Below are 57671 nucleotides of genomic sequence, written 5' to 3'. Positions count from 1 at the left end.
AGAACGCCATCATAACGAGCTGTCGCAGGGAACGGGGGAATGCGGGCCAGCGTTTCAACACATTACTCTCTTAATGTGGGTTTGATGAGAGCGTAACTGAGACTGACCGTCAGATACAACAAAGCCGGGTAAAAACCCGGCTTTGTCATGAAATGAGGCGGTGCCTAACTCGACGTTTCGCCCTGTCCTGATAAAGCATCGCTATGATCAGTAGTTGGACGGCAGGCACCTTTTTGTGCGTCATTCGAAGTTTATGTAGCACGTCCCGAAGGGGCTGACATAAGAGGGTGAATGAGCCACTGACTATTATTATGCAACAGCTGTGCCAACTTGCAAATAAATAATTTATCTTGATGATATTTAACGTTTTTATGCGTTAACTGAATTCATTATGACGTGAACGATTTTGCAGCTAAGTGTCGTTAATTAGCAACACCTTAACCGCAACCTGGTTACCACTATAAAAATCAATATGTTAAGTGTCGCCATCTGGCGACAACCAGTATAGGGGTTTGTCTCAATTTCCCGACACCAAAAAAAGCCTCCTGACGGAGGCTTTATTCTGCGCGGGAAACTTACCCCAACTGTTTACGTGCGTTGCGGAAGATGCGCATCCACGGGCTGTCCTCGCCCCAGTTTTCCGGGTGCCAGGAGTTGCTCACGGTACGGAACACGCGCTCAGGGTGCGGCATCATAATCGTCGCCCGACCGCTTTCGCTGGTCACAGCGGTGATCCCGTTTGCCGAACCGTTCGGGTTAGCCGGGTACGTTTCGGTTACCTTACCGAGGTTATCGACAAAGCGCAGCGCCACCAGGCCTTTGCTTTCAAGCTGCGCCAGGTGCGCGGCATCACGCACTTCGACCTGACCTTCGCCGTGAGAAACCGCAATGGGCATCTGTGACCCGACCATTCCCTGCAGCAGAAGTGACGGGCTTTGCGTTACTTCCACCAGGCTGAAACGCGCTTCGAAGCGGTCAGAGCGGTTACGCACAAAGCGCGGCCAGGCTTCGCTGCCCGGGATCAGTTCGCGCAGGTTAGACATCATCTGGCAGCCGTTACACACGCCCAGCGCCAGCGTCTGCGGACGGTGGAAGAAGGTCTCGAACTCATCGCGCACGCGGCTGTTGAACAGGATCGATTTCGCCCAGCCCTCACCCGCGCCCAGCACATCGCCGTAGGAGAAACCGCCGCACGCCACCAGCGCCTGGAAATCATCCAGACCGGTACGCCCTGCCAGCAGGTCGCTCATGTGAACGTCAATGGCATCAAAGCCCGCACGGTGGAAGGCGGCCGCCATCTCAACGTGGGAGTTAACGCCCTGCTCGCGCAGTACCGCCACTTTTGGACGCGCGCCGGTGGCAATGTACGGTGCCGCAATGTCGTCGTTGATGTCGAAGGAGAGCTTCACGTTGAGGCCAGGATCGTTGTCGTTAGCCTTGGCCTCGTGTTCCTGATCGGCACATTCCGGGTTGTCGCGCAGGCGCTGCATCTGCCAGGTGGTTTCAGCCCACCACATACGCAGCGTGGTACGGCTTTCGCTGAACACCACGTGGCCGTCTGCTTCAATCACGAAGCGGTCACCCTGAACGGCTTTACCCAGATAATGCACGCAGTCAGCCAGACCGTGCTGCGCCAGAACAGCGTCGACCGCGTCGCGATCCGCCGCACGCACCTGAATCACCGCGCCCAGCTCTTCATTGAACAGCGCCGCCAGACGGTCATCCCCCAGCGAGGCGATGTTCGCCTCAACGCCGCAGTGGCCGGTGAAGGCCATCTCGGCCAGGGTGACCAGCAGGCCGCCATCAGAGCGGTCGTGGTAGGCCAGCAGCTTACGCTGCGCCACCAGCGCCTGAATCGCGTCGTAGAAGCCTTTTAACTGAGCGACGTCGCGCACGTCTGCCGGCTTGTCGCCGAGTTGACGATATACCTGCGCCAGCGCGGTCGCACCGAGCGCGTTATGCCCTTTGCCGAGGTCAATCAGCAGCAGGGCGTTGTCTTCGGTAGAGAGCTGTGGCGTCACGGTATGACGCACGTCTTCCACGCGGGCAAAGGCGGTAATCACCAGCGACAGCGGGGAGGTCATCTCGCGCTGCTCGTTGCCTTCCTGCCAGCGGGTTTTCATCGACATAGAGTCTTTACCCACCGGAATGGTCAGGCCAAGCGCAGGACACAATTCCTCACCCACCGCTTTCACGGCTTCGTACAGGCCAGCATCTTCTCCCGGGTGTCCGGCTGCGGCCATCCAGTTCGCGGAGAGTTTGATCCGTTTGATATCACCGATCTGCGTCGCGGCGATGTTGGTCAGCGCTTCACCGACCGCCAGACGGGCAGAGGCGGCGAAGTCCAGCAGCGCCACCGGCGTACGTTCACCCAGCGCCATCGCTTCGCCGTAGTAGCTGTCGAGGCTCGCGGTGGTTACGGCACAGTTCGCCACCGGGATCTGCCACGGGCCAACCATCTGGTCACGCGCCACCATGCCGGTGACGGTACGGTCGCCAATGGTCACCAGGAACGTCTTCTCCGCGACGGCAGGCAGGTGCAGCACGCGGTTGACCGCGTCAGCCACGGTGATTGCCTGACGATCCAGCGCCTTACCCGCGGCTTTACGGGTCTGGACATCGCGGGTCATTTTTGGCGTTTTGCCGAGCAGCACGTCCAGCGGCAGATCGATAGGCTGATTATCGAAGTGGGTGTCGTTCAGGCTCAGGTGCTGTTCTTCCGTCGCTTCACCGATGACGGCATACGGGGCGCGCTCGCGGCGGCACAGCTCGTCAAACAGCGGCAACTGGTCGGCGGCAACAGCCAGCACGTAGCGCTCCTGGGATTCGTTACACCAGATTTCCAGCGGGCTCATGCCTGGCTCATCGTTCAGAATGTCGCGCAGGTTAAAGCGCCCGCCGCGTCCGCCGTCGCTCACCAGCTCCGGCATGGCGTTAGACAGACCGCCTGCGCCCACGTCGTGAATAAAGAGGATCGGGTTAGCGTCGCCCAACTGCCAGCAGCGGTCGATCACTTCCTGACAGCGGCGCTCCATTTCAGGGTTATCACGCTGCACGGAGGCGAAATCGAGATCGGCGTCAGACTGGCCGGAGGCCATTGAGGAAGCAGCCCCGCCGCCCAGACCGATGTTCATTGACGGGCCGCCGAGGACGATCAGCTTCGCGCCCACCACGATCTCACCTTTCTGAACGTGATCGGCGCGAATGTTACCGATCCCGCCTGCCAGCATGATCGGCTTGTGGTAGCCGCGCAGCTCTTCGCCGTTGTGGCTGTCCACCTTCTCTTCATAGGTACGGAAATAGCCGTTCAGCGCGGGACGACCAAACTCGTTGTTAAACGCCGCGCCGCCCAGCGGACCTTCGGTCATGATATCCAGCGCGGTCACGATGCGCTCCGGCTTGCCGAAGTCTTCTTCCCACGGCTGTTCAAAGCCCGGAATACGCAGGTTAGAGACCGAGAAGCCCACCAGACCCGCCTTCGGTTTTGCACCGCGGCCCGTTGCGCCTTCGTCACGGATTTCACCGCCGGACCCCGTTGCCGCGCCCGGCCACGGAGAGATCGCCGTCGGGTGGTTGTGCGTTTCTACCTTCATCAGGATATGCGCAGGTTCCTGATGGAAATCGTAGCGCCCTGCTTCGCGATCGGCGAAGAAGCGGCCCACCTCAGAGCCTTCCATCACCGCGGCATTGTCTTTATAGGCAGACAGTACGTGGTCAGGGGTGTGCTCCATGGTGTTTTTAATCATTTTGAACAGCGACTTCGGCTGCTGTTCGCCGTCAATAATCCAGTCGGCGTTGAAAATCTTGTGGCGGCAGTGCTCAGAGTTGGCCTGCGCGAACATATACAGCTCGATGTCGTTCGGGTTGCGGTTCAACTTCACAAAGGCATCGTGCAGGTAGTCGATTTCGTCTTCCGCCAGCGCCAGGCCGAGACGCAGGTTGGCGTCAATCAGCGCCTGACGGCCCTGCCCCAGCAGATCCACGCTCTGCACTGGCGCAGGCTGGTGATGGGAGAACAGCTTCTGCGCGTCGTCCAGAGAGGTAAATACGCTCTCCATCATGCGATCGTGCAGTTCAGCGGCTACGGTCTGCCACTGTTCCGCAGTCAGGGTAGAGGCTTCAACATAGTACGCCACACCGCGTTCCAGACGGTTAATCTGGTTCAGACCGCAGTTGTGAGCGATGTCGGTGGCTTTAGAAGACCAGGGGGAGATGGTGCCCGGACGCGGGGTAGCAAGGATCAGTGTGCCGGTTGGCGTGTGGCTACTCAGGCTTGGACCATACTTGAGCAGGCGTTCCAGCTGCTCGCGCTCTTCTGTGTTCAGGGGGGCGTTCAGATCAGCAAAATGGACATACTCAGCGTAAATATTGCTTACCGGAAGGTTGGCTGCCTGAAAGCGTGCCAGCAGTTTGTTGATACGGAAGGCAGACAGTGCAGGCGAACCACGCAGAATTTCCATCATAAGTCTCTCGTCTTCGAAGCGCCGGGGCGCTTTCAGTGTGCGCAAGGGGGAAAACGGGCGTCATTATAGAGAATCCTGAGCGCCGACGAAACCGTTTGCGTCGAAATAAAATCAGCGTTTACGTTTAACAATAGATGTGGCCTCTTTCTCTAATGGGTTGCCAACTGGCGCGGGTTTACGCAAAATGCCGCTCATCCAATGGCAATCCTTATTCTTACTATGGCTACAGCATACTGAGGCAACCGGCGTCGCAGAGAATTAACTAATTGAAAAAATTAAAGATTAATTATCTGCTCATCGGCATTGTGACGTTGCTGCTGGCAGTGGCCCTCTGGCCTTCAATCCCCTGGTTCGGTAAAGCCGAAAACCGCATCGCCGCCATTCAGGAGCGGGGGGAACTGCGCGTCAGTACACTTTCTTCGCCGCTTATCTACAGCGACATCAACGGCAAAACCATCGGCCTGGACTATGAGCTGGCGCAGCAGTTCGCCAACTACCTCGGCGTGAAGCTGAAGGTGACCGTGCGCCAGAACATCAACCAGCTGTTTGACGATCTCGACCATAACGAGGCGGACATACTTGCCGCCGGACTGGTGTACAACAGCGAGCGCAGCAAGAGTTATCAGCCAGGCCCGACCTACTACTCCGTTTCCCAACAGCTGGTCTACCGCGTCGGCAGCCTGCGCCCGCGCTCGCTTGCCGGGATTGGCGAGCAGCAGCTGACCATCGCCCCTGGCCATGTGGTGATTGACGATTTACGCGCGTTAAAAGAGACGAAATACCCGGATCTCAGCTGGACGGTTGACCCTAAGCTTGGCACCAACGCGCTGCTGGAGCAGGTGAAGGATAAAAAAATTCCGTACACCATTGCCGACTCGGTGGCGATCAGCCTGTTTCAGCGCGTTCACCCCGAAATCGCCGTCGCGCTGGACGTCACGGACGAACAGCCGGTGACCTGGTTTACCCAGCTTGATAACGATCAGACCCTCTCAGCGGCCATGCTGGATTTCTACAACACCATCAATGAAGACGGTACGCTGGCCCGCCTGGAAGAGAAATATCTCGGCCACGGTGATGACTTCGATTACGTCGATACCCGCAGTTTCTTACGCGCCGTCGATAGCGTCCTGCCTGACCTGCAGCCGCTGTTTGAGAAATATGCCCAGGAAATTGACTGGAAATTACTGGCGGCTATTTCGTATCAGGAATCACACTGGGATACGCAGGCGACCTCCCCTACCGGCGTGCGTGGCCTGATGATGCTGACCAAAAACACGGCACAGAGCCTTGGCCTGACTGACCGCACCGATGCCGAGCAGAGTATCAGCGGTGGTGCACGCTACCTGCAGGATATGATGGGGAAAGTGCCTGAATCAGTTCCGGAAGAGGAACGTATCTGGTTTGCGCTGGCGGCCTATAACATGGGGTACGCGCACATGCTGGATGCCCGTGCGCTGACGGCGAAAACGAAGGGTAATCCGGACAGCTGGTCTGACGTTAAGCAGCGCTTGCCGCTCTTAAGCCAGAAGCCGTGGTACAACAAGCTGACCTACGGTTACGCGCGTGGGCATGAAGCCTACGCCTATGTGGAGAATATTCGTAAATATCAGATAAGCCTGGTGGGTTATCTGCTGGAAAAAGAAAAAGAGGCTGCCGAAGCGCAGCAGCTGGCGCAAAGCTACCCGATCGTCGCGCCGGACGAGCTTAATCGTCCGACCGCGTCAATTCTGCCTTTTGCTGCTTTTTCTGCTGCCGACGCATTCGAAAGAAGTCACTCAATAGACCCGAACATTCTGGTGCAAGTACCCCACCGATAATCTTCACCTGGTGGTTCATCCCCGGGTGACCAAGAACATCCATCAGCGAGCCTGCCGCCCCGGTTTTTTCATCCCGGGCACCAAAAACCAGCGTGCCGATGCGGCTGTGGACCATCGCCCCTGAGCACATGACACAGGGCTCGAGCGTAACGTACAGCGTGGTATCAAGCAGGCGATAGTTTTGCATCACCAGTCCGCCCTGACGTAACGCCATAATCTCGGCGTGCGCGGTCGGATCGTGGCGGCCAATTGGCCGATTCCACCCTTCCCCAATGACCTGATTATTATGGACCAGCACGGCCCCCACGGGGACTTCGCCCTCTTCCCAGGCACGTTGGGCCAGCGTAAGCGCGTGGCGCATCCAGTATTCATGATCGCGTTCAGGGTTGGACAACGGTTAATACTCCTGTCTAAAAGCGGGCGGCATTATACACACCCGCTCTCAAGAAGACTATTCGAGTTGCTGGAGTTCACCTGACGGCGTGACGCGCCAGCGGTGCTGGCAAAAGTAGAGAAGCGGGTTGTCCTGTTTGCTGTCGCTGTAGCCGCTGTAAAGACGCAGCGGCGTACCGATGCGCTTTTCAAGCTGGACGACTTTTTCGTGCCCGAGGCAGCGCAGGGTGAGCACCCAGCCACCATATCCTCTTGAGATCTGCGTGGCGATGAGATTGACGCGCGGTAGCCACGGGGTATCAACGTAAACCTGCTCAACCAGCGGCTGCGGCGAGCCGGTAATCAACCAGATATCGGCGTCATTGGCATCGAGATACTGAGTGAGCCTTTCCTGAACTACGGGAAACGCGGTCACATGACCGCGAAACCAGTGCACAAAATCCTGTTCGAGCTGTTTAAGCCGCGCATCGCTGTGGCCGAACGTGCAGCCCCACAGCAGCAGGCTCATTGGCCATCGCGCGGCACGGCCTTTCACCAGCAGCGCAATGCCAATGACGGGTAAGAGCGGTAAGACGAGCAACGCATTCACAGGCTGACGCCGCAGCAGGTAGCGCATAAACGTGCCGAACATATCCTGCTGGTGCAGCGTTCCGTCCAGGTCGAAAAAGACAACGCGACGCTCGTGATTTGCCAAACCTTACTCCTCTGGGTCGTTGAATCCTAATAGCCAGGTAAACAGGAAACCTGCAATTACCGTTACCAAATAGCCTAACAGATAGAGCATGACTTTTCCGGTGACGATCGTTAATGCCAGCGGTAAACCCGACAGCCCAAAGGTAATCACGGTCGCCACTTTCCAGTAGCTAATCAGCGCCCCACCTACCGCACCGCCCAGACAGGCGGCAAGAAAGGGCTTACCCAATGGCAGCGTCACGCCGAAAATTAATGGCTCACCGATGCCGAGTAATCCGACCGGCATCGCGCCTTTGATCACTTTTTTCAGCCGCGCATTGCGGGTTTTCATCAGTACCGCGAGGGCCGCGCCCACCTGACCCACCCCGGCCATAGAGAGAATCGGCAGCAACGCGTTATACCCGTGCGCCTGTACCAGTTCGACGTGGATCGGTACCAGCCCCTGATGCAGACCGGTCAGTACCAGCGGCAGGAACGTCCCCGACAACACCGCGCCGACCAGCAAGCCGCCGCGATCGATAGCCAGAGAGGCACCGTGCGCAATCGCCTCGGAGATCCATCCCCCCAGCGGCTGCAGCGCAACGATGGCGATTCCGCCTGCGATAAGCGTCGTCAGCAGCGGATTGAGGATAAGCTCAAGCGAGCCCGGCAGCAGGGCGCGCAGTCTTTTCTCAATCCAGCACATCAGGATGACCACCAGCAGCACGGCAATGACGCCGCCCCGGCCTGGCTGAAGTGCCTCACCAAACAGCGTGATCTGCGCCAGCTGCGGGCTGGACAAAATGCCCGCCATCACGCCGCCCATGGCCATCGAGCCGCCAAACACCTTCGCAGTGTTGACCCCGACCAGAATGCTCATGATGGCAAACACGGCGCTGCCGAAGATCCCCAGAATGCCCAGCAGGTTCGGATAGTGGGTGGCGAAATCACCCACGATGTCCGGACGCTTGAGGATATTAATGATCCCCGTGATTAAGCCGGAGGCAATAAACGCCGGGATCAGGGGAATAAAGACGTTTGCCAGCTGGCGCAGCGCATCGCTCATCGGGGCTTTGTATTTGGCTTTCGCCTGCGCTTTGGTACGCTCGGCATCGTTAACTGTCGCTGTCGCCTCACCGCCCATTTGCGCACGCATGGCATCAACCACCTGTGCCGCTTTTCCCGGCCCGACGATCAGCTGATGCTGTTGCCCCTGCTTGACGTAGCCGCTGACGCCAGGAAGCTGCTTAAGACGCATAATGTCGAGCTGCTCATCGTCATGCACCTCGACGCGCACGCGCGTCATGCAGTTTTCCAGACGCTGTATATTTTTTTCCCCACCGATTCCCTTCAGGATGTCGCCGGCGAGCGCTGCTGTTTTTTCCATACACGCCTCTTATACGTTTTCTAATGCCGCCCGCAGGAAGCCTTGATGCCTTTCAAGGCTGGCTCGTGCGGCGGCTGCATCCAGCCCGCTTAATATCATCAGGATGGCCGGTTTCACATCGTAGTCCGTCTGCTTGAGTACCTTTTCCGCCTCCTCGCGGCTTATCCCTGTGGCTTCCACCACCATGCGACACGCTCTGTCCACCAGCTTCACGTTGGTGGCCTTCATATCCACCATCAGGTTCTGGTAAACCTTGCCAAATTTCACCATCGCGCCGGTAGAGATCATATTCAGTACCAGTTTTTGTGCGGTTCCGGACTTCAGCCGCGTGGAGCCGGTAAGCGCTTCAGGCCCGACGACCGGCGAGATAGCAATATCTGCCACCTGCGCAATCGGGGAGCCGGGGTTGCAGGAGATAGCCACCGTGGTGCACCCGGTCTGCCTGGCGTACTCGAGGCCGCCAATGACGTACGGCGTGCGCCCCGAGGCTGCCAAGCCCACCACCAGATCCTGCGCGGTCAGGTTCAGCGCCTTCAGGTCATCCTCACCCAGCTGTTTGCTGTCTTCCGCCCCTTCTACCGCCTTAAGCAACGCGCCAGGACCACCGGCGATCAACCCCACCACCAGGCCATGCGGTACGCCAAAGGTCGGCGGGCATTCAGACGCGTCCAGCACACCGAGACGTCCGCTGGTGCCTGCGCCCATGTAAATAATGCGTCCACCGGCTTTCAGCGCGGCCGCTGCCGCATCGACCGCCTTCGCGACCTCTGGTAATGTCTCTTTCACCGCCAGCGCGACCAGCGTATCCTGCTGATTAAAACGGTTAACCAGTTCCAGCGTGGAGAGCGCATCCAGATCCATGGTTTGCGGGTTGCGCGTTTCAGAAACAAGTGAGCCAAGATTCATCTTTTGTACCTCAAGAATTTTTAATTCATAATAATCACACTATAATGGAATATAAAATTCATTCAGGCGAGCAAAATCCGTATTTGCGCAGGCAATCACATTTTCGCCAGGAGATCGTATGAACTGTTTAATTCGCATTCGCCAGCGTTACGCGGGCTTTGCCCAGAGCGATAAGAAGCTCGCGGACTTTCTACTGTCCCAGCCCGATCGGGCGCGCCATCTTAGCTCGCAGCAGCTGGCGAGCGAGGCGGGGGTAAGCCAGTCCAGCGTGGTGAAATTTGCCCAGAAGATTGGTTTTAAAGGCTTCCCGGCGCTGAAACTGGCGCTCAGCGAAGCGCTGGTCAGTAACCCGAACCCGCAGTCGATGCCGGTGCATAACCAGATCCGCGGCGACGATCCGATGCGCCTGGTGGGCGAAAAGCTGATTAAAGAGAAGGTCGCGGCCATGCATGCGACGCTCGACGTCAACACCGAAGAGAAGCTGCTGGATAGCGTCGCGATGCTGCGTAACGCGCGGCGCATTATTTTGACCGGGATTGGCGCGTCCGGGCTTGTGGCGCGTAACTTTGGCTGGAAGCTGACAAAAATCGGTCTTAACGCCATTGTTGAGCAGGATATGCATGCCCTGCTGGCGACGGTCCAGGCAATGGATCCTGAAGACGTGCTGCTGGCGATCTCCTATTCCGGCGAACGCCGGGAGATCAATATGGCGACGGATGAAACGCTGCGCGTGGGTGGCAAAATTTTGGCTATCACCGGTTTCACCCCTAACGCGCTGCAACAGCGTGCGACACGCTGTCTGTATACCATCGCCGAAGAACAGGCCACGCGCAGCGCAGCCATCTCCTCCACCAGCGCCCAGATGATGCTGACGGATCTGCTGTTTATGGCTCTCGTTCAGCAGGATCTTGAGCATGCGCCGGAGCGGATCCGCCACAGCGAGGCGCTGGTAAAAAAACTGGTTTGAACAGAGAATGAGCGTATAATGCCCGCCCTGTTTGTGTTGTTTCTGAGAATTTCCCGATGGCGCTGTTAATCACCAAAAAATGCATCAATTGCGATATGTGCGAACCCGAATGCCCGAACGAGGCCATTTCGATGGGTGAGAGCATTTATGAGATTAACAGCGACCGCTGCACCGAATGCATCGGCCACTACGAGACGCCGACCTGTCAGAAGGTGTGCCCTATCCCCAATACCATTCTTAAAGATCCGGCACACGCTGAGAGCGAAGAGCAGCTGTGGGACAAGTTTGTCATGATGCACCACGCGGACAAACTTTAACTTTCGATGATGACCGTCGCGCAGGCGTAGTGGCGTTCATCGGCCAGCGTGACGTGCATATGCGCTACGCCGAGTTTTTCCGCCAGCTTTTGCGCCTCGCCCCATAAGCGCAGGCGCGGTTTCCCCAGTTCATCATTGAAAACTTCGAACTGATTAAACGCCAGCCCGTTACGAATGCCGGTTCCGAAGGCTTTCGCCGCCGCCTCTTTCACCGCAAAGCGCTTCGCCAGAAAACGCACCGGCTGCTGGTGCGCTTCCCAGATGGCCCATTCGTTGTCGCTCAGCACGCGTCTTGCCAGGCGATCGCCGCTCCGGGCGATCACCGCTTCTATGCGGGCGATTTCTACGATATCGGTGCCTAAGCCCAGAATGGCCATTACTGGCGTGCTTCCAGCATCAGGCGCTTCATTTCCGCCACGGCGTCTTTCAGGCCGCTCATCACCGCACGGCCAATAATGGCGTGTCCGATATTCAGCTCGTGCATTTCCGGCAGCGCGGCGATGGCTTTTACGTTGTGGTAGGTCAGCCCGTGACCGGCATTGACCTTCAGGCCGAGGCTTGCCGCATAGGTGGCGGCTTTCGCGATGCGCTCCAGCTCTTTCGCCTGCTCGGCATCGTTTTTGGCATCGGCATAACAGCCGGTATGAATTTCGATATACGGGGCGCCTGCATCCGCCGCCGCTTTGATCTGCGCATCATCGGCATCGATAAACAGGGAAACCAGAATACCGGCATCTGCCAGACGTTTGCAGGCATCGCGCATTTTCTCAGGCTGGCCCGCCACGTCGAGACCGCCTTCGGTGGTCACTTCCTGACGCTTTTCGGGCACCAGGCAGCAGAAATGCGGCTTCGTTTCGCAGGCAATCGCCAGCATCTCCTCGGTGACGGCCATCTCCAGATTCATGCGGGTATCCAGCGTTTGACGCAGAATGCGCACGTCACGGTCGGTGATGTGGCGGCGATCTTCACGCAGGTGAACGGTAATACCGTCGGCGCCAGCCTGTTCAGCGATAAACGCCGCCTGAACCGGATCGGGATACGCCGTCCCGCGTGCATTACGCAGCGTGGCAATGTGATCGATGTTGACGCCTAACAGTAATTCAGCCATGACAATCCTCGGTATTTTGGTTCATTTCCTTTCCCCCTCACCCTTCGGGAGAGGGCTGGGGTAAGGGGTAAAACGTTAACGTTTCGGCAAAAACTGCCTGAATAATTCGCGGCTCTTTAAGGGCTTGCCACCAAGATACGGCTTGAGTGCAATTCGGGTAAAGCGTTTTGCCGCACGCAGGGTATCCGCATCCGGGAACTCCCGCTCATACAGCGCCCGCAGGTGCCGCCCGGTAAAGGTGCTGTTATCGACCACGATGCTGGCAATAAAGCCTTTTTCCTCGCGATAGCGATAGGTCATGTTGTCTTCCACCTCGTCGCCACTGCCCGCACAATGCAGAAAATCGACGCCGTAACCCAAATGCCCCAGCAGCGCCAGCTCAAAACGGCGCAGCGCAGGTTCCGGCGTGCCGGTTGCGCCAGCTAAGGCCTGGATACAGTGCAGGTAATCAAAGAAAAGTTCAGAGAAGCGAGTCTCATGTTCAAGAACGCGCGAGATAAGCTCGTTGACATACAGACCGCTGTACAGCGTGATACCAGAAAGGGGAAGCGCCAGAGAGACGGCTTCGGCACTGCGCAGGGTTTTGACTTCACCGCGCCCGCCAAAGCGGACCAGCAGCGGCGTGAAAGGCTGTAAGGCACCTTTCAGGTTAGAACGTTTGGAACGTGCGCCTTTAGCCACAAGGCGCACGCGACCCGACTCTTCCGTGAAGACGTCCAGCATCAGGCTGGTTTCGCTCCAGGGACGACTATGCAATACAAAGGCACGCTGCCAACCTTCCATCATACTCGTCGTCTTTCAAGTTGCAGGTGCGTTGGCTGCGCCCGTTCACCCCAGTCACTTACTGAAGTAAGCTCCCGGGGATCCGCGGTCTTACCGCCTTCCTGCACCTCGAAAGCCATAGAGTCTGAAAACTACTGGTCTTCGCCGTAACCGAGGCTGCGCAGCGCGCGCTCATCATCGGCCCAGCCAGATTTCACTTTCACCCACAGCTCCAGGTGAACCGGCGCTTCAAACATCTCCATCATGTCCTTACGGGCCTCAATGCCGATGGTTTTGATCTTGGCCCCTTTGTTGCCAATAACCATCTTCTTCTGCCCTTCACGCTCAACGAGGATCAGGCCGTTGATGTCATAGCCGCCACGCTCGTTGGTCTGGAAACGTTCGATCTCCACGGTCACCGAGTAAGGCAGTTCCGCGCCGAGGAAACGCATCAGCTTTTCGCGGATGATTTCAGAGGCCATAAAGCGCTGTGAGCGATCGGTAATGTAATCTTCCGGGAAGTGATGGATCGCTTCCGGCAAATGTTTGCGCACGATGCCCGCGATGGTATCCACGTTCAGACCGGTCTCTGCAGACAGCGGTACGATATCGAGGAAGTTCATCTGGCTGCCCAGCCATTGCAGGTGCGGCAGCAGGTCGGCTTTTTCCTGCACGTTGTCAACTTTATTGACGGCAAGGATCACCGGCGTTTTACCATCACGCAGCTTGTTAAGCACCATTTCGTCGTCCGGCGTCCAGCGGGTACCTTCGACCACGAAAATCACCAACTCAACATCGCCAATCGAGCTGCTTGCCGCCTTGTTCATCAGGCGGTTGATGGCGCGTTTCTCTTCCATATGCAGGCCCGGGGTATCGACGTAAATCGCCTGATACGCGCCTTCAGTATGGATACCCACAATGCGGTGACGGGTCGTCTGCGCCTTGCGAGAGGTGATTGAAATCTTCTGTCCAAGCAGATTATTCAACAGGGTGGATTTGCCGACGTTCGGACGTCCGACGATGGCAATAAATCCGCAATAGGTTTTTTCTTCGCTCATTCCAGCTCCAGCATTTTTAACGCCTGTTCGGCGGCAGCCTGTTCCGCCTTACGACGGCTAGAACCTGTGCCAACCACCGGTTCACTCAGGCCACTGACCTGGCAATGGATGGTAAATTCTTGATCGTGCGCTTCGCCACGCACCTGCACAACCAGATAGGACGGCAGCGGAAGGTGGCGACCCTGCAGATATTCCTGCAGACGCGTTTTCGGATCTTTTTGTTTATCGCCCGGACTGATTTCATCCAGACGGGTTTGATACCAGTTAAGGATCATTTTTTCTACGGTCTGGATATCGCTGTCCAGGAATACGCCACCAATCAATGCTTCGACGGTATCGGCGAGAATAGACTCACGACGGAAGCCGCCGCTTTTCAGTTCACCCGGCCCCAGACGCAGACATTCACCCAGCTCAAATTCGCGTGCGATTTCCGCCAGAGTGTTACCCCGCACCAGCGTGGCGCGCATGCGGCTCATATCACCTTCGTCCACACGAGGGAAACGATGGTAAAGCGCATTAGCAATCACAAAACTTAAAATAGAGTCGCCTAAAAACTCAAGACGCTCATTATGTTTGCTGCTGGCACTGCGGTGGGTTAATGCCTGTTGCAACAACTCCTGATGAATAAAAGTGTAGCCCAGCTTCCGTTGAAGCCGATTAATTACGATGGGGTTCATGCGATACCAATAAATGAATGCGTCAAAAATGCAGCACACGAAACCGACCTGAGAAGACCAACGCGGTTTCGTGTGCCGTGGCACCCTTGCAGGGCCAACCTTAAACTTCGGGGGAATATTCTATACACAACGACAGGGGATGTCGTTAGTTCATAGAGATTTATCGCGGAAATAATTCACGTAGCCGCGAATTAACGCGGCTACGTGTTCATTTAATGAGAATTAATGGATTCCGCCAATACGATTCAGGCGAACGCCGGTTGGCCATTCCCCTTCCTGTTTCTCAAAACTCATCCAGATGGCGGTAGCTTTACCGACCAGATTCGCTTCCGGCACAAAGCCCCAGTAACGGCTGTCCGCAGAGTTATCGCGGTTATCACCCATCATGAAGTAGTGCCCCGGTGGAACGATCCAGGTTGCCAGCTGCTGGCCTGGCTGACGGTAATACATCCCCACCTGATCCTGCGCGATTGGCACGGTCAGAATGCGGTGCGTTACGTCACCCAGCGTCTCTTTACGCTCGACCAGACGAATGCCATTTTCTTTGGTTTCGCCCTTCGGTACCTGGAAGAAACCGCTGGTCGCTTCGCCGCCGTTACGACGGGCAAACGTCTGCACAAAATCGCTTGGCTCCACGTTGGAGTAAGTGATTGGCAGCGCATTCTCACATGCGGTACCGGAGCTGCAGCCTGGCTGTACGGTCACTTCTTTCGCAACCGGATCGTAGGTCACTTTATCACCCGGCAGGCCGACAGCGCGCTTGATGTAGTCCAGGCGCGGATCTTCCGGATATTTAAAGACCACGATGTCGCCACGTTTCGGGTGGCCGGTCTCAATAAGTGTTTTCTGGTAGATAGGATCTTTAATTCCGTAGGCAAACTTCTCGACCAGAATGAAATCACCAATCAGCAGCGTAGGCATCATTGAGCCTGACGGGATCTGGAACGGCTCGTAAATGAACGAGCGAACCACCAGCACAATCGCCAGCACCGGGAAGACCGAGGCCCCTGTTTCCAGCCAGCCCGGTTTTGGGCCGACTTTCTTCAGGGTCTTCGCGTCCAGCTGATCGCCAGTGGCTGCCTGCGCGGCAGCCTGACGTTCACGGCGTTTTGGGGCGAAAATAAACTTATCCAGACACCACAACAGACCTGTCACCAGGGTCGCGATGACCAGAATCAGGGCAAACATGTTCGCCATGCCAACTCCTTAGGGTTATTTGCCGTCTTTACCAACGTGAAGGATGGCAAGGAATGCTTCCTGCGGCAGCTCAACGTTACCGACCTGCTTCATACGCTTCTTACCGTCTTTCTGTTTCTGCAACAGCTTTTTCTTACGGCTGACGTCGCCGCCGTAGCATTTCGCCAGAACGTTTTTACGCAGCTGCTTCACGGTAGAACGGGCGATAATGTGGTTACCGATGGCCGCCTGAATCGCGATGTCGAACTGCTGACGCGGGATAAGATCTTTCATCTTCTCGACCAGCTCACGTCCACGATACGGCGCATTGTCGTTATGGGTGATCAGCGCCAGAGCGTCGACACGCTCGCCGTTGATCAGCACGTCAACACGAACCATGTTGGAGGCCTGGAAGCGTTTGAAGTTGTAATCCAGCGACGCATAGCCACGGGAGGTAGACTTCAGACGGTCGAAGAAGTCGAGCACCACTTCCGCCATTGGAATTTCATAGGTCAGCGCCACCTGGTTACCGTGGTAAACCATGTTGGTCTGCACGCCACGCTTCTCGATACACAGGGTGATCACGTTGCCCAGGAACTCCTGTGGCAGCAGCATGTGACACTCTGCGATAGGCTCGCGCAGTTCATGAATGTTGTTCAGCGGCGGAAGCTTGGATGGGCTGTCGACATAGATAACTTCTTTCGACGTCGTTTCAACTTCGTACACTACCGTCGGGGCGGTGGTGATCAGATCCAGATCGTATTCACGCTCCAGACGCTCCTGGATGATCTCCATGTGCAGCAGGCCAAGGAAGCCACAGCGGAAGCCGAAGCCCAGCGCGGTTGAGCTTTCTGGCTCGTAGAACAGGGACGCATCGTTGAGGCTCAGTTTGCCGAGCGCATCGCGGAAGTTTTCATAGTCGTCAGAGCTGACCGGGAACAGACCCGCGTAAACCTGCGGCTTCACCTTTTTGAAACCAGGCAACGCTTTGTCCGCCGGGTTACGTGCTCCCGTCAGGGTATCGCCCACTGGCGCACCGAGGATGTCTTTGATGGCGCAAACCAGCCAGCCAACCTCGCCGCATTTCAGCTCGGTACGGTCAACCTGTTTTGGCGTGAAGATCCCCAGACGGTCGGCGTTATAGACCTGGCCGGTACTGATAACCTTGATTTTATCGCCTTTACGCATGGTGCCGTTTTTGATACGCACCAGTGAGACGACGCCGAGATAGTTATCAAACCAGGAGTCGATGATCAACGCCTGCAGAGGGGCATCCGGATCGCCTTCAGGGGCCGGAATATCGCGTACCAGACGTTCCAGCACATCAGGAACGCCCACGCCGGTTTTCGCCGAGCAGCGCACGGCATCGGTGGCATCGATACCGACGATATCTTCAATCTCTTCTGCCACGCGCTCAGGATCGGCTGCCGGCAGGTCGATTTTGTTCAGGACCGGCACAACCTCCAGATCCATCTCCATCGCGGTGTAGCAGTTTGCCAGCGTCTGGGCTTCTACGCCCTGCCCGGCATCGACCACCAGCAGCGCACCTTCACAGGCCGCCAGCGAGCGGGAAACTTCATAAGAGAAGTCAACGTGGCCCGGGGTGTCGATAAAGTTAAGTTGATAGGTTTCACCATCAGACGCTTTATAGTCGAGCGTCACGCTTTGCGCTTTAATGGTGATACCGCGTTCGCGTTCCAGGTCCATGGAGTCCAGTACCTGGGCTGCCATTTCACGATCAGACAGGCCACCGCAAATCTGGATAATACGGTCAGACAGCGTCGACTTACCGTGGTCAATGTGAGCAATGATCGAAAAGTTACGTATGTTCTTCATATAGTTAAATAATTATGCCTTACGAATTCCTGGAGGCCGCTGTTCTTAGCCTGACGTTTTTCAGTGCGAAAACGCAGCATTCTACACTACATCCCCGTCACCTGGAAATGCACTTAGAGCCAAGCATAGCGCGAAGAAACGGCGTTTTCTTTTTTGGGATGTAAATAATGATAAAGCCCGGCAGATTACCGGGCCTCAGAAGAGAGCGTTTCAACACGAAGCTGGTCAGGCGCCAGCGCTACGCTGAGAATAACAGGCTGCCACTCTTCGCGGGCGGCAAGCTTAGGCGAGATGCCTTTGGCAAGCCAGAAACCGCCCACACCGCCCAATGCAGCCCCGCACATGGCGGCAATATCGGTACCGAAAAGCATCTGGAATACACCGCCCATGACAAACAGCCCCACCAGCGGAGAAAGGTAAACCAGCATTGCGGAACCCAGCAGGCTGCCTTCGGCAATTCCCAGTTCGACTTTCTGCCCTGCCATCAGAGGCTGTTCGCTCGGCACGGAGAGGGTGTGCGAGGTCTGAGGGCCGAGTTTATTCAGTACCCGGCTTCCGCAACCCGATCTGGAAGCGCAGCTGTTGCAGGATGCTTTCACATCACAGCTAACCAGTGCGATGCCATCCTTCCATGAGACGACGGTAGCCCACTCTTTAATCATTGCGTAGCCTTGAATTTGATGCTGTCGGAAATGCGCTTCGCGGTTTGCGGCGGCAATTCCCCGACGATGGTAATTTCAGCATTTTCACGAACCGTCGTGCTCACCGTCCGGCGGCCGGTACGTAGCATCTGTTCAGAACTGTTAGCCGTGGCACGGTTAATGTTTACCGAGAAGCTGAACAAACCGTCAGAGTAGAGTCGTGACTCAACGGGCGTTTCAATGGTCGGCAACTGACGACGGCTGCTGGACACTTCACTAAACCCTTGCGGGATCCAGGAAGGCACCCAGCTGAAATTGACGGAATCACCCGCAGGGACAGAAAGCAGCGGCGGCAGGCTGGCCTTGGCCAGGTTCTGCATGCTGTTTCCGACCTGGCTGTTAACGCTAAAGGAGATCACGCGGAACTGTTCCAGCGTTTCACCATCACGATCGAGCAGGTCAACGCGCATCGGCAAGTGGGTTTCCGCATCTATCCAGACGATATAGCTGTAGCGCGTACCGTCGCGAGCAACCACGCGGATCACTTCACACAGTCGGTCTGCAATTCGCGTGCGTCCTACCGAGATAAAATCATAGTAAGGGGCAAGTCGCTTAAAATCGGTATAGATAAGTGACGGCAGAGAATCGACGATATAGTCGCCATTCAGGGTAAACGGCTCAAGCCCGGGTTCGAAATAGCTGATTTCGTTCCCCCGCTGAACCACTTCACGCCGTGGGCCATCCATCTGTAAAAGCTGAGCGAGAGGCTGATTATCAAGACGTGCATGGCGATAACGTAACGATTCGACGCCCTGCTTATTGATGCTGATAAATGCCAACTCATAGTTGAGTGACTGGCTGGCCAGATTCATTTGCTGCAACAACGCCCCGGATGAAACATCAGCCGAGGCGTTGGCAGAGAAGAACAGGCTACCCGCCATCAGAGACATGGCGAACCAAAGTTGCTTCATTACTGCGATTGCGTTCCTAAAGTTTGGTTTCCAGGCACCTGCACAGCGGCCTGCTGGGTTTGTGCCTGCTCAAACTGAAGCTGCTCTGAGTGCAGTCGACGCTGCAGCTCATAGTCCTGCAACATCGCATTAATGCGACGACGCTGCTCCTGAACCTGCACTTGCTGTCCGCCGCTGGCGGAGGCCTCTGCAGGAACACCCAGACTTACCGGGCTGGCTTTGCCCATCATCGGCAGCGTATTAAACACTGGCGCTTCAGGCTGCTGGCTGGCTTCAGACTGCGTGTTATAGTGCTGGACACCAACGATAACTGCAAGCGATACGCAAGCCGCCACGCCCATTTGGGTGAGTTGACTGGCCCACGGTCGCACCTTGTGCCAGAACGGCATTTTCTGCCACTGGTGCGGTGCTGGCTGCGCTTCAGGGATCAGCGGAGTGGTCTGATGAACAGGCTCATTCTCAATGGCCGCCATCACGCGGGCTGAGATATCGAAATGGAGAACCTCGCTGGTGTCACCGCGAAGCGCATCACGGATGAGGTGATAACTCTCCCAGGTCTGTTGCATCTCGGAAGAGTGAGAAAGCTCGTTGAGCAACTCACTGTCCAGCGTTTCACCATCCATTAAAGCGGAAAGTTTTTCTTTCTGCATGCCTAATACCTTTTCCAGTATCCCGCTATCGTCAACGCCTGATAAGCGGTTGAACTTTATTATCAATAGCTTCTCGCGCACGGAAAATACGAGAGCGTACCGTGCCAACCGGACAATCCATGATAGCGGCTATCTCTTCATAGCTCAGACCATCAAGCTCCCGCAGGGTAATAGCCATGCGTAAATCTTCCGGGAGCGACTCGATTGTGCGAAAAACGATTTGTCTCAGTTCTTCTGACAACATTAAGTTCTCAGGGTTCGAAATTTCTTTCAATGCGCCGCCACTTTCGAAATTTTCGGCGTCGATTGCGTCCACATCACTTGAAGGTGGACGACGGCCCTGAGCGACCAGATAGTTCTTGGCTGTGTTGACCGCAATACGGTACAGCCAGGTATAAAAAGCACTATCCCCCCGGAACGAATCCAGCGCACGATAGGCCTTAATAAAAGACTCTTGCACCACATCAGGCACGTCACCTGAGGGTACATAGCGGGATACCAGACTCGCCACCTTATGCTGGTAGCGCACTACCAGGAGGTTAAAGGCTTTCTGATCTCCCTTCTGGACCCGTTCAACCAGGACCTGGTCCGTTAACTGCTCGCTCATCCGAGGTAATGTCTCCCCAAACCAAAATTCCACGCGTTATCGAAACGCCACTCTAAAACATCGCACTTTGAGCAAGCACCGAATTAGAGCGTTTATTCTTCAATAAGTTCCGTCACGCTTTTGTTTTTGTTCATCGTGTCGTCGACCGTTCATTTTCTCTCATTATAAGTCGGTTCACGATACATACGCACTTTCTGTCAAGAATGCGCCACTTTACCGCCTGAAGAGTAACGCAACCCGGGTTTTATTTCATCACATAATCTGACGCTAACGATCTGCTTCGCAAAATATTTTCGTTCATTTACCTCCCGTTTACGCCTTGTCACACGTTTAGCCATTGTAACAGCGATTAAAAAAAACGTGCGATATCTCGCAATCAGGTGCTATTCTGGCCTAACTCTGTTTAGTAAATTAAACAACACAACATGAACACTACGCCAGAACTCCATTGTGATGTACTGATTATCGGCAGCGGTGCTGCGGGGCTGTCCCTTGCACTGCGACTGGCCGAACATCAGCGGGTGATCGTACTCAGTAAAGGGCCGATGAGCGAAGGATCGACCTTCTACGCACAGGGCGGCATCGCCGCCGTGTTTGATGAAACCGACAGCATCGCCTCCCACGTAGAAGATACCCTGATTGCCGGTGCCGGGATCGTGGACACCCACGCCGCTGAGTTTGTCGCAGGCAACGCCCGACACTGCGTGCAGTGGCTGATAGACCAGGGCGTGTTATTTGATACCGAAGTTCAGCCCAATGGTGAACAGAGCTATCATCTGACCCGCGAGGGTGGGCACAGCCATCGCCGCATCCTTCATGCTGCCGATGCCACCGGTAAAGCGGTCGAAACCACGCTGGTGAGTAAGGCCCTGAGCCATCCCAATATCCAGATCCTTGAGCGCAGTAATGCAGTGGATCTCATTATCTCCGATAAAATTGGCCTGCCGGGCACGCGGCGCGTGGTCGGAGCTTGGGTATGGAATCGTAATAAAGAGAAAGTTGAAACCTGCCGCGCTAAAGCGGTTGTGCTGGCAACGGGCGGGGCTTCTAAGGTCTATCAATACACGACGAATCCGGACATTTCTTCAGGCGATGGCATCGCGATGGCATGGCGGGCCGGATGCCGCGTGGCGAATCTTGAATTTAATCAGTTCCATCCTACTGCTCTGTACCATCCCCAGGCGCGCAACTTCCTGCTGACGGAAGCCCTGCGCGGCGAAGGCGCTTACCTTAAGCGCCCGGACGGCTCGCGCTTTATGCCGGACTTTGATGACAGAGGCGAACTCGCCCCGCGCGACATTGTCGCCCGCGCTATCGATCATGAAATGAAGCGCCTTGGCGTCGATTGCATGTATCTTGATATCAGCCATAAGCCGCCTGAATTTATTCGCCAGCACTTTCCGACAATCGACGAAAAACTGCGGGGTCTGGGTATAGATTTGACCCGCGATCCGGTTCCTGTCGTTCCCGCTGCCCACTATACCTGTGGCGGTGTGATGGTTGACGATCACGGGCGTACCGATGTGGATGGCTTATATGCCATCGGTGAGGTGAGTTACACCGGGCTGCATGGCGCTAACCGGATGGCGTCCAACTCGCTACTGGAGTGTCTGGTCTATGGATGGTCTGCTGCGGAAGATATCACCAAACGCATGCCGTATGCCCGCCAGACGGAGCACTTGCCCTCCTGGGACGAAAGTCGGGTGGAGAATCCGGATGAGCTGGTCGTCATTCAGCATAACTGGCATGAGCTGAGACTCTTCATGTGGGACTACGTGGGGATTGTGCGAACGACTAAGCGCCTTGAACGTGCGTTACGCCGCATCACGATGCTGCAACAAGAGATAGATGAATACTACGCCAACTTCCGCGTATCCAATAATCTGCTGGAGCTGCGCAACCTGGTTCAGGTGGCTGAGCTGATCGTTCGCTGCGCGATGATGCGTAAAGAGAGCCGTGGCCTGCACTATACCCTGGACTATCCTGATGCTTTACCGACATCCGGCCCGTCGATCCTGTCGCCACATACTCACATAAACAGATAAAAAGCCTGGGTCAGGGCAGTGTAATCTTCGGAATAGCGCTGGTCTGGCCCGCGAATCACCATCCGGTCAGTAAAGCACTCCCCTTCTTTCGGGGAGAGCGCCAGCAGCACGCGATGCGGCAAACGCCCTTCGGTATCGGAGATATCAGTCCGCAAACGGAGTTTCCACCCTATCTGCTGCGCAATCTCAATAAAGGTGTTGCCGGTACTTTCCGGCAGTACGACGCAGAAAAAACCCTCTTCCGCGATCAGCTCTGCGGCACTGGTTAGCAGCGCCTTATGATCAAGCGAGCCGGTGTAGCGGGCCTGTTCACGTTCCGGTGTACCGCATTCCACGCCGGGTTCAAAATAGGGCGGGTTGCTGACGATAAGATCGTAACGCGCCGTCTGCTCTGGTGCCCAGGCAAGTACATCAGCACACTTGACGTTAATACGCTTCGCCCAGGGTGATTCGGCTGCATTTTCACTCGCCTGGCCTGCCGCCTGCGCGTCCAGCTCGACGGCATCAATCGTGACGTGATTTTTGGTGCGCTGTGCCAGCATTAATGCCAGAAGCCCGCTCCCGGTTCCGATATCCAGAATACGCGTAGCCTCGGCGACGGGTGCCCAGGCCCCCAGTAAAATAGCATCAGTGCCGACTTTCATCGCGCAGCGGTCGTGAGCAACAAAGAACTGTTTAAATGTGAAACCATCGCGGCGCAATTGCGCTTTGAGTTGAGACATGTTGGGGCAACCTTCAGAACGAAACTGGAGTAGCATAGGGGAAAGCGATGTGGCCGAAAAGCGATATCCATACAAACAGATGAAGATTACAGCCGTAACGTCTATAATCAGCGCCCCACACAGAGGTAGAACATGACTGTAACGACTTTTTCCGAACTTGAACTCGATGAAAGCCTGCTCAATGCACTTGAGAGCAAAGGCTTTACACGCCCGACCGCCATTCAGGCCGCGGCCATTCCGCCTGCGCTTGAAGGCCGCGATGTGCTCGGTTCTGCGCCAACCGGCACGGGGAAAACAGCAGCCTATTTGCTGCCTGTGTTGCAGCACCTGCTCGATTTCCCGCGTAAAAAATCTGGCCCACCGCGTATTTTGATCCTGACGCCAACCCGCGAACTGGCGATGCAGGTTGCCGATCACGCGCGTGAGCTTGCGGCTAATACCCATCTGGACATTGCCACGATCACCGGCGGCGTTGCGTATATGAACCACGCCGAAGTGTTCAGCGAGAACCAGGACATCGTCGTTGCAACGACGGGCCGCCTGCTGCAATACATTAAAGAAGAGAACTTCGACTGCCGCGCGGTTGAAACCCTGATCCTCGATGAAGCTGACCGTATGCTGGACATGGGCTTTGCCCAGGATATCGAGCACATTGCAGGTGAAACGCGCTGGCGTAACCAGACGATGCTGTTCTCTGCGACCCTCGAAGGGGACGCCATCAAAGATTTCGCAGAACGTCTGCTGGAAGACCCGGTAGAAGTGTCTGCTACGCCGTCCACACGCGAGCGCAAAAAGATCCACCAGTGGTATTACCGTGCGGATAATCTTGAGCACAAAATTGAACTGCTCAAGCAGCTGCTGAAGCAGGAAGATGCGACCCGTACCATCGTGTTTGTGCGTAAACGCGAGCGTGTGCATGAGCTGGCAGAGATCCTGCGTAACGCCGGGATCAACAACTGTTATCTCGAAGGCGAGATGGCGCAGGTTAAGCGTACCGAAGGGATTAAGCGCCTGACCGATGGCCGCGTGAACGTGCTGGTAGCCACCGACGTCGCGGCGCGCGGGATCGACATTCCGGATGTCAGTCATGTCATCAACTTTGATATGCCGCGCAGCGGTGATACCTATCTGCACCGTATCGGTCGTACCGGACGTGCGGGCCGTAAAGGTATTGCGATTTCCCTGGTTGAAGCACATGACCATCTGCTGCTGCAGAAAATTGGCCGCTACGTCGACGAACCGCTGAAATCGCGGGTGATTGACGGGTTGCGTCCAACCACGCGTGCCCCGAGTGAAAAAATGACGGGTAAACCGTCTAAAAAAGCGCTCGCGAAGCGTGCCGAGAGAAAAGAGAAAGAAAAAGAGAAGCCGCGCGTGAAGCAGCGCCACCGCGACACCAAAAACGTAGGTAAACGTCGCAAGCCAAGCTCAGCTGCGCCTGAGACGAAAACTGAAGAATAAAAAAAGCCGGGGAAATCCCCGGCTTTTTTATGCCACCCCCGTGGCTGAGACCCTTACAGACTTTCAGTAAAGGTACGCGCAATAACGTCGCGCTGCTGCTCTGGCGTCAGCGAGTTGAAACGTACCGCATAGCCAGACACACGGATGGTCAGCTGTGGATATTTTTCCGGATGCTCAACGGCATCCATCAGCGTTTCGCGACGCAGAACGTTGACGTTCAGGTGCTGACCGCCTTCCACGCGCACTTCCGGTTGCACTTCCATCGGAATTTCACGGTATTCGATTTCGCCCAGCTTGTTCACCGGAACGATTTCATCTTCAGCAAAACCGGCTTTCGCTACTACACAGCGTGCTTCATTTTTTTCGCTGTCCAGCAGCCAGAAAGAGTTCAGCAGGTCGTCATTTGCAGCTTTAGTAATCTGGATACCCGTAATCATGTGATGCCTCCCTTAGGCTACATTAACTGGTGTCGGCCTCACGCGGCCAATTGGTAAAACCATTGTTGCTTGTGTGTATATATATCATTCACCCCTGCGAGATTTATTGATTTAAATCAACAAAAACACCAACCACATAAAGAGTGTGGTTTGATTTTATTGTTTTAGATCAATTTCGAACCTTACCAATTCAAACCATGGCATAGACTTTCAAATAAAATTTAAAGGGTTAGCGTGATTTTCCGACCCGAAATTTTGCTCGCCGGGATTTAGCAGTTAAGCTAGGCACAGATGAAAATTCGCAGGAGAGCGAGATGACAACCCCGTTAACGTGGCACGATGTGCTGGCCGAAGAGAAACAGCAGCCCTATTTTATCAATACGCTTAGCACAGTTGCCGCAGAGCGGCAGGCGGGCCAGACGATCTATCCGCCGCAAAAGGATGTTTTCAACGCGTTTCGCTATACCGAACTGGGCAACGTCAAAGTGGTGATCCTTGGTCAGGACCCCTACCATGGGCCAGGACAGGCGCATGGCCTGGCGTTTTCCGTGCGTCCTGGCGTTGCCATTCCCCCTTCCCTGTTGAATATGTATAAAGAGCTCGAAGCGACGATACCCGGGTTTACCCGGCCAAATCACGGCTACCTGGAAAGCTGGGCGCGCCAGGGCGTACTGCTGTTGAACACCGTGCTCACGGTGCGTGCCGGGCAGGCGCATTCCCATGCCAGCCTGGGGTGGGAAACCTTTACGGATAAGGTGATAAGCCTGATTAACGAGCATCGCGAAGGGGTCGTATTTTTACTCTGGGGATCGCATGCGCAGAAGAAAGGGGCGATCATCGACAGGCAGCGTCATCACGTTCTTAAAGCGCCGCACCCGTCACCGCTCTCTGCCCATCGCGGTTTCTTTGGCAGTAATCACTTTGTTCTGGCGAATGAATGGCTGGAGAAACGTGGCGAAACGCCGATTGACTGGATGCCTGTGTTGCCGGCTGAGGGTGAATAAATATTGAATGTGCCGGGTCAGGCCCGGCACATAAGAGGCTTATGCCTTATTCTGACGCCACCATTCGGCCAGCAATACGCCGGTCGCGACGGACACGTTGAGGCTTTCAACATTACCCGTACCGTCGATGGAGACACTAAGATCGGCGCTGGACAGCGCTGCATCAGACAGGCCATCACGCTCCTGACCTAACACCAGCACCATTTTACGCGGCAGCGTTGCTTTAAACAGCGGCGTAGCGGCATGGCTGGAAGTGGTCACGATGGAGTAGCCCGCTTTGCGGAACTGCTCAATTGCGTCAAGAACGCTGTCGCCGGTGATCGGCTGAACATGTTCCGCTCCGCCTTCTGCGGTACGGATCGCCGCGCCGGATTCCAGCAGGGCAGCATCCTGCAGCAGGACACCTTTCACGCCGAAGTGCGCGCAGCTGCGCATCATCGCGCCCAGGTTGTGCGGGTTGCCCACATCTTCCAGCGCCAGCACGCAGTCATCCGCTTCAGCCTGGCTAACCCACTGCTGCACGGTAGTACCGTTACGTTTTTTGATCAGGAAACAGACGCCGCCGTGGTGTTCCGTACCGGATGCTTTCGTCAGCTCGGCATCATCCACCACATGGTAGGCCTTACGGTTTGCCGCCATCCAGCGTAACGCTTCTTTGAAGCGTGGGGTCACGCTCTGGATGAACCAGGCGCGGACGATGCACTCAGGTCGGCTCTGGAACAGGGCCTGACAGGCGTTTTCGCCATAAACGCGGGTCTCTTCTGCACGCTGGCGGCGCAGAACTTCCGGATCGATAAAGCTTTTGCCGCTGATCCCGCCGTGATCGGCTTTCTCTGGCGTCTCTTCGCCAGGTGCGCGCGACACGGTACGCCACGGTGAGGCATTATCACGCGAATAGTCATCACGCGGACGATCGTCGCGAGGGCGGTCATTACGTGGACGATCGCTGCGTGGACGGTCATCGCGTTTGCGATCGTCACGTTTGCGGTCATCGCCGCGGTTATTTCTGTCATCGCGGGCGGGGCGACGGCCACCGTCTGCACGAGAAGACGCCGGACGCCCGCCCCCTTTTCCGGTACGCGGATTTTGGGTGCGTTTATCTGAGTCATCATCACTGCGGACATACATCACTTTGACCTTGCCGCTTTTGTTTTTCATTTCGTCGTTCATGCTTTTCTCCACCAGCGCTGCGCGAAGCGCGCAGATTACCCGATGTGCAAGCTCATAGCCATAATTTCGTACAAAAGCCTGTGACTATTGTTCTCATTGAATAAAACGCATTGTCGTTTCAAACAGGCTCATTGATAATATGTAACATATAAGAAACATTCTCGGCATTCTGCCGCTGTATCAGAGGTTAGTTATGAATACCGTATGTGCCAACTGTCAGGCCCTGAATCGTATTCCGGACGATCGTATTGACGATGCCGCTAAATGCGGACGCTGTGGTCACGAACTGTTTGATGGCGATGTCATTAACGCGACGGGTGCTACGCTGGACAAACTCCTCAAGGACGATCTCCCGGTGGTTGTCGATTTTTGGGCGCCGTGGTGTGGTCCGTGCCGTAACTTCGCGCCGGTATTTGAAGACGTGGCGGAGGAACGTAGCGGTAAAATGCGTTTTGTGAAGGTGAACACCGAAGCGGAACGTGAGTTAAGCGCCCGTTTTCGCATTCGCAGCATCCCTACCATCATGATCTTTAAAAATGGTGAAGTGATTGACATGCTGAACGGTGCGGTTCCTAAAGCACCTTTTGAAAGCTGGTTGAACGAGTCACTCTAACATTCCCCGGGGCACATCTTGTGCCCCGCTCCCGCCTCTGCGAAAATAGCGTTTTTCCTGTGTTTCGCCCATGACTGATAACGCTGTCCTGCAACTGCGCGCCGAACGACTCGCCCGCGCCACTCGCCCTTTTCTTGCCCGAGGCAATCGTATTCGCCGCTGCCAGCGCTGCCTGCTTCCGCTCAAGGTCTGCCTGTGCGACACGCTGGCTCCCTGCCCCGCCGAAAGCCGCTTTTGCCTGGTGATGTTCGATACCGAACCCATGAAGCCCAGCAATACCGGGCGTCTGATCGCCGATATCCTGCCCGATACCGCCGCGTTCCAGTGGTCGCGAACGGAGCCGCCACAGGCACTGCTGGACCTGGTCGCCCATCCTGACTATCAGCCGATGGTGGTTTTTCCGGCCTCCTATGCCGGAGAACAGCGTGAAGTTCTCTCTGCGCCGCCGTCAGGCAAACCGCCGCTGTTTATCATGCTGGATGGCACCTGGACCGAAGCCCGAAAAATGTTTCGTAAAAGCCCGTATCTGGATGCCTTACCGGTGATCTCCGTTGATTTATCCCGCGTCTCGGCCTATCGCCTGCGGGAAGCGCACGCTGACGGGCAATACTGCACCGCAGAAGTGGCCATCGCGCTGCTGGATTTGGCCGGGGATACCGCTGCCGCCACCGCGCTTGGCAACCACTTCTCCTGTTTTCGCGAACGCTATCTGGCGGGAAAAACCATTCATAAGGGCAGCGTCACAGCAGCAGAGTCAGAAAGCGTTTAAAATCATCAGGTCGCTTGCATTCACAGGAGAGTTGCATGAGCCAGCGAGGGTTAGAAGCGCTATTACGTCCAAAGTCCATTGCCGTTATTGGCGCCTCGATGAAACCGGATCGCGCAGGTTATCTGATGATGCGCAATCTCCTGGCCGGTGGGTTCAGTGGCCCTGTTCTGCCCGTCACGCCCGCTTATAAGGCGGTTCTGGGCGTGCTGGCGTGGCCCGATGTGCCCAGTCTGCCATTCATACCCGACCTCGCCGTCCTCTGTACCCATGCTAAGCGTAATCTGGAGTTACTGGAGTCGCTTGGGCAAAAGGGGTGTAAAACCTGCATTATTCTCTCGTCTCCTCCTGAACAGCAGGCCGAGCTACTGGCCTGTGCCGGACGCTTTCAGATGCGGATCCTTGGCCCGAACAGTCTGGGCCTCCTTGCCCCCTGGCAGGGTCTGAACGCCAGCTTCTCACCGGTGCCGATTCGCAAAGGTAAACTGGCGTTTATTTCGCAGTCTGCTGCCGTATCGAACACGATTCTGGACTGGGCGCAGCAGCGGGAAATGGGGTTTTCCTACTTTATTGCGTTGGGTGACAGCCTCGATATTGACGTTGACGAGCTGCTGGACTTCCTGGCGCGTGACAGCAAAACCAGCGCAATTCTGCTCTACCTGGAGCATCTCAGCGATGCCCGTCGTTTTGTCTCAGCGGCCCGAAGCGCGTCACGTAACAAACCGATTCTGGTAATCAAAAGCGGACGCAGCCCCGCCGCGCAACGGTTGCTTCATTCCCACTCGGGCATGGATCCCGCCTGGGACGCGGCGATCCAGCGCGCTGGGTTGTTGCGTGTACAGGATACCCATGAGCTCTTTTCCGCCGTTGAGACCTTAAGCCACATGCGTCCGCTGCGCGGTGAGAAACTGATGATCGTCAGTAACGGCGCAGCGCCCGCGGCGCTGGCACTGGATGAACTGTGGCTGCGCAATGGAAAGCTGGCAACGCTCGGAGACGAGACGCTTCAGCGCCTGCGAGACGCTCTGCCTGCCAGCGTTACCCCGGGCAATCCACTCGATTTACGCGACGATGCCAGTAGCGAGCGATACATCACCGCGCTTTCCATTCTGCTGGATAGCCAGGACTTTGACGCGCTGATGATTATCCACTCGCCCAGTGCCGCAGCGCCAGGTAGCGACAGCGCGCGAGCACTCATTGAGGCGGTAAAACGTCATCCTCGCGGAAAATACGTCACGCTACTGACGAACTGGTGCGGCGAATTTTCGTCTCAGGAGGCGCGACGGTTGTTCAGCGAGGCCGGGTTACCCACGTACCGTACCCCGGAAGGCACCATTACCGCGTTTATGCATATGGTTGAATATCGCCGTAATCAAAAGCAGCTCCGTGAAACACCCGCCCTGCCTGGCAATCTGACGGCTAACGCGGTGGATGTCCATCGACTGCTGCACCAGGCTATCGCGGAAGGCGCAACGTCCCTGGATACCCACGAAGTGCAGCCTATTCTTGGCAGTTATGGTATTCAGACGCTCCCCACCTGGATTGCCAGCGACAGCGCCGAGGCGGTCCATATTGCCGAGCAACTCGGCTATCCGGTTGCCCTCAAGCTTCGCTCGCCCGATATTCCGCATAAGTCAGATGTTCAGGGGGTAATGCTGTATCTGCGAACTGCGGCAGAAGTGCAGCAGGCGGCGGATGCCATTTTCGATCGCGTCAAAATGGCCTGGCCTCAGGCACGGATCCACGGCCTGCTGGTCCAAAGCATGGCTAATCGGGCGGGCGCGCAGGAACTGCGGGTTGTGGTCGAGCACGACCCGGTCTTTGGCCCGCTCATCATGCTGGGTGAGGGTGGCGTTGAATGGCGACCGGAGGAACAGGCCGTGGTGGCGCTGCCGCCGCTCAACATGAACCTGGCGCGCTATCTGATCATTCAGGCGATTAAGAGTAAAAAAATCCGTGGCCGAAGCGCCCTGCGCCCGCTTGATATTGCCGGTTTAAGCCAGTTTCTGGTGCAGGTCTCTAACCTGATCGTTGATTGTGCGGAGATCCAGCGGCTGGATATTCATCCCCTGCTCGCCTCCGGAAATGAATTTACCGCGCTTGACGTCACGCTGGATATTGCGCCTTTTGACGGAGACAGTGAAAGCCGCCTCGCCATTCGCCCTTATCCTCTACATCTTGAAGAGTGGGTCGAGATGAAGAATGGGGAGCGGGCGCTGTTTCGCCCTATCCTGCCGGAAGATGAACCCCAGTTGCGGTTCTTCATTTCGCAGGTGACCAAAGAGGATCTTTACTATCGCTACTTTAGCGAAATCAATGAATTTACCCACGATGATTTAGCCAATATGACGCAGATCGACTACGATCGAGAAATGGCGTTTGTGGCGGTTCGCCGGACTGACAGCGGGGATGAGATCCTTGGCGTCACGCGTGCGATCTCTGATCCGGATAATGTGGATGCAGAGTTTGCCGTCCTGGTGCGTTCCGATCTGAAGGGGCTGGGTCTGGGAAGACGACTGCTTGAAAAGCTTATCAGCTATACGCGCGATCATGGATTGTTACGCCTGAACGGCATTACTATGCCAAACAATCGCGGCATGGTGACACTCGCGCGCAAACTCGGTTTTGATGTTGATATCCAGCTGGATGAAGGCATTGTTTCCCTTTCGCTCAGCCTTATATCCGTGGGTAAACAAGAGTAAGCTACTGGAAATGTTGCCCACTTTGGACGGTACTGGTGGTATCATTGCCCGCTTATGTTGTTTGCATGATACATACAACCCTTCAATGAACAGAGAAGAAACGCACTGTGATGTTGTCAAAATTTAAGCGTAATAAACATCAACAACACCTTGCTCAACTACCGAAGATTTCTCAGTCAGTTGATGATGTCGAATTCTTTTATGCTCCCGCTGATTTTCGGGAGACGCTTCTGGAAAAGATTGCCAGTGCGACGCGACGTATCTGTATCGTGGCGCTGTATCTTGAACAAGATGAAGGTGGGCGCGCTATTCTGAACGCGCTCTATGAAGCGAAACGTCAGCGTCCGGAACTGGACGTTCGCGTGCTCGTCGACTGGCACCGTGGCCAGCGCGGGCGCATTGGCGCTGCGGCGTCAAACACCAATGCTGACTGGTACTGCCGCACGGCGCAGGAAAATCCTGGCGTCGATGTGCCTGTTTACGGCGTGCCGGTGAATACCCGCGAAGCGCTGGGCGTGCTGCATTTCAAAGGATTTATCATTGATGACAGCGTGCTGTACAGCGGCGCCAGTCTGAATGATGTCTATCTTCATCAGCTCGATAAGTACCGTTACGACCGCTATCATCTTATCCGCAATCCGCAGATGGCGGACATCATGTTCAACTGGGTTGATAAATACCTTGTGCATGGCCGGGGCGTAAACCGTCTTGACGATCCGCAGCGCCCTAAAAGCCCGGAAATTAAAAACGACGTGCGTTCCTTCCGCCAGGAGCTGCGCGACGCGGTCTATCACTTCCAGGGTGATGCCAATAACGAAGAGCTCTCCGTTACGCCACTGGTCGGTTTGGGCAAATCCAGCCTGCTGAACAAGACTATCTTCCATCTGATGCCGTGTGCAGAGCAAAAGCTTACGATCTGCACACCCTACTTTAACCTGCCTGCCGTGCTGGTGCGGAATATCATTCAGCTGCTGCGTGATGGCAAGAAAGTGGAAATTATCGTTGGGGATAAAACGGCTAACGACTTCTTTATTCCGGAAGATCAGCCCTTCAAGATCATCGGCGCACTGCCTTATCTCTATGAGATCAACCTGCGTCGCTTCCTGAGCCGTTTACAGTACTATGTAAACACAGACCAGCTGGTTGTGCGCCTGTGGAAAGATGAAGACAATAGCTATCATCTCAAAGGCATGTGGGTGGACGATGAGTGGATGCTGCTGACCGGCAACAACCTCAACCCTCGCGCCTGGCGGCTGGATCTGGAAAACGCCATTCTGATCCACGATCCGCAGCACGAACTGGCGGCGAAGCGTGAACGCGAGCTGGAACTGATCCGCACGCATACGACCGTTGTGCGCCATTACCGCGATCTGCAGAGCATTGCGGATTACCCGGTAAAAGTCCGCAAGCTGATTCGTCGCTTACGTCGGATCCGTATCGACCGCCTTATCAGCCGTATTCTGTAATATTCCGGCCCTGTCATCGACAGGGCTTTTTTATGGAGCCTGTTGATGCGTATCCTTCTCCTGCTTATCTCCCTTTGCCTGACCGGATGCAGCCATATGGCGAACGACAGCTGGACAGGCCAGGACAAAGCTCAACACTTTATTGCTTCTGCGATGTTGTCCGCTGCGGGTAATGAAGTCGCGCAGCACCAGGGTTACAGCCGGGATCGCAGCGCAGCCATCGGATTGATGTTCTCCGTCAGCCTTGGCGCATCTAAAGAGTTTTGGGACAGTCGTCCGGCGGGAACCGGCTGGAGCTGGAAAGATTTTGCCTGGGACGTAGCCGGTGCAACAACCGGCTACGCGGTATGGCAGATGGCCCATTATTAAAGGCGAATACCCTTACCCTTGCGATGCAGCATCAGTGAGACGATAAAGGCCAACGCCCCCATTACGGTGACATACCAGAAGAACGTTGTCTCACTGCCCCACGATTTAAGCGACAGCGCGACGTACTCCGCTGACCCACCAAATAGCGCGTTAGCCACCGCATACGACAGCCCTACCCCGAGCGCCCTGACCTGGGCCGGGAACATCTCTGCTTTCAATATCCCGCTGATTGACGTGTAAAAACTGACGATGACCAGTGCAACCATGATCAGTCCAAAAGCAGCATAAGGTGAGGTGGTATGCTGCAGCGCGCTTAATAGCGGGACGGTACCGAGCGTCAGTAAACTGCCAAAAATGAGCATTGAGGTTCGGCGGCCTATCTTATCGGATAGCGCACCGATAGCAGGCTGAATAAGCATAAAGACCAGTAGGGCGACTGTCATGACCACGCTTGCCACGTTAGCGTGCATGCCGGAGGTATTGACCAGATACTTTTGCATATAAGTGGTGAAGGTGTAGAAGCTCAACGACCCCGCGGCGGTAAAACCGAGCACCATTAAAAAGGCTTTACGGTTACGCCACAGCCCTTTGAGAGACCCGGCCTCTTTCAGTGCCCTGACCTCTTGTTGAGAGGTTTCGTCCAGTTGGCGGCGCAGCCAGAGAGCCACAACCGCCAGAGCGGCCCCCATCGCAAATGGGATGCGCCAGCCCCAGGCGCGAAGATCTGCATCGCTAAGAATATGTTGAAGCATCACCACAACGAGCAGAGCAAGCAGTTGCCCGCCGATTAGCGTGACATACTGGAATGAAGCATAGAACCCTTTGCGCCCTTCAACAGCGACTTCACTCATGTATGTCGCGCTGGTGCCGTACTCGCCGCCAACAGAAAGTCCCTGGAACAGACGTGCCAGCAGGAGCAACGCGGGTGCCCAGGTGCCGATTACGTTATATCCGGGCAGGCAGGCAATGACCAGCGAACCCACGCACATCATGCAGACCGATATGAGCATTGAGGTCTTTCGCCCTTTCCTGTCGGCGATACGGCCGAACAACCACCCGCCAATTGGACGCATCAAAAACCCGGCGGCAAAGACGCCTGCGGTTTGCAGAAGCTGTGTGGTGGTATTACCGGATGGGAAAAAGATATGCGCGAAGTAGAGAGAGCAGAATGAATAAACGTAAAAATCGAACCACTCTACCAGGTTCCCCGATGAAGCCCCAACAATTGCCCAAACCCGACGGCGGGTATCTTTCGCCGTTAAGTTTGTGTTTTCCGTATCTGTACTTGCTACGGTTTCTGTCATTTTAAATCCCCTGTCTCACATTGCGGGCCAGTGCCCACCCACAGTAAAACCGGATTTAAAACGAACCGTTAGGTAAAAGAAATGTTTCCAATATGTTTCATTAAGTTTTGTGAAGTTGATCAGATATTGAATTATTAGCGAACGTAGTAATTATCCCCACTTACGTTGATGCGCTTTTTTCCTCTGCAAATAATCATCGTCCCCACGGATCTTATCCCACCACGCTTTGAATACCGCAGCGGCTTCAGCTTTTACCGGATCGTGATCGAGGGGTTTGACCTGACGCTCCTCATCGTACTTTTTACCGCCTTTATGGTTGGCATATCGCCGGGCGCGCGTATAGCCCATCTGAATGAATTTTCGAGCCATATCCATGCCAACAAAGTCGTTCTGCTGGCGGTATTCTTCAAACAGGGCATATATCTCTTTTGCAGAACGCGCCGCCACTTCAGCATTTTTGTAGCGCCAGTAAGGAAGGATTTCGCTTTTATAAGGCTCGACCATCAAAACGCCCTGTTCACCCCGGCCAACCTGGTACAGTTCGGGACGTTCGCGAAAATTAATGTTGGCAAAATCTTGCTGATAATCAAATGGACGGGTCAAAGCGGCACCATTGTTAAAGTCTTTTTAACAATTTTAGACGGCAATGAAGAAAAGGTGTTGAGGTTTTTGGGGTACAAAAACGCAAAAAGGCCATCCTTCCGGATGGCCTCTTTACTTGTTTGATGCCTGGCAGTTCCCTACTCTCACATGGGGAGACCCCACACTACCATCGGCGCTACGGCGTTTCACTTCTGAGTTCGGCATGGGGTCAGGTGGGACCACCGCGCTAAAGCCGCCAGGCAAATTCTGTTAATCTGTATCAAAGCTGAAATTTGATTGTCTGTCTCTTCGCCGAAACAGCTTCGGCGTTGTAAGGTTAAGCCTCACGGTTCATTAGTATCGGTTAGCTCAACGCATCGCTGCGCTTACACACCCGACCTATCAACGTCGTCGTCTTCAACGTTCCTTCAGGAGACTTAAAGTCTCAGGGAGAACTCATCTCGGGGCAAGTTTCGTGCTTAGATGCTTTCAGCACTTATCTCTTCCGCATTTAGCTACCGGGCAGTGCCATTGGCATGACAACCCGAACACCAGTGATGCGTCCACTCCGGTCCTCTCGTACTAGGAGCAGCCCCCCTCAATTCTCCAGCGCCCACGGCAGATAGGGACCGAACTGTCTCACGACGTTCTAAACCCAGCTCGCGTACCACTTTAAATGGCGAACAGCCATACCCTTGGGACCTACTTCAGCCCCAGGATGTGATGAGCCGACATCGAGGTGCCAAACACCGCCGTCGATATGAACTCTTGGGCGGTATCAGCCTGTTATCCCCGGAGTACCTTTTATCCGTTGAGCGATGGCCCTTCCATTCAGAACCACCGGATCACTATGACCTGCTTTCGCACCTGCTCGAGCCGTCACTCTCGCAGTCAAGCTAGCTTATGCCATTGCACTAACCTCCTGATGTCCGACCAGGATTAGCTAACCTTCGTGCTCCTCCGTTACTCTTTGGGAGGAGACCGCCCCAGTCAAACTACCCACCAGACACTGTCCGCAACCCGGATTACGGGTCAACGTTAGAACACCAGCCATTAAAGGGTGGTATTTCAAGGACGGCTCCACGCAGACTGGCGTCCACGCTTCAAAGCCTCCCACCTATCCTACACATCAAGGACCAGTGTTCAGTGTCAAGCTATAGTAAAGGTTCACGGGGTCTTTCCGTCTTGCCGCGGGTACACTGCATCTTCACAGCGAGTTCAATTTCACTGAGTCTCGGGTGGAGACAGCCTGGCCATCATTACGCCATTCGTGCAGGTCGGAACTTACCCGACAAGGAATTTCGCTACCTTAGGACCGTTATAGTTACGGCCGCCGTTTACCGGGGCTTCGATCAAGAGCTTCGCGTTGCCGCTAACCCCATCAATTAACCTTCCGGCACCGGGCAGGCGTCACACCGTATACGTCCACTTTCGTGTTTGCACAGTGCTGTGTTTTTAATAAACAGTTGCAGCCAGCTGGTATCTTCGACTGATTTCAGCTCCACCCGCAGGGGCTTCACCTACATATCAGCGTGCCTTCTCCCGAAGTTACGGCACCATTTTGCCTAGTTCCTTCACCCGAGTTCTCTCAAGCGCCTTGGTATTCTCTACCTGACCACCTGTGTCGGTTTGGGGTACGATTTCGTGTTACCTGATGCTTAGAGGCTTTTCCTGGAAGCAGGGCATTTGTTACTTCAGCACCGTAGTGCCTCGTCATCACACCTCAGCGTTAAAAGGTACCGGATTTACCTGGAACCTCCGCCTACATGCTTAAACCGGGACAACCGTCGCCCGGCTAACATAGCCTTCTCCGTCCCCCCTTCGCAGTAACACCAAGTACAGGAATATTAACCTGTTTCCCATCGACTACGCCTTTCGGCCTCGCCTTAGGGGTCGACTCACCCTGCCCCGATTAACGTTGGACAGGAACCCTTGGTCTTCCGGCGAGCGGGCTTTTCACCCGCTTTATCGTTACTTATGTCAGCATTCGCACTTCTGATACCTCCAGCATGCCTCACGGCACACCTTCAACGGCTTACAGAACGCTCCCCTACCCAACAACGCATAAGCGTCGCTGCCGCAGCTTCGGTGCATGGTTTAGCCCCGTTACATCTTCCGCGCAGGCCGACTCGACCAGTGAGCTATTACGCTTTCTTTAAATGATGGCTGCTTCTAAGCCAACATCCTGGCTGTCTGTGCCTTCCCACATCGTTTCCCACTTAACCATGACTTTGGGACCTTAGCTGGCGGTCTGGGTTGTTTCCCTCTTCACGACGGACGTTAGCACCCGCCGTGTGTCTCCCGTGATAACATTCTTCGGTATTCGTAGTTTGCATCGGGTTGGTAAGCCGGGATGGCCCCCTAGCCGAAACAGTGCTCTACCCCCGAAGATGAGTTCACGAGGCGCTACCTAAATAGCTTTCGGGGAGAACCAGCTATCTCCCGGTTTGATTGGCCTTTCACCCCCAGCCACAGGTCATCCGCTAATTTTTCAACATTAGTCGGTTCGGTCCTCCAGTTAGTGTTACCCAACCTTCAACCTGCCCATGGCTAGATCACCGGGTTTCGGGTCTATACCCTGCAACTTAACGCCCAGTTAAGACTCGGTTTCCCTTCGGCTCCCCTATACGGTTAACCTTGCTACAGAATATAAGTCGCTGACCCATTATACAAAAGGTACGCAGTCACCCCATAAAGAGGCTCCCACTGCTTGTACGTACACGGTTTCAGGTTCTTTTTCACTCCCCTCGCCGGGGTTCTTTTCGCCTTTCCCTCACGGTACTGGTTCACTATCGGTCAGTCAGGAGTATTTAGCCTTGGAGGATGGTCCCCCCATATTCAGACAGGATACCACGTGTCCCGCCCTACTCTTCGAGTTCACAGCAAGTGTGCTTTCGTGTACGGGACTATCACCCTGTACCGTCGGACTTTCCAGACCGTTCCACTAACACACAAGCTGATTCAGACTCCGGGCTGCTCCCCGTTCGCTCGCCGCTACTGGGGGAATCTCGGTTGATTTCTTTTCCTCGGGGTACTTAGATGTTTCAGTTCCCCCGGTTCGCCTCGTTAACCTATGTATTCAGTTAACGATAGTGCAACGAATTGCACTGGGTTTCCCCATTCGGACATCGACGGGTCAAAGGTTCATATCACCTCGCCGTCGCTTTTCGCAGATTAGCACGTCCTTCATCGCCTCTGACTGCCAGGGCATCCACCGTGTACGCTTAGTCGCTTAACCTCACAACCCGAAGATGTTTCACTTCTGATTGCGAAAATTTGAGAGACTCGAACACACATTAACTGTGTGTCGTTTCAATTTTCAGCTTGATCCAGATTTTTAAAGAGCAAATATCTCAAACGTCACCCGAAGATGAGTTTTGAGATACTGAGGCAGGTGACTTTCACTCACGAACCAGCAAGTGGCGTCCCCTAGGGGATTCGAACCCCTGTTACCGCCGTGAAAGGGCGGTGTCCTGGGCCTCTAGACGAAGGGGACGTGTCAGTCTCAATCGCAAGACGCCTTGCTATTTACTTTTCATCAGACAATCTGTGTGAGCACTACAAAGGCAGGTTCTTTAAGGTAAGGAGGTGATCCAACCGCAGGTTCCCCTACGGTTACCTTGTTACGACTTCACCCCAGTCATGAATCACAAAGTGGTAAGCGCCCTCCCGAAGGTTAAGCTACCTACTTCTTTTGCAACCCACTCCCATGGTGTGACGGGCGGTGTGTACAAGGCCCGGGAACGTATTCACCGTAGCATTCTGATCTACGATTACTAGCGATTCCGACTTCATGGAGTCGAGTTGCAGACTCCAATCCGGACTACGACGCACTTTATGAGGTCCGCTTGCTCTCGCGAGGTCGCTTCTCTTTGTATGCGCCATTGTAGCACGTGTGTAGCCCTACTCGTAAGGGCCATGATGACTTGACGTCATCCCCACCTTCCTCCAGTTTATCACTGGCAGTCTCCTTTGAGTTCCCGGCCTAACCGCTGGCAACAAAGGATAAGGGTTGCGCTCGTTGCGGGACTTAACCCAACATTTCACAACACGAGCTGACGACAGCCATGCAGCACCTGTCTCAGAGTTCCCGAAGGCACCAAAGCATCTCTGCTAAGTTCTCTGGATGTCAAGAGTAGGTAAGGTTCTTCGCGTTGCATCGAATTAAACCACATGCTCCACCGCTTGTGCGGGCCCCCGTCAATTCATTTGAGTTTTAACCTTGCGGCCGTACTCCCCAGGCGGTCGACTTAACGCGTTAGCTCCGGAAGCCACGCCTCAAGGGCACAACCTCCAAGTCGACATCGTTTACGGCGTGGACTACCAGGGTATCTAATCCTGTTTGCTCCCCACGCTTTCGCACCTGAGCGTCAGTCTTTGTCCAGGGGGCCGCCTTCGCCACCGGTATTCCTCCAGATCTCTACGCATTTCACCGCTACACCTGGAATTCTACCCCCCTCTACAAGACTCTAGCCTGCCAGTTTCGAATGCAGTTCCCAGGTTGAGCCCGGGGATTTCACATCCGACTTGACAGACCGCCTGCGTGCGCTTTACGCCCAGTAATTCCGATTAACGCTTGCACCCTCCGTATTACCGCGGCTGCTGGCACGGAGTTAGCCGGTGCTTCTTCTGCGGGTAACGTCAATCGACAAGGTTATTAACCTTATCGCCTTCCTCCCCGCTGAAAGTACTTTACAACCCGAAGGCCTTCTTCATACACGCGGCATGGCTGCATCAGGCTTGCGCCCATTGTGCAATATTCCCCACTGCTGCCTCCCGTAGGAGTCTGGACCGTGTCTCAGTTCCAGTGTGGCTGGTCATCCTCTCAGACCAGCTAGGGATCGTCGCCTAGGTGAGCCGTTACCCCACCTACTAGCTAATCCCATCTGGGCACATCTGATGGCAAGAGGCCCGAAGGTCCCCCTCTTTGGTCTTGCGACGTTATGCGGTATTAGCTACCGTTTCCAGTAGTTATCCCCCTCCATCAGGCAGTTTCCCAGACATTACTCACCCGTCCGCCGCTCGTCACCCGAGAGCAAGCTCTCTGTGCTACCGCTCGACTTGCATGTGTTAGGCCTGCCGCCAGCGTTCAATCTGAGCCATGATCAAACTCTTCAATTTAAGTTTGATGCTCGTGAATTAAACTTCGTAATGAATTACGTATGTTCACTCAGAGACTTGGTATTCATTTTTCGTCTTGCGACGTTAAGAATCCATGTCACTTTGAGTGCCCACACAGATTGTCTGATAAATTGTTAAAGAGCAGTGCCGCTTCGCTTTTCTCAGCGGCGCGGGGTGTGCATATTACGCTTCCCCGCTTCAGAGTCAAGCGTTTAATTTGCTTTACTCTGCTGACCCGGCGGCGTGTGTGCCGTTGTTCCGTGTCAGTGGAGGCGCATTATAGGGAGTTATTCTGAGGCTGCAAGTGCAAAGTGAAAATTATTTACTGACTGCTCACTTTCCAGGCAAAACACATCTCAGAACTTAATTCTTGCCTGGTTTTTAAACAAAAACGAGCCGCAAGCGGCCCGTTTTTGCGTTTTGTGACTTACTGCACTGCCACAATTCGGTCTTCGTTGGCTTCCAGGCGGATAGCTTTACCCGGAATCAACTCGCCTGACAGTATCTGCTGTGCCAGCGGGTTTTCAATCTGCTGCTGGATAGCACGTTTCAACGGACGCGCCCCGTATACCGGATCGTACCCGTTCTCGCTCAGCAGTTTCAGCGCATCGTCAGAGATGTGAATTTCATATCCACGCTCTTCCAGACGTTTGTACAGACGCTGCAGCTGGATCTGCGCAATCGAAGCAATATGTTTCTCACCCAGAGGATGGAATACAACCACTTCATCGATACGGTTGATGAATTCCGGACGGAAGCTATGGCTCACCACGCCCATCACCAGTTCTTTCATATGACCGTAATCCAGTTCGCCAAAGCGTTCCTGAATCAAATCTGAACCCAGGTTCGAGGTCATGATGACAACCGTGTTGCGGAAATCGACCGTTCTCCCCTGCCCGTCCGTAAGACGACCATCGTCCAGAACCTGCAGCAGGATGTTGAAGACATCCGGGTGCGCTTTTTCCACTTCATCCAGCAGGATGACGGAGTAAGGACGACGACGCACCGCTTCCGTCAGATAGCCCCCTTCTTCATAACCCACGTATCCTGGAGGCGCACCGACCAGACGCGAGACGGAGTGTTTCTCCATAAACTCGGACATATCAATTCGAACCATCGCGTCATCGCTATCGAACATAAAGTTCGCCAGTGCCTTACACAGCTCGGTTTTACCCACACCGGTCGGCCCCAGGAACAGGAACGAGCCGATTGGACGATTCGGATCGGATAACCCCGCGCGGCTACGACGAATGGCATTAGAGACCGCTTCAACCGCCTCGTTTTGACCAATAACGCGATGATGCAGATCCTGTTCCATACGGAGCAGTTTTTCGCGTTCACTCTCCAGCATGCGAGCGACCGGAATACCCGTCCAGCGCGCAAGCACTTCGGCAATCTCCGCATCCGTCACTTTATTACGTAACAGACGCATCGTTTTGCCTTCGGACTGCGTAGCAATCTCAAGCTGTTTTTCAAGCTCAGGGATTTTGCCGTACTGCAGTTCAGACATCCGCGCAAGATCGCCGACGCGACGCGCCTGCTCAATAGCGATTTTCGCCTGTTCCAGTTCCGCCTTGATTGTCTGCGTCCCGGAGAGTGAGGCTTTCTCCGCTTTCCACTCTTCTTCTAACTCTGAATACTGGCGCTCTTTCTCGTCCAGCTCCTCGTTGAGCATATCCAGGCGTTTCTTGCTGGCCTCATCAGACTCTTTTTTCAGCGCCTGCTGTTCCAGCTTGAGCTGAATAATTCGGCGATCGAGTCGGTCCAGCTCTTCCGGTTTCGAGTCGATCTGCATACGGATGCTGGACGCCGCTTCATCGATAAGGTCGATCGCTTTATCCGGCAACTGACGGTCAGCAATATAACGATGCGAAAGCGTCGCCGCAGCCACGATGGCCGGGTCAGTGATCTGCACATGGTGGTGCAGCTCATAACGCTCTTTCAGGCCACGCAGGATCGCGATGGTATCTTCGACGCTTGGTTCGGCCACAAATACTTTCTGGAAGCGACGTTCCAGCGCGGCATCTTTCTCAATGTACTGGCGATACTCATCAAGCGTGGTCGCGCCCACACAGTGAAGTTCACCGCGCGCCAGCGCAGGTTTCAGCATGTTCCCGGCATCCATCGCACCGTCGGCCTTACCGGCACCCACCATCGTATGCAGTTCGTCGATAAACAGAATGACGTTACCTTCCTGCTTCGCCAGATCGTTGAGCACGCCTTTAAGACGTTCTTCGAACTCCCCGCGGTACTTCGCACCGGCCACCAGCGCGCCCATATCCAGCGCCAGTACGCGGCGGCCCTTCAGCCCTTCCGGCACTTCGCCATTCACGATACGCTGCGCCAGCCCTTCAACGATGGCGGTTTTACCGACACCCGGCTCACCGATCAGCACCGGGTTGTTTTTGGTACGGCGCTGCAGAACCTGGATGGTACGGCGAATTTCTTCATCACGGCCGATAACCGGGTCCAGTTTGCCCTGCTCAGCACGTTCGGTCAGATCGACCGTAAATTTTTTCAAAGCCTGACGTTGGTCTTCGGCTCCCTGATCGTTCACGCTCTCACCTCCGCGCATTGTCTCAATCGCCTGAGTCACGTTGGCGGTGGTTGCGCCGGCAGATTTCAACAGGTCGGTCAACGTCCCGCGTGATTCAAGCGCCGCCAGAACAAACAGCTCTGACGAAATAAAGTTGTCCCCACGTTTTTGCGCCAGCTTGTCGCAAAGGTTCAGCACGCGTACCAGATCCTGCGAAGGCTGTACGTCACCACCGGTCCCTTCGACCTGCGGTAAACGGCTCAACGCCTGATCAATTGCCGTGCGTAACTGGCCAGCGTTAATGCCAGCAGAGGTTAATAATGGACGTACCGATCCCCCTTCCTGATTCAGTAAGGCGCTCATTAAATGAAGAGGTTCGATGAATTGGTTGTCGTGCCCGAGTGCGAGAGACTGGGCATCGGCGAGAGCAAGCTGGAATTTATTAGTAAGACGATCCAGACGCATAACTCCTCCCATAACAGGTCAAATTTGCTACTGGAGATTAAATGAGGTCATCCCTCAATTATTCAAGGTTAATGACCTGAATTATGCGAAAAGAAAACGGCGCGTACCGGATCGTCTTGATTCTTTAGGTTATATCAGCCAAATGAAACTTGCCATACGCCCCGTCGTCTTGTCGCGACGCCAGGAGAAAAAATCACCCGTTTCGGTGACCGTACAGCGATCGCCGCCGAAGATCTGCGTCACCCCGATATTATTGAGGCGCTGGCGTGCAAGCTGATAAATATCGGCCAGATATTTATCGCCCACGGGCGTAAACGCCTCGACCGCCTGCGGATCTTTCTCCATAAATGCTTCGCGAACTTCAGGCCCGACTTCAAACGCGCGTGGGCCGATTGCCGGACCGAGCCAGGCAAGGATATTGGCAGGGTTATCTTCGAAACAGGCGACGGTCTCTTCCAGCACGCCCTGACACAGGCCACGCCAGCCCGCATGCGCAGCCGCGACCTCTGTACCCGCCCGGTTACAAAACAGAACGGGCAGGCAATCGGCCGTCATAACGGCACAGACTGTTCCCGGAGTATTGCTGTAAGAGGCATCGGCGCGTTTTGAAGCATAAGGTTCCCCTGTTAACTTCAGAACGTCCTTACCGTGAACCTGCTCCAGCCAGACCGGTTTTGAAGGCAAATTCCCCGCAGCAAACAGACGACGGCGGTTCTCTTCGACATGCTCCGGGCTGTCGCCACAATGGGCACCGAGGTTCAACGACGCCCACGGCCCCTGGCTGACGCCACCGATACGGGTCGAACTACAGGCAGCCACGCCTTCAGGCAACGGCCACTCCGGAACAATCAGTTTGGTCATAACCAGTCCACGTGATCCTTATGTTCTTCAAAATCTGCACGCATCGCGTCGATAAGTTCCACCATATCCTGTGGGATAGGCGCATGCCACTCCATTTGAATGCCGGTGACAGGATGGTAAAGACGCAGCATTGTGGCGTGCAGCGCCTGGCGGTCAAATTTACGCAGTACGCTGATAAACTCCTCGGATGCGCCCTTTGGCGGACGCGGGCGACCACCGTAGACCGGATCACCCACCAGCGGATGAGTAATGTGCGCCATATGGACACGGATCTGGTGCGTACGCCCCGTTTCCAGACGCAGACGCAGGCGCGTATGAATGCGGAAATGTTCCATGATGCGGTAATGCGTTACCGCCGGTTTACCCATGGGATGAACGGACATATGGGTGCGCTTTGTTGGGTGACGGCTAATCGGCTCGTCAACCGTGCCGCCAGACGTCATATGACCAATGGCTACCGCTTCATATTCACGCGTAATTTCGCGCAGCTGCAGGGATTCAACCAGATGGGTCTGGGCCGGGATGGTTTTTGCCACCACCATTAATCCGGTGGTGTCCTTATCCAGACGGTGAACAATCCCGGCGCGAGGAACGTCGATGATTGGCGGATAATAATGGAGAAGCGCATTAAGCACCGTACCGTCAGGGTTGCCAGCACCCGGATGAACAACCAGCCCACGCGGCTTATTGATCACCAGAATATCGTCATCTTCATAGACGATGTCCAGCGGGATATCCTGCGGTTCGAAGCGGACGTCTTCTTCAATTTCAACGTTGATGGCGACAGCTTCTCCACCAAACACTTTCTCTTTTGGCTTGTCCCAGATCTTGCCGTTTACCAGCACGCGCTGGTCAAGGATCCATTCTTTTATGCGTGAACGCGAATAATCAGGGAACAATTCGGCCAAAGCTTGATCTAAGCGTTGACCGAGCTGATTTTCGGAGACTGTTGCGGTGAGTTCTACTCGTTGTGCCATAAACTGCTTCTTCGTTTAACGTTGGGTTTTACGGCTTTGCCGTTTAATATAGTGTGCTATTGTAGCTGGTCTTAATCGGGAGCAGGAACAGTGATTCTCCCGGACAAACATTTGAGGAAAGTCAAAACGTCATGACGCGCATGAAATATCTGGTGGCAGCGGCCACGTTGAGCCTGGCTTTGGTGGGCTGCTCCGGTTCAAATGAACAGGTCCCTGACAATCCGCCGAATGAAATCTATGCGACTGCACAACAAAAACTGCAGGACGGTAACTGGAAACAGGCGATAACGCAACTGGAAGCGCTGGATAATCGCTATCCGTTTGGCCCGTATTCGCAGCAGGTACAGTTAGATCTCATCTACGCCTATTACAAAAATGCCGATCTGCCGCTGGCTCAGGCCACCATCGATCGCTTCATGCGTTTGAATCCAACTCATCCTAACATCGATTATGTCATGTACATGCGTGGCCTGACTAATATGGCGCTGGATGACAGTGCATTGCAGGGCTTCTTCGGCGTGGATCGCTCTGACCGTGACCCGCAGCACGCGCGTGATGCCTTCAACGACTTCTCAAAACTGGTGCGCGGTTATCCGAACAGTCAGTACATCACTGACGCCACCAAACGTCTGGTGTTCCTGAAAGACCGTCTGGCTAAATACGAATACTCTGTGGCGGAATACTACACTCGCCGTGGCGCCTGGGTTGCAGTGGTTAACCGCGTCGAAGGCATGCTGCGCGACTATCCGGACACGCAGGCTACGCGTGATGGCCTGAAGCTGATGGAGAACGCTTACCGTCAGATGCAAATGACCGGGCAGGCTGAAAAAGTGGCTAAAATCATCGCCGCAAACAGCAGCAATACCTGATACAGGTTCAAACGCAAAACGGCAGCCCTGGGGCTGCCGTTTTTTTATTCATTTTCGTTTACGTCTGAAGCGCGTTGGACTCAACACAACCCGTCAACTATGACCGCAATTCCTGACTTCGACAAGGTAAATCTCACCTCTTCCTGCCCTGCCTCACAAAATAATACGGTTGACAAAAAGTGACAAAAATACGTGATTTAGATCACACAATTTGACATTCGAAGAGGTATGCTGGAATCACCAAGACGGAAAGACAAGAGGTAAAATTTATGCCAATGAACATTACCAGTAAACAAATGGAAATTACTCCGGCAATTCGCCAGCACGTCGCAGACCGTCTCGCCAAACTGGATAAATGGCAAACACATTTGATTAACCCACATATCATTCTGTCTAAGGAGCCGCAGGGTTTCATCGCTGACGCAACTATCAATACTCCAAACGGCCATCTGGTCGCCAGCGCGAAGCATGAGGATATGTACACCGCTATCAACGATTTGATCAACAAGCTGGAACGGCAGCTCAATAAAGTGCAACACAAAGGTGAAGCCCGTCGCGCCACAACATCGGTGAAAGACGCCAGCTTCGCGGAAGAAGTTGAAGAAGAGTAATCCTTTAAATTGAGTGTACCGCCAACGCGCCTTCGGGCGCGTTTTTTATTGACAGGATGAAAACAGTACGGGTACTTTAACGGTATCAATTTCAGGATGACCCTATGAAACATACGCCGTTTTTCTTCGCATTCTTTTTTACCTTCCCCTGATTGGGAGGCGTTTCGTCGTGTGATAAAGAATGCGAAGACGAACAACAAGGCCTCCCAACCGGGAGGCCTTTTTTATTGATAACGATAAATGAGACAGACAACACTATGACACCGGAAAACCCGTTACTGGACCTGCGCGTAAAGATCAGCGCGCTGGATGAAAAATTACTGGCCCTGCTGGCCGAGCGACGCACTCTGGCAGTGGAAGTTGGCAAAGCCAAGCTGGATTCACACCGCCCCGTGCGCGATATCGACCGCGAGCGCGATCTGCTTGAACGTCTGATCCACCTCGGCAAAGCGCATCATCTGGATGCGCATTACATTACCCGGCTGTTCCAGCTCATCATTGAAGATTCTGTTCTGACCCAGCAGGCGCTGCTGCAACAGCATCTGAACAAGACCAATCCACACTCCGCACGTATCGCGTTTCTGGGGCCAAAAGGCTCTTACTCACATCTGGCGGCACGTCAGTATGCGGCCCGCCATTTCGAAGAGTTTATCGAAAGCGGCTGCGCGAAGTTTGCCGACATTTTCAATCAGGTTGAAACCGGCCAGGCGGATTACGCCGTCGTCCCCATTGAGAACACCAGCTCCGGCGCGATTAACGACGTGTACGACCTGCTGCAACACACCACTCTGTCTCTGGTTGGCGAGCTGACGATCCCAATTGACCACTGCGTGCTGGTCTCCGGCTCGACGGATTTGAATAAAATTGAGACGGTCTACAGCCATCCGCAACCTTTCCAGCAGTGCAGCCAGTTCCTGAACCGCTATCCACACTGGAAAATCGAGTATACCGAAAGCACATCAGCAGCGATGGAAAAGGTCGCTCAGGCCAATTCCCCGTCCGTTGCCGCCCTCGGCAGTGAAGCGGGCGGTGCGCTGTATGGCCTCCAGGTGCTGGAGCGAAATCTGGCTAACCAGACGCAAAATATCACTCGCTTCGTGGTGCTGGCTCGCAAGGCGATCGATGTGTCAGATCAGGTCCCCGCTAAAACCACCCTGCTGATGGCGACCGGTCAACAGGCAGGTGCGCTGGTTGAAGCCCTGCTGGTTCTGCGTAATCACAATCTGATCATGACCCGGCTGGAGTCCCGCCCGATTAACGGCAACCCGTGGGAAGAGATGTTTTATCTTGATATCCAGGCCAACCTGGAGTCTGCATCCATGCAGAAAGCCCTGCGTGAGCTTGGCAAGATCACGCGTTCTATGAAAGTCCTGGGCTGCTATCCGAGCGAAAACGTAGTGCCGGTCGACCCGGCTTAACGTTCTATAAACCGGCTTTTCTTCACACCTGCCACGCTGACGGGCAGGGTGAAGATCGCCCCTGAGAGCGGATATTTCGCCAGCTCTTCCTCATCCATATTTTCCCGCGTGGTGGTGATAAACAGCGTTTTCATATCCTCTCCACCAAAACAGACCATCGTCGGGCAGCGCACCGGGAGCCGATACTCTTCAAGCTGCTCGCCCTGCGGCGAAAACCGCGCGATACGCCAGCCGTCAAACAACGCGCTCCAGTAACAGCCTTCAATGTCCGTCGCCGCACCATCAGGTATGCCCTCACCCTCTTTAAAGCGACGAAATACTTCACGTTGACCCGGCTCACCCTGCTCGTCCAGCGGCGTTCGGTAAATCACGCCGTTTGGCGTGTCGGAGGTAAACATCCATTTTTTATCCTGAGTAAACGCCAGGCCGTTGTGTCCCTGGATGTCCCACTGGATGACTTTAGGCGTCAGGTCGTTAGCAATGCGCATCAGCATGGCACCGTTGTAGTCGCCTGGCCCCCAAAAGGTGCCCGCGTAAAAACGCCCTGCACTGTCGGTGCCCCCATCATTAAAACGCGCCAACTGCGGGTTAGAGGGGTTATCGCAGACCTTTTGCCGGAGCAGACCATGCTTGTCGGTCAGCCAGATAGCGTTACGCATTGCGACAATGAAACCGCCGTTTTCACGCAGGGCAAAACAGCCCACCTCTTCGTGAAACGAAAGTACGGTATGTTCCGCAGTGGCGATATGAAAGCGGTGGATCTCGCCTTCGAGAATATCCGCCCAGTAGAGCGCCTGCTCTTCCTCGCTCCACGTCGGGCATTCCGGCAGGTGGCCGGTGTAATTTAACAGCAGCTGTGGTTCGGACATGACAGTTCCCCAAAATGAAAAAAGCCAGCATTGCTGGCTTTCAGTATATACATCATCGCATTACTGGCGACTGTCATTTGCCTGTCGCAACAGCGTGCGGCTCTCGCTCTGGAACCGCGTCGCATAATCACCGAACCAGTGCTCAACCTTACGGAAGCTGTCGATGAACGCCTGCTTATCGCCGTGCTCCAGCAAGGTGATGGCTTCACCAAAACGCCGGTAGTAGCGTTTGATCAGCGCGAGGTTATTCTCCGATGACATAATAATGTCGGCATACAACTGGGGATCCTGCGCAAACAGCCGCCCGACCATCGCAAGCTCCAGACGATAGATCGGCGAAGAGAGCGCAAGCAGTTGTTCAAGCTGAACGTTCTCTTCTGCCAGGTGCAGCCCGTAGGCAAAGGTCGCAAAGTGGCGCAGCGCCTGGATAAACGCCATGTTCTGGTCGTGCTCCACGGCGCTGATGCGATGCAAACGCGCGCCCCACACCTGAATCTGTTCCAGGAACCACTGATAGGCTTCTGGCTGACGGCCATCGCAGTACACCACCACCTGTTTCGCCAGGCTGCCACTGTCCGGGCCAAACATCGGATGCAGCCCAAGAACAGGGCCACTGTGCGCTGCAAGCATCGCCTGTAGCGGACCATTTTTGACCGAGGCCAGATCGACCAGGATACAGTCGTCCGGCAACGGAGGAAGTTTCCCAACGATCTGCTCCGTTACGTGGATAGGCACGCTAACGATAACCATCCCCGCATCGGCGGTCAGCTCCGGCGCGCGCGCCCAGTCTTCTTTTTCCAGAATGCGCACCTGATAGCCCGAAAGCGTCAGCATCTTCTCAAACAATCGGCCCATCTGCCCGCCGCCGCCCACAATCACCACCGGTCGTAGCGACGGGCAGAGCGTCTTGAAGCCTTTGTCGTTTTCGCTGGAATAGGATTCGCGCATAACGCGGCGCAGAACGTCTTCAATTAAATCCGGCGAGACGCCCAACGCCTGTGCTTCTTTACGGCGGGAGGCCAGCATTGACGCTTCGCGCTCCGGGACATAAATCGGCAAGCCGTACTGGCTTTTAACTTCACCTACCTCGGCAACCAGCGCCATACGGCGCGCCAGCAGTTCCAGCAGCGCCTTGTCCACTTCATCTATTTGATCGCGTAACGCGGTCAATTCAGCAACCATAACTAACCTCTTAAACCAGACGCGTCGACAGCTGGCCGCTTAAATCTTTATGGATCTCACGCAGCAGCGCATCGGTGGTTTCCCAGCTGATGCAGGCATCCGTCACGGATACGCCATGCTTCATTGCGCTGCGCGGTTGTTCTGATGACTGATTACCTTCATGAATATTACTTTCAATCATCAGACCGATAATAGAACGGTTGCCATCTTTGATCTGCGCGACCACAGACTCCGCCACCGCAGGCTGTCGACGGTAATCTTTATTGGAATTACCATGGCTGCAATCTACCATCAGAGCCGGGCGCAGTCCCGCCTGTTCCATCTCTTTTTCACACTGTGCCACGTCCGCCGGGCTGTAGTTCGGTGCTTTACCGCCGCGCAGGATCACATGTCCATCCGGGTTGCCCTGTGTTTGCAGCAGACAAACCTGCCCTGCCTGGTTGATTCCAACAAAGCGGTGTGGCATCGCAGCGGCGCGCATTGCGTTGATTGCCGTCGCCAGGCTGCCGTCGGTACCGTTTTTAAAGCCAACCGGCATAGAGAGGCCAGAGGCCATCTCACGGTGAGTTTGTGATTCCGTGGTGCGTGCACCAATCGCAGACCAGCTAAACAGATCGCCAAGGTATTGCGGGCTGTTCGGATCCAGCGCTTCGGTTGCCAGCGGCAGCCCCATGCTGACCAGCTCCACCAGCAGGCTGCGCGCTATCTTCAGGCCTGCTTCCACATCAAACGAGCCATCCATGTGCGGGTCGTTGATCAACCCTTTCCAGCCAACGGTCGTACGTGGCTTTTCAAAATAGACGCGCATTACCAGATAGAGGCTATCGCTGACCTCCTCCGCTAATGTTTTAAACCGACGAGCGTACTCAATGGCGGCTTCAGGATCGTGAATAGAGCAAGGGCCACAAACCACCAGCAGGCGCGGATCGCGACCGGCAATGATGTCAGAAATGGTCTGGCGAGAGTGCTCAATTTGAGCCTCTTGTGCCGCGCTCAGCGGAAACTCCGCTTTCAGCTGATCCGGAGTAATCAAAATCTGTTCGTCGGTAATGTGTACGTTATTCAGCGCGTCTTTTTGCATGATGGCAGTCCTGTAAAGCTCGTTTGCGATAGTGGTTTCCTCTGAGAGGTGAAACAACGATACCACAACAAGTAAAGAATTCAATCCAAAATACGTACAGATAAGTTTACAAAAGCCATTTAATGGCAAAAATCAGGCGATATTATCGTAAACTTAAAATTACACCTTTGATGAGTTTGTCACGCTATGCTGATAAGAAAAGGAGAATCACTATGCGTGCAATCGCGTCTGCACTATTGATGCTATGTCTGGCAGGCTGCCAGATTGACCCGTACACCTTTCAACCAGACTGGACGAGTCCTGACTGGTTTACCGCAGGAAAAGAGGACGCCATGAACGGCCTGCCTGTTAAAGATAACGCGACGCTGGCCGATAACCTTAACGACAGGCATGTCGATCGACATGCCTATCTGCGCGGCTACGCCGATGGTCAAAAAAGAGTCTGCGAAGAAGAATTTATTTACGCCTGGGGATTAGCGGGTAAATCATTTCCGGCCAGTTGTGAAGGCACAGAAAAAGCCCTGAAGCTGCACGAGGCGTGGCAAAAGGGAATGGATGAAAGCATCAAAAGCAGTCGGCTTAATTGATTATTCCGCATTCACAAGAAATGCGACTGTAAGATTTTACCTACAGCACAGCAGGAATTTTCTGACATAATGACGGCTATATTAAACGACGTTATTCTGCCATCACGTTGTTAAGGCATCTGGCCCCTGAGCGATATGGCGGATTCTGATGAGAAAATCATTCTTGATCTCTTTATCACGGCTCACTCTGGCGCTCCTGTTGCTTCTTTTTATGGGTCAGGCAGCCGCAGTCGCCCTAACAGAAACGGATAAATCGGTTCGTTCTATTGTATCGGGTATCGTCAGTTACACCCGCTGGCCAGCCCTCGCAGGCCAGCCTGTGCTCTGTATTTACGCCTCTTCGCGCTATAGCCAGGCGCTCAGCACCCGGAATGAGGGGCAGAGCGTTTTGCCTTATACACCCGTCATTGTACGCAACGATCAAGAAGCACTCTCAGCAACATGCGACGCCATTTATTTCGGCTCGGAATCACCGGCAAAGCAGCTTGAATTAATAAGCCAGTATCAGGGCCGGGCATTGCTGTTACTCTCAGAGCAGAACCCGGAATGCGTTATTGGCAGCGCCTTTTGTCTGATATTTGAAGGTGGCCGGGTTAGGTTTTCCGTCAATCTGGATGCGCTATCGCGCAGTGGCGTAAGAGTCAATCCGGATGTATTAATGCTTGCACGGAATACAAAGCATGAATAAGGATTTCACTTCAGCATCACGTCCGACGTTTAAAAGAACGCTGAGGCGTATCAATATGATAAGCGTAATAGTAACAATGACGTTTATATGGTTGTTACTCAGCTTTGCTTCCGTCGTGACATTAAAGGAATACGCCCAAAAGAATCTCGAATTAACAGGGGCGACCATGAGTCACAATCTGGAAGCCTCCCTGGTTTTCAACGATTCATTAGCGGCAAATGAAACCCTCACCACCCTTGGCAAGCAGGGGCAGTTCGCCGCAGCGGAAGTGCTCAACGTTCATGAGAAACGCTTCGCATACTGGTCCTGGAACCCGCAGGATAATAGCGACACCCTGGGCACGCTGGTCAGCCGCTGGCTGTTTCCCAATCCGGTTTCACAGCCAATTATGCACAACGGAAGCAGGATCGGCGAAATTCGCCTGACCGCACGCGACAGCCTGATCGGCCATTTCCTCTGGATGTCGTTTGCGGTTCTCACCGGCTGCATTCTTTTAGCCTCTGCCGTTGCCCTTACCCTGACGCGCTCGTTACACCATGGCATGGTCATCGCCATGCAAAACATTACCGATGTCGTTCATGATGTGCGCACCAACCGCAACTTCTCGCGGCGTGTAAAGGAAGGGCGTATCGAAGAGTTTCACCAGTTCGGTGAAGATTTCAACAGCCTGCTGGATGAGATGGAAGAGTGGCAGCTTAAGCTTCAGGCAAAGAATGCCCAGCTTCTGCGTACCGCCATGCACGATCCCCTGACAGGCCTTGCCAACCGGGCGGCATTTCGTAACAGCATTGCCGCTCTGATGAATGACGCATCCGCTAAGGCACATTCCGCCCTGCTGTTCCTGGATGGCGACAACTTCAAATATATCAACGACACCTGGGGCCATGCCGCAGGCGACGGCGTGCTGATTGATGTCGCCGAAAGAATGGTCGAGTTCGGGCAAAAGCGTCACCGTTCTTACCGTCTCGGCGGGGACGAATTTGCGATGATCCTGTACGGCGTCCATTCAGAAAATGAGGTTCAGCATATTTGCGCTGCCCTGGCGCAACGGTTCATCCGTCCGTTTGATGTTCATAACGGGCACACGGCATCAATGTCACTTAGCATTGGCTATGCACTGGCGTGGGAAAATGCCTCCGTGGAGGCATTACTGGAGCAGGCCGACCGCAACATGTACCTGGTGAAAAACCAGCGAACCAAAACACTCTCTTAGAAAGGAATACGATATGTTAAAGCGATACCTCGCGCCCCTGTTTATGGCATCACTTGTCCTGGCAGGCTGTCAGGCCCCGCCAAAAGGGAAATTCACCGCCGAGCAAATCGCCGCCATGCAGTCCTACGGTTTCAATGAATTGAACGGGGACTGGTCTCTGGGCCTGTCAGATAAGATCCTGTTTGATAAAAACGATGCCAGACTACGCCCGGAAAGCGAAACGCAAATCCGGACTATGGCTTCCCGCCTTGCGGCAACCGGTTTAAACCATGCGCGAATGGACGGACATACGGATAACTACGGAGAAGAGAGCTACAACGAAGCACTTTCGTTAAAGCGCGCTAATGCCGTTGCCGACGCCTGGGCGAAAGGGGCAAATATCCCCCGTGGCAATCTCACCACGCAGGGACTCGGCAAAAAATATCCCGTTGCCAGCAACAGTACCCCACAAGGGCGTGCTGAAAACCGCCGGGTTGCGGTGGTCATCAGCACGCCATAGGGTTATTTAACGGATGATTCAGCGAGCGACACGCCTGATGCCGCTCGCCAGCGCAGCCAGTCGATGACGATAAAGATTGCCAGACTCACGCCCATCACCGGCAGCGCCAGCCCCAGCAGGACGCTTATCATCACCGTCACTCCCCTTCCCCATCCCGACAATGCCAGCCAGCTCTGACAGAGCGTTTGCACCGGGTTCACCGCGGAGTTTGCCGGACGGCGCATCCACCACATCCGGTATCCCCAGAGGATGAGTACGCACAGCGCAGTACCAAACGCGATAAGCAGTAGCTGATTCACCAGGCCAAACAGAATGCCCATGTGGAAATCCACTCCCCAGCGGGTGAGTTTTGCCATTAGCGGGAAGTCAGCGAAGCGGGTGCTGTCCGTAACCTGCATTGAGTGCGGATCAACGGCAACGGCGTCCACCTGGGTCGGCCAGCGGCGATCGATTTCAGTCACCGTCCAGGCCCGATCGGCCATTTTTGCCGGGCGGATCTCCAGCTTACTGGCGTCGATCCCGGCCTTGCGGGCAGAGTGCAAAACGCTATCAAACAGCGTCAGATCCAGCGCCATTTCAGGCATCTTCATTCCGGCATGGTGTCCGTGGTGCTCAGCATGTTCATCGTGTACTTCCGGTATGCCCGTGAGGGTGGTGTTCACCTGCGGCGTAAGCCAGTTCATCCCAGCGCGCAGCTTATCCACATTGCCCCCGGCCAGTTGCGACCATGTCAGACCGGTAGCCGAAAAAAGCAACATCCCGCCCAGCAGGATCCAGCCTAATGTGACATGTAAACGCCGACGATTTTGGAAGCGGTTGTTAATGCGCCGCTTAGGGCGAGTGAAAAACCACAGGGCGATACCGCCGAGCGCGGCGATCCACATCCACGAGGCAGCCAGCTCGCTGTAGAGACGCCCCACATCACCCAGCATCAGCGAAGTATGCAGATAATCAATTGTCTGACGCAGCGGCAAAATCCCGCTGGTGCCGTACACCGTCATATCGCCCAGCACCGCCAGGCTAACCGGATCGATAAAGACAGCCCGGTTTTCAGATGGCCCAAGCGTTGGGTCGGCAAACATCACCCGGGTAGTGTCGCCATCGGCCAGCCCCGGGCGAACGGCGTGCAAACGCAGCTCTTTACCCACAACGTTTTCCGCCACGGCAATTTGTGCCGCCAGTGGCTGAGGTTCACCCACGTTATCCGTGTGCAGCGCGTGCCGGTAGAGCGCATTTTCCAGCTGCGGTGTCGCCACGTAAAGCGTGCCGGTCAGCGCGGCGAAGAAGATAAACGGACCAACAAATAGCCCGACATAGAAATGAAGTCGACGCAGCAGGTTTCCCCATGCCGCGCGCGGAGTGCAGGTTGTCATACTTTTCCTTTTTCAGGCAAAAAGTTATCGATTTTGTTTTTTAAAGGGAAAAAGCAGACCAACGCGGCGGCGCGCGGGTATCAGGATAGAGCCAGGGGAAAAAGTGCCAGTGGCTAACCGCCTGCCGCGGCGGCCTCACGCGAAGCCGTTGCACTATCGCAACGAGCAGGACGATCAGCGCCAGCATCATGCCCGGCACATGCGCCAGCAGCACGCAATAGCCACACGCTTCGGCATGATCGACGGGGAGCGAGTGCTGCATATCGCCGTGATGCTCATCCATCGACATCATGCTCATATCATGATGCATGCCCGGCATGGCGCTCATGGGATCTTTTTGCAGCGCAACGGAGATAAGCGGTGCCACGACGATCAGCAGGATCGCGAACAGCGCGGTCAATGCCGCTGTGCGTTTCCAGGTATGCTGATGCAGTACGTTATTCACTTACCCTCCGTTAAAGAGGCAAGCATTGTAAACGATTTATCACAAAAGAGTTAACGCGAGGAGTGCGATGAAATAAAAAAGGGCCAGCCTTTCGGCCAGCCCCTTTAACAGGATGTCGCTTAAGCGAATCTTAGTTCAGACGCTCTTTAATACGAGCAGACTTACCAGTACGCTCACGCAGGTAGTACAGTTTAGCTTTACGTACAGCACCACGACGTTTAACAGCAATGCTGTCAACTACCGGAGAGTGAGTCTGGAAGACACGCTCAACGCCTTCGCCGTTGGAAATTTTACGAACAGTGAATGCAGAGTGCAGACCGCGGTTACGAATAGCGATAACCACGCCCTCGAATGCCTGCAGACGTTTTTTGGAACCTTCAACAACCCATACTTTCACTTCCACGGTATCACCCGGACGGAAGGAAGGTACGTCCTGCTTCATCTGCTCTTGTTCAATTTGCTTAATAATGTTGCTCATAATTTAATCTCTTATCCTGGGTAAACTGATATTCGGGAGCGTATTACGCCTTCCCATCATGTTCATGTTGCTGGTGCGCGTGTTCGGTTTTGAACTCGGCCAGCAACTTTGCTTGCTCTTCAGTCAGAGCCAGGTTTTCCAGAAGTTCAGGTCTTCTAAGCCAGGTTCGGCCCAGCGACTGCTTCAAGCGCCAGCGACGTATCTCGGCATGGTTTCCGGACAGTAACACTGCCGGGACGTCCATCCCTTCTAACACTTCAGGACGAGTATAGTGTGGACAGTCCAGTAATCCATCGGCAAACGAATCTTCCGTTGCCGATGCTTCATGGCCCAGTACACCCGGAATGAACCGGGCAACGGAGTCAATCAGCGTCATTGCTGGTAACTCACCACCGCTGAGAACGTAATCGCCGATAGACCATTCTTCGTCAATCTCGGTTTGAATTACGCGCTCATCTATCCCTTCGTAGCGACCACAGACCAGAATCAGCTTTTGATTCGTCGCCAGTTCGCTCACGCCCGCTTGATCAAGCTTGCGTCCCTGAGGTGACAGATAAATCACCTTTGCGCCTTCACCCGCCGCGGCTTTTGCTGTGTGAATGGCGTCCCGTAAGGGTTGCACCATCATCAGCATCCCCGGTCCGCCGCCGTAAGGACGATCGTCCACGGTACGGTGCCGGTCATGCGTGAAGTCACGAGGACTCCAGCTCTGGATGCTCAGCAGGCCATTCTTTACTGCCCGGCCAGTTACCCCGTAATCAGTAATCGCGCGGAACATTTCAGGAAACAGGCTAATTATGCCAATCCACATAGCGCCGTCTTTTACCGTTTATCCGGAGAATTTAAAAACCAGGATCCCAATCTACTTCAATCGTCTGAGTAGTGAGATCGACTTTCTTGATAACCTGTCCATCGAGGAACGGAACCAACCGCTCCTTGATGCCAAATGCATCTTTCAGGTTTGCCTTAATGACGAGAACGTCATTTGACCCGGTTTCCATCATATCGATGACTTTCCCCAGGCTGTAGCCTTCAGTAGTGACCACCTGGCAACCCATAAGGTCTTTCCAGTAGTAGTCGCCCTCTTCCAGCTGTGGCAACTGCGACGAATCCACGACAATTTCACAATTAGTCAGCGCATTCGCGGCATCACGATCGTCAACGCCTTTCAGCTTGATGATGATGTCCTGATTGTGGTGACGCCAGCTTTCCAGCTCGACCTCTTCCCACTTACCGGCCTTCTGAATAAACCAGGGCTGGTAATTAAAAATGCTATCAGCGTCTTCAGTGGAGGAAAACACTCTGAGCCAACCACGGATACCGTAGCAAGAACCCATTTTTCCCAATAC

The 57671-nt window shown here is 54.7% G+C and carries 52 protein-coding genes, 1 tRNA gene, 3 rRNA genes and 1 other annotated feature (2 of these 57 running past the window's edge); of the genes, 19 read left to right on the top strand and 37 right to left on the bottom strand.

What is annotated here, in order from left to right; genetic code table 11:
• Positions 1–58, bottom strand: the 5' end (the start) of a protein-coding gene (qseE, locus tag I6L58_RS18925) for a two component system sensor histidine kinase QseE/GlrK (RefSeq protein WP_176399422.1). The gene continues 1376 nt to the left of window position 1, outside the view; 58 of the gene's 1434 nt are visible here — the first part of the coding sequence; its start codon is at positions 56–58; its stop codon lies beyond the left edge, outside the window.
• A 517-nt stretch (positions 59–575) separates the two neighbouring features.
• The gene (gene purL, locus I6L58_RS18920) at positions 576–4463 is read right to left on the bottom strand and encodes a phosphoribosylformylglycinamidine synthase (protein ID WP_088207937.1); all 3888 of its coding nucleotides are present in this window, start codon (positions 4461–4463) and stop codon (positions 576–578) included.
• Positions 4464–4729: 266 nt separating this feature from the next.
• Here purL and mltF point away from each other — a divergent pair, with 266 nt between their 5' ends.
• Complete coding sequence (gene mltF, locus I6L58_RS18915) at positions 4730–6280, top strand: membrane-bound lytic murein transglycosylase MltF (RefSeq protein WP_058610321.1); 1551 nt, start codon at positions 4730–4732, stop codon at positions 6278–6280.
• On the opposite strand, the gene tadA is transcribed toward mltF, so the two are convergent.
• From tadA to murQ, 4 genes are read right to left on the bottom strand one after another with little or no spacing between them, the layout of a single operon-like run.
• Positions 6168–6674, bottom strand: a complete 507-nt coding sequence (gene tadA, locus I6L58_RS18910; protein WP_006176711.1) for a tRNA adenosine(34) deaminase TadA — start codon at positions 6672–6674, stop codon at positions 6168–6170. The genes mltF and tadA overlap by 113 nt on opposite strands.
• Before the next feature lie 57 nt (positions 6675–6731).
• Entirely contained in the window at positions 6732–7367 is a 636-nt protein-coding gene (yfhb, locus tag I6L58_RS18905; RefSeq protein ID WP_006176712.1) for a phosphatidylglycerophosphatase C, read from the bottom strand.
• A gap of 3 nt (positions 7368–7370) precedes the next feature.
• Positions 7371–8732, bottom strand: a complete 1362-nt coding sequence (locus tag I6L58_RS18900; protein WP_058610323.1) for a PTS transporter subunit EIIC — start codon at positions 8730–8732, stop codon at positions 7371–7373.
• A 9-nt stretch (positions 8733–8741) separates the two neighbouring features.
• Positions 8742–9638 (bottom strand): N-acetylmuramic acid 6-phosphate etherase, encoded by an 897-nt coding sequence (murQ, locus tag I6L58_RS18895; protein ID WP_088207936.1) that lies wholly within the window; start codon positions 9636–9638, stop codon positions 8742–8744.
• A 118-nt stretch (positions 9639–9756) separates the two neighbouring features.
• Between murQ and I6L58_RS18890 the strand changes: the two genes are divergently transcribed.
• Positions 9757–10605, top strand: a complete 849-nt coding sequence (locus I6L58_RS18890) for a MurR/RpiR family transcriptional regulator (protein WP_006176716.1) — start codon at positions 9757–9759, stop codon at positions 10603–10605.
• 56 nt (positions 10606–10661) lie between these two features.
• Complete coding sequence (locus tag I6L58_RS18885) at positions 10662–10922, top strand: YfhL family 4Fe-4S dicluster ferredoxin (protein ID WP_088207935.1); 261 nt, start codon at positions 10662–10664, stop codon at positions 10920–10922.
• On the opposite strand, the gene acpS is transcribed toward I6L58_RS18885, so the two are convergent.
• The 11 genes from acpS to rpoE all read right to left on the bottom strand — a co-directional run bounded on the left by acpS (position 10919) and on the right by rpoE (position 20408).
• Positions 10919–11299 carry a holo-ACP synthase gene (gene acpS, locus I6L58_RS18880; RefSeq protein WP_088207934.1) on the bottom strand — a complete coding sequence of 127 codons (381 nt, stop codon included), beginning with the start codon at positions 11297–11299 and terminating at the stop codon, positions 10919–10921. The two genes, I6L58_RS18885 and acpS, sit on opposite strands and share 4 nt — an antisense overlap.
• Positions 11299–12030 (bottom strand): pyridoxine 5'-phosphate synthase, encoded by a 732-nt coding sequence (pdxJ, locus tag I6L58_RS18875; protein ID WP_006176719.1) that lies wholly within the window; start codon positions 12028–12030, stop codon positions 11299–11301. Before pdxJ ends, acpS begins: the two co-directional genes overlap by 1 nt.
• 75 nt (positions 12031–12105) lie before the next feature.
• Positions 12106–12813, bottom strand: a complete 708-nt coding sequence (gene recO / locus I6L58_RS18870; RefSeq protein ID WP_088208394.1) for a DNA repair protein RecO — start codon at positions 12811–12813, stop codon at positions 12106–12108.
• A gap of 131 nt (positions 12814–12944) precedes the next feature.
• A complete protein-coding gene (gene era / locus I6L58_RS18865) occupies positions 12945–13850 on the bottom strand; it encodes a GTPase Era (RefSeq protein ID WP_006176722.1) in 906 nt (301 codons plus the stop codon).
• Entirely contained in the window at positions 13847–14527 is a 681-nt protein-coding gene (gene rnc, locus I6L58_RS18860) for a ribonuclease III (protein WP_042320629.1), read from the bottom strand. The genes era and rnc overlap by 4 nt, the downstream gene beginning before the upstream one ends.
• Before the next feature lie 222 nt (positions 14528–14749).
• Complete coding sequence (gene lepB / locus I6L58_RS18855; RefSeq protein ID WP_006176723.1) at positions 14750–15724, bottom strand: signal peptidase I; 975 nt, start codon at positions 15722–15724, stop codon at positions 14750–14752.
• 15 nt (positions 15725–15739) lie between these two features.
• Positions 15740–17539, bottom strand: coding sequence for a translation elongation factor 4 (lepA, locus tag I6L58_RS18850; RefSeq protein WP_006176724.1), 1800 nt, complete (start codon positions 17537–17539; stop codon positions 15740–15742).
• A 185-nt stretch (positions 17540–17724) separates the two neighbouring features.
• Positions 17725–18201, bottom strand: coding sequence for a SoxR-reducing system protein RseC (gene rseC, locus I6L58_RS18845; RefSeq protein ID WP_088207932.1), 477 nt, complete (start codon positions 18199–18201; stop codon positions 17725–17727).
• Positions 18198–19151, bottom strand: coding sequence for a sigma-E factor regulatory protein RseB (gene rseB, locus I6L58_RS18840; RefSeq protein ID WP_088207931.1), 954 nt, complete (start codon positions 19149–19151; stop codon positions 18198–18200). Before rseB ends, rseC begins: the two co-directional genes overlap by 4 nt.
• Positions 19151–19801, bottom strand: a complete 651-nt coding sequence (rseA, locus tag I6L58_RS18835) for an anti-sigma-E factor RseA (RefSeq protein WP_088207930.1) — start codon at positions 19799–19801, stop codon at positions 19151–19153. The genes rseB and rseA overlap by 1 nt, the downstream gene beginning before the upstream one ends.
• A 31-nt stretch (positions 19802–19832) precedes the next feature.
• Complete coding sequence (rpoE, locus tag I6L58_RS18830; protein WP_006176728.1) at positions 19833–20408, bottom strand: RNA polymerase sigma factor RpoE; 576 nt, start codon at positions 20406–20408, stop codon at positions 19833–19835.
• A 425-nt stretch (positions 20409–20833) separates the two neighbouring features.
• Between rpoE and nadB the strand changes: the two genes are divergently transcribed.
• On the top strand, positions 20834–22453 hold the full coding sequence (nadB, locus tag I6L58_RS18820; protein ID WP_088207929.1) for an L-aspartate oxidase: 1620 nt from the start codon (positions 20834–20836) through the stop codon (positions 22451–22453).
• Here the strand turns inward: nadB and trmN are convergent.
• Positions 22438–23175 (bottom strand): tRNA(1)(Val) (adenine(37)-N(6))-methyltransferase TrmN, encoded by a 738-nt coding sequence (trmN, locus tag I6L58_RS18815; RefSeq protein WP_088207928.1) that lies wholly within the window; start codon positions 23173–23175, stop codon positions 22438–22440. The genes nadB and trmN overlap by 16 nt on opposite strands.
• Positions 23176–23307: 132 nt before the next feature.
• Between trmN and srmB the strand changes: the two genes are divergently transcribed.
• Positions 23308–24636, top strand: coding sequence for an ATP-dependent RNA helicase SrmB (gene srmB, locus I6L58_RS18810; protein WP_006176732.1), 1329 nt, complete (start codon positions 23308–23310; stop codon positions 24634–24636).
• A 53-nt stretch (positions 24637–24689) separates the two neighbouring features.
• On the opposite strand, the gene grcA is transcribed toward srmB, so the two are convergent.
• Complete coding sequence (gene grcA / locus I6L58_RS18805) at positions 24690–25073, bottom strand: autonomous glycyl radical cofactor GrcA (protein ID WP_006176733.1); 384 nt, start codon at positions 25071–25073, stop codon at positions 24690–24692.
• Between the two features lie 314 nt (positions 25074–25387).
• Here grcA and ung point away from each other — a divergent pair, with 314 nt between their 5' ends.
• The gene (gene ung / locus I6L58_RS18800; protein WP_088207927.1) at positions 25388–26077 is read left to right on the top strand and encodes a uracil-DNA glycosylase; all 690 of its coding nucleotides are present in this window, start codon (positions 25388–25390) and stop codon (positions 26075–26077) included.
• Positions 26078–26116: 39 nt separating this feature from the next.
• Here the strand turns inward: ung and I6L58_RS18795 are convergent, their stop codons facing one another.
• Positions 26117–27247, bottom strand: a complete 1131-nt coding sequence (locus I6L58_RS18795) for a tRNA/rRNA methyltransferase (RefSeq protein ID WP_042320444.1) — start codon at positions 27245–27247, stop codon at positions 26117–26119.
• A 193-nt stretch (positions 27248–27440) separates the two neighbouring features.
• Here I6L58_RS18795 and trxC point away from each other — a divergent pair, with 193 nt between their 5' ends.
• The 5 genes from trxC (at position 27441) to I6L58_RS18765 (ending at position 33163) form a co-directional block, all read left to right on the top strand.
• Positions 27441–27860, top strand: coding sequence for a thioredoxin TrxC (gene trxC / locus I6L58_RS18790; protein WP_006176737.1), 420 nt, complete (start codon positions 27441–27443; stop codon positions 27858–27860).
• Positions 27861–27930: 70 nt separating this feature from the next.
• Entirely contained in the window at positions 27931–28629 is a 699-nt protein-coding gene (gene tapT / locus I6L58_RS18785) for a tRNA-uridine aminocarboxypropyltransferase (RefSeq protein WP_088207926.1), read from the top strand.
• Positions 28630–28664: 35 nt separating this feature from the next.
• Positions 28665–31328: a bifunctional acetate--CoA ligase family protein/GNAT family N-acetyltransferase gene (locus I6L58_RS18780; protein ID WP_088207925.1), complete on the top strand. Its 2664-nt coding sequence runs from the start codon at positions 28665–28667 to the stop codon at positions 31326–31328.
• 110 nt (positions 31329–31438) lie between these two features.
• A complete protein-coding gene (gene pssA, locus I6L58_RS18770; RefSeq protein WP_006176740.1) occupies positions 31439–32794 on the top strand; it encodes a CDP-diacylglycerol--serine O-phosphatidyltransferase in 1356 nt (451 codons plus the stop codon).
• Between the two features lie 45 nt (positions 32795–32839).
• Positions 32840–33163 carry a YfiM family lipoprotein gene (locus I6L58_RS18765; RefSeq protein WP_088207924.1) on the top strand — a complete coding sequence of 108 codons (324 nt, stop codon included), beginning with the start codon at positions 32840–32842 and terminating at the stop codon, positions 33161–33163.
• On the opposite strand, the gene I6L58_RS18760 is transcribed toward I6L58_RS18765, so the two are convergent.
• The 9 genes from I6L58_RS18760 to rluD form a co-directional block, all read right to left on the bottom strand.
• Positions 33160–34467 (bottom strand): MFS transporter, encoded by a 1308-nt coding sequence (locus I6L58_RS18760; RefSeq protein WP_088207923.1) that lies wholly within the window; start codon positions 34465–34467, stop codon positions 33160–33162. The genes I6L58_RS18765 and I6L58_RS18760 overlap by 4 nt on opposite strands.
• 150 nt (positions 34468–34617) lie before the next feature.
• Positions 34618–35070, bottom strand: a complete 453-nt coding sequence (locus I6L58_RS18755; RefSeq protein WP_088207922.1) for a DUF4385 domain-containing protein — start codon at positions 35068–35070, stop codon at positions 34618–34620.
• Between the two features lie 124 nt (positions 35071–35194).
• A 5S ribosomal RNA gene (rrf, locus tag I6L58_RS18750) occupies positions 35195–35310 on the bottom strand.
• A 72-nt stretch (positions 35311–35382) separates the two neighbouring features.
• Positions 35383–38287, bottom strand: a 23S ribosomal RNA gene (locus tag I6L58_RS18745).
• 182 nt (positions 38288–38469) lie between these two features.
• Positions 38470–38545 (bottom strand) — tRNA-Glu (locus I6L58_RS18740).
• Between the two features lie 85 nt (positions 38546–38630).
• Positions 38631–40170: ribosomal RNA gene (locus I6L58_RS18735) — 16S ribosomal RNA — on the bottom strand.
• Together the 16S, 23S and 5S rRNA genes with 1 tRNA gene alongside form the textbook arrangement of a ribosomal RNA operon.
• Before the next feature lie 427 nt (positions 40171–40597).
• Positions 40598–43171 carry an ATP-dependent chaperone ClpB gene (gene clpB / locus I6L58_RS18730; RefSeq protein ID WP_058608431.1) on the bottom strand — a complete coding sequence of 858 codons (2574 nt, stop codon included), beginning with the start codon at positions 43169–43171 and terminating at the stop codon, positions 40598–40600.
• A gap of 129 nt (positions 43172–43300) precedes the next feature.
• Entirely contained in the window at positions 43301–44032 is a 732-nt protein-coding gene (yfiH, locus tag I6L58_RS18725; RefSeq protein WP_006178037.1) for a purine nucleoside phosphorylase YfiH, read from the bottom strand.
• Positions 44029–45009, bottom strand: coding sequence for a 23S rRNA pseudouridine(1911/1915/1917) synthase RluD (gene rluD, locus I6L58_RS18720; RefSeq protein WP_006178038.1), 981 nt, complete (start codon positions 45007–45009; stop codon positions 44029–44031). The genes yfiH and rluD overlap by 4 nt, the downstream gene beginning before the upstream one ends.
• A gap of 131 nt (positions 45010–45140) precedes the next feature.
• Here rluD and bamD point away from each other — a divergent pair, with 131 nt between their 5' ends.
• The 4 genes from bamD to pheA all read left to right on the top strand — a co-directional run bounded on the left by bamD (position 45141) and on the right by pheA (position 47907).
• A complete protein-coding gene (gene bamD, locus I6L58_RS18715) occupies positions 45141–45878 on the top strand; it encodes an outer membrane protein assembly factor BamD (RefSeq protein WP_006178039.1) in 738 nt (245 codons plus the stop codon).
• Positions 45879–46147: 269 nt separating this feature from the next.
• Entirely contained in the window at positions 46148–46489 is a 342-nt protein-coding gene (gene raiA, locus I6L58_RS18710) for a ribosome-associated translation inhibitor RaiA (protein WP_042321693.1), read from the top strand.
• 103 nt (positions 46490–46592) lie between these two features.
• Positions 46593–46717: a sequence feature (Phe leader region), on the top strand.
• On the top strand, positions 46594–46641 hold the full coding sequence (gene pheL, locus I6L58_RS18705) for a pheA operon leader peptide PheL (RefSeq protein WP_001386991.1): 48 nt from the start codon (positions 46594–46596) through the stop codon (positions 46639–46641). Its footprint overlaps the feature before it by 48 nt.
• A gap of 29 nt (positions 46718–46746) precedes the next feature.
• Positions 46747–47907 carry a bifunctional chorismate mutase/prephenate dehydratase gene (gene pheA / locus I6L58_RS18700; RefSeq protein WP_006178041.1) on the top strand — a complete coding sequence of 387 codons (1161 nt, stop codon included), beginning with the start codon at positions 46747–46749 and terminating at the stop codon, positions 47905–47907.
• Here pheA and I6L58_RS18695 read toward each other — a convergent pair.
• From I6L58_RS18695 to aroF, 3 genes are read right to left on the bottom strand one after another with little or no spacing between them, the layout of a single operon-like run.
• Complete coding sequence (locus I6L58_RS18695) at positions 47904–48776, bottom strand: SMP-30/gluconolactonase/LRE family protein (protein WP_088209386.1); 873 nt, start codon at positions 48774–48776, stop codon at positions 47904–47906. The genes pheA and I6L58_RS18695 overlap by 4 nt on opposite strands.
• Positions 48777–48836: 60 nt before the next feature.
• Complete coding sequence (gene tyrA / locus I6L58_RS18690) at positions 48837–49958, bottom strand: bifunctional chorismate mutase/prephenate dehydrogenase (protein WP_088209387.1); 1122 nt, start codon at positions 49956–49958, stop codon at positions 48837–48839.
• 10 nt (positions 49959–49968) lie between these two features.
• Complete coding sequence (gene aroF, locus I6L58_RS18685; protein ID WP_042321696.1) at positions 49969–51039, bottom strand: 3-deoxy-7-phosphoheptulonate synthase AroF; 1071 nt, start codon at positions 51037–51039, stop codon at positions 49969–49971.
• A 212-nt stretch (positions 51040–51251) separates the two neighbouring features.
• Between aroF and I6L58_RS18680 the strand changes: the two genes are divergently transcribed.
• The 4 genes from I6L58_RS18680 (at position 51252) to I6L58_RS18665 (ending at position 54026) form a co-directional block, all read left to right on the top strand.
• Positions 51252–51626, top strand: a complete 375-nt coding sequence (locus tag I6L58_RS18680; protein ID WP_042321698.1) for a DUF2799 domain-containing protein — start codon at positions 51252–51254, stop codon at positions 51624–51626.
• 148 nt (positions 51627–51774) lie between these two features.
• Positions 51775–52314 (top strand): YfiR family protein, encoded by a 540-nt coding sequence (locus tag I6L58_RS18675; protein ID WP_088209388.1) that lies wholly within the window; start codon positions 51775–51777, stop codon positions 52312–52314.
• Complete coding sequence (gene dgcN / locus I6L58_RS18670) at positions 52307–53527, top strand: diguanylate cyclase DgcN (protein ID WP_088209389.1); 1221 nt, start codon at positions 52307–52309, stop codon at positions 53525–53527. Before I6L58_RS18675 ends, dgcN begins: the two co-directional genes overlap by 8 nt.
• Before the next feature lie 13 nt (positions 53528–53540).
• Positions 53541–54026: an OmpA family protein gene (locus I6L58_RS18665; RefSeq protein ID WP_006178048.1), complete on the top strand. Its 486-nt coding sequence runs from the start codon at positions 53541–53543 to the stop codon at positions 54024–54026.
• A 2-nt stretch (positions 54027–54028) separates the two neighbouring features.
• Here the strand turns inward: I6L58_RS18665 and I6L58_RS18660 are convergent, their stop codons facing one another.
• The 5 genes from I6L58_RS18660 to rimM form a co-directional block, all read right to left on the bottom strand.
• Positions 54029–55399, bottom strand: a complete 1371-nt coding sequence (locus I6L58_RS18660; RefSeq protein WP_088209390.1) for a PepSY-associated TM helix domain-containing protein — start codon at positions 55397–55399, stop codon at positions 54029–54031.
• A 40-nt stretch (positions 55400–55439) separates the two neighbouring features.
• Positions 55440–55844, bottom strand: coding sequence for a DUF2946 domain-containing protein (locus I6L58_RS18655; RefSeq protein WP_088209391.1), 405 nt, complete (start codon positions 55842–55844; stop codon positions 55440–55442).
• 130 nt (positions 55845–55974) lie between these two features.
• Complete coding sequence (gene rplS, locus I6L58_RS18650) at positions 55975–56322, bottom strand: 50S ribosomal protein L19 (RefSeq protein WP_006178051.1); 348 nt, start codon at positions 56320–56322, stop codon at positions 55975–55977.
• 43 nt (positions 56323–56365) lie between these two features.
• The gene (gene trmD / locus I6L58_RS18645; RefSeq protein WP_006178052.1) at positions 56366–57133 is read right to left on the bottom strand and encodes a tRNA (guanosine(37)-N1)-methyltransferase TrmD; all 768 of its coding nucleotides are present in this window, start codon (positions 57131–57133) and stop codon (positions 56366–56368) included.
• A 31-nt stretch (positions 57134–57164) separates the two neighbouring features.
• A protein-coding gene (gene rimM, locus I6L58_RS18640; RefSeq protein ID WP_006178053.1) for a ribosome maturation factor RimM crosses the window boundary here: on the bottom strand, positions 57165–57671 show its 3' portion. The gene runs 33 nt beyond the window's last position; the window shows 507 of its 540 coding nt (coding positions 34–540); its start codon lies off the right edge, out of view; the stop codon is at positions 57165–57167.

Source organism: Enterobacter cancerogenus (assembly GCF_019047785.1).
Taxonomy (GTDB): domain Bacteria; phylum Pseudomonadota; class Gammaproteobacteria; order Enterobacterales; family Enterobacteriaceae; genus Enterobacter; species Enterobacter cancerogenus.
This window is presented reverse-complemented; position numbering and strand designations above follow the sequence as displayed.

What these genes read in the sequence shown, in the direction of transcription:
- purL (WP_088207937.1), bottom strand. Translation starts at nt 4,463, where the DNA reads ATGATGGAAATTCTGCGTGGTTCGCCTGCACTGTCTGCCTTCCGTATC.
- I6L58_RS18900 (WP_058610323.1), bottom strand. Translation starts at nt 8,732, where the DNA reads ATGGAAAAAACAGCAGCGCTCGCCGGCGACATCCTGAAGGGAATCGGT.
- murQ (WP_088207936.1), bottom strand. Translation starts at nt 9,638, where the DNA reads ATGAATCTTGGCTCACTTGTTTCTGAAACGCGCAACCCGCAAACCATG.
- I6L58_RS18890 (WP_006176716.1), top strand. Translation starts at nt 9,757, where the DNA reads ATGAACTGTTTAATTCGCATTCGCCAGCGTTACGCGGGCTTTGCCCAG.
- I6L58_RS18885 (WP_088207935.1), top strand. Translation starts at nt 10,662, where the DNA reads ATGGCGCTGTTAATCACCAAAAAATGCATCAATTGCGATATGTGCGAA.
- acpS (WP_088207934.1), bottom strand. Translation starts at nt 11,299, where the DNA reads ATGGCCATTCTGGGCTTAGGCACCGATATCGTAGAAATCGCCCGCATA.
- pdxJ (WP_006176719.1), bottom strand. Translation starts at nt 12,030, where the DNA reads ATGGCTGAATTACTGTTAGGCGTCAACATCGATCACATTGCCACGCTG.
- recO (WP_088208394.1), bottom strand. Translation starts at nt 12,813, where the DNA reads ATGGAAGGTTGGCAGCGTGCCTTTGTATTGCATAGTCGTCCCTGGAGC.
- era (WP_006176722.1), bottom strand. Translation starts at nt 13,850, where the DNA reads ATGAGCGAAGAAAAAACCTATTGCGGATTTATTGCCATCGTCGGACGT.
- rnc (WP_042320629.1), bottom strand. Translation starts at nt 14,527, where the DNA reads ATGAACCCCATCGTAATTAATCGGCTTCAACGGAAGCTGGGCTACACT.
- lepB (WP_006176723.1), bottom strand. Translation starts at nt 15,724, where the DNA reads ATGGCGAACATGTTTGCCCTGATTCTGGTCATCGCGACCCTGGTGACA.
- lepA (WP_006176724.1), bottom strand. Translation starts at nt 17,539, where the DNA reads ATGAAGAACATACGTAACTTTTCGATCATTGCTCACATTGACCACGGT.
- rseC (WP_088207932.1), bottom strand. Translation starts at nt 18,201, where the DNA reads ATGATTAAAGAGTGGGCTACCGTCGTCTCATGGAAGGATGGCATCGCA.
- rseB (WP_088207931.1), bottom strand. Translation starts at nt 19,151, where the DNA reads ATGAAGCAACTTTGGTTCGCCATGTCTCTGATGGCGGGTAGCCTGTTC.
- rseA (WP_088207930.1), bottom strand. Translation starts at nt 19,801, where the DNA reads ATGCAGAAAGAAAAACTTTCCGCTTTAATGGATGGTGAAACGCTGGAC.
- rpoE (WP_006176728.1), bottom strand. Translation starts at nt 20,408, where the DNA reads ATGAGCGAGCAGTTAACGGACCAGGTCCTGGTTGAACGGGTCCAGAAG.
- nadB (WP_088207929.1), top strand. Translation starts at nt 20,834, where the DNA reads ATGAACACTACGCCAGAACTCCATTGTGATGTACTGATTATCGGCAGC.
- trmN (WP_088207928.1), bottom strand. Translation starts at nt 23,175, where the DNA reads ATGTCTCAACTCAAAGCGCAATTGCGCCGCGATGGTTTCACATTTAAA.
- srmB (WP_006176732.1), top strand. Translation starts at nt 23,308, where the DNA reads ATGACTGTAACGACTTTTTCCGAACTTGAACTCGATGAAAGCCTGCTC.
- grcA (WP_006176733.1), bottom strand. Translation starts at nt 25,073, where the DNA reads ATGATTACGGGTATCCAGATTACTAAAGCTGCAAATGACGACCTGCTG.
- ung (WP_088207927.1), top strand. Translation starts at nt 25,388, where the DNA reads ATGACAACCCCGTTAACGTGGCACGATGTGCTGGCCGAAGAGAAACAG.
- I6L58_RS18795 (WP_042320444.1), bottom strand. Translation starts at nt 27,247, where the DNA reads ATGAACGACGAAATGAAAAACAAAAGCGGCAAGGTCAAAGTGATGTAT.
- trxC (WP_006176737.1), top strand. Translation starts at nt 27,441, where the DNA reads ATGAATACCGTATGTGCCAACTGTCAGGCCCTGAATCGTATTCCGGAC.
- tapT (WP_088207926.1), top strand. Translation starts at nt 27,931, where the DNA reads ATGACTGATAACGCTGTCCTGCAACTGCGCGCCGAACGACTCGCCCGC.
- I6L58_RS18780 (WP_088207925.1), top strand. Translation starts at nt 28,665, where the DNA reads ATGAGCCAGCGAGGGTTAGAAGCGCTATTACGTCCAAAGTCCATTGCC.
- pssA (WP_006176740.1), top strand. Translation starts at nt 31,439, where the DNA reads ATGTTGTCAAAATTTAAGCGTAATAAACATCAACAACACCTTGCTCAA.
- I6L58_RS18765 (WP_088207924.1), top strand. Translation starts at nt 32,840, where the DNA reads ATGCGTATCCTTCTCCTGCTTATCTCCCTTTGCCTGACCGGATGCAGC.
- I6L58_RS18760 (WP_088207923.1), bottom strand. Translation starts at nt 34,467, where the DNA reads ATGACAGAAACCGTAGCAAGTACAGATACGGAAAACACAAACTTAACG.
- clpB (WP_058608431.1), bottom strand. Translation starts at nt 43,171, where the DNA reads ATGCGTCTGGATCGTCTTACTAATAAATTCCAGCTTGCTCTCGCCGAT.
- yfiH (WP_006178037.1), bottom strand. Translation starts at nt 44,032, where the DNA reads ATGACCAAACTGATTGTTCCGGAGTGGCCGTTGCCTGAAGGCGTGGCT.
- rluD (WP_006178038.1), bottom strand. Translation starts at nt 45,009, where the DNA reads ATGGCACAACGAGTAGAACTCACCGCAACAGTCTCCGAAAATCAGCTC.
- bamD (WP_006178039.1), top strand. Translation starts at nt 45,141, where the DNA reads ATGACGCGCATGAAATATCTGGTGGCAGCGGCCACGTTGAGCCTGGCT.
- raiA (WP_042321693.1), top strand. Translation starts at nt 46,148, where the DNA reads ATGCCAATGAACATTACCAGTAAACAAATGGAAATTACTCCGGCAATT.
- pheA (WP_006178041.1), top strand. Translation starts at nt 46,747, where the DNA reads ATGACACCGGAAAACCCGTTACTGGACCTGCGCGTAAAGATCAGCGCG.
- I6L58_RS18695 (WP_088209386.1), bottom strand. Translation starts at nt 48,776, where the DNA reads ATGTCCGAACCACAGCTGCTGTTAAATTACACCGGCCACCTGCCGGAA.
- tyrA (WP_088209387.1), bottom strand. Translation starts at nt 49,958, where the DNA reads ATGGTTGCTGAATTGACCGCGTTACGCGATCAAATAGATGAAGTGGAC.
- aroF (WP_042321696.1), bottom strand. Translation starts at nt 51,039, where the DNA reads ATGCAAAAAGACGCGCTGAATAACGTACACATTACCGACGAACAGATT.
- I6L58_RS18680 (WP_042321698.1), top strand. Translation starts at nt 51,252, where the DNA reads ATGCGTGCAATCGCGTCTGCACTATTGATGCTATGTCTGGCAGGCTGC.
- I6L58_RS18675 (WP_088209388.1), top strand. Translation starts at nt 51,775, where the DNA reads ATGAGAAAATCATTCTTGATCTCTTTATCACGGCTCACTCTGGCGCTC.
- dgcN (WP_088209389.1), top strand. Translation starts at nt 52,307, where the DNA reads ATGAATAAGGATTTCACTTCAGCATCACGTCCGACGTTTAAAAGAACG.
- I6L58_RS18665 (WP_006178048.1), top strand. Translation starts at nt 53,541, where the DNA reads ATGTTAAAGCGATACCTCGCGCCCCTGTTTATGGCATCACTTGTCCTG.
- I6L58_RS18660 (WP_088209390.1), bottom strand. Translation starts at nt 55,399, where the DNA reads ATGACAACCTGCACTCCGCGCGCGGCATGGGGAAACCTGCTGCGTCGA.
- rplS (WP_006178051.1), bottom strand. Translation starts at nt 56,322, where the DNA reads ATGAGCAACATTATTAAGCAAATTGAACAAGAGCAGATGAAGCAGGAC.
- trmD (WP_006178052.1), bottom strand. Translation starts at nt 57,133, where the DNA reads ATGTGGATTGGCATAATTAGCCTGTTTCCTGAAATGTTCCGCGCGATT.